The sequence below is a fragment of the Cytophagaceae bacterium ABcell3 genome (assembly GCA_030913385.1).
Lineage (GTDB): Bacteria > Bacteroidota > Bacteroidia > Cytophagales > Cytophagaceae > ABcell3.
Genome location: CP133159.1, coordinates 4040112 through 4097782, shown reverse-complemented (window position 1 = coordinate 4097782; position 57671 = coordinate 4040112). Strand labels below are relative to the sequence as shown.

The following is a 57671-nucleotide window of genomic DNA, read 5'->3' as shown; positions in this document are numbered from 1 at the left end:
GTAGGTTGATTTTTAGGAGTAATTATTATGTGCTAGTGTTTGACAGGTCTATAAATTATCCTTTAATTCACCCATTGTGCTAATATAACCTATTGCTCATTCTCCACTTTTTCTTACCTTTTTTGCTTGTCCAAAAAAGGTAACCAAAAAAAGACACTATGGCTGAAAGGCATATTGCTACGCACTAAACGCACAATCCCGCCCTGCCAAAAAAATGCCTTAACTGACGATTCATTGTCAAAGGCATTATTTTATGGCGGCATTTTTAAAAATCCGGCAGCCCACAAGCCGCAATATGCCCACGCCAGCCATAGAATCCCCGCCCGCCTTTAGTAGCTACCGGACTGCTGATTATGGGATTATTCTTTTTGTCCACTATTCGGCTCTTATCAGTTTGGAGGTTATAGTAAGTTTTGGCTGTTGATTCCAGCACTATGTTTCACTCATACCTTAGCCATGCCGATAAAAAATCGGCACTACAATCATAATTTTATAATATCCGTCCTTTGCTATAACACCTCTCTGAAAAACTTCAAACAGATGCCGGAACGGGTCCGGCAACGTGGTACTTATTGTTTTACAGGGAATGGCAAACAAAATGTCAGTTTCATTATCAGTAAAATGAACTTTGGTAAGGTTGTTTTAACTAGAAAAATAAACAACATAGCTGCCTCCCCGCACCTGTTGCGAGGTCTGTTTGGGTTACAGCATGAGTGTCTTGACAATGGTAGGTGCCAGTGTCTAACAGATCCCTCGTTCCTCGGGATGACAGGTTATTATGAAGATTTTAATAGCAGAAAACCAGAATTTAACCGTCATTGCGAGACGCAAGGTAGTGGTTGTTAAAGTTCCTGAGGTGAAATTTTAAGGCTTTAGTTCCTTATGAAACAATGCCGCGGCAATCTGTTGGGGAGAGCTGTGTAGGTTGATTTTTAGGAGTAATTATTATGTGCTAGTGTTTGACAGGTCTATAAATTATCCTTTAATTCACCCATTGTGCTAATATAACCTATTGCTCATTCTCCACTTTTTCTTACCTTTTTTGCTTGTCCAAAAAAGGTAACCAAAAAAAGACACTATGGCTGAAAGGCATATTGCTACGCACTAAACGCACAATCCCTCCCTGCCAAAAAAATGCCTTAACTGACGATTCATTGTCAAAGGCATTATTTTATGGCGGCATTTTTAAAAATCCGGCAGCCCACAAGTCGCAATATGCCCACGCCAGCCATAGCCCCGCCCGCCCTTAGTAGCTACCGGACTGCTGATTATGGGATTATTCTTTTTGTCCACTATTCGGCTCTTATCAGTTTGGAGGTTATAGTAAGTTTTGGCTGTTGATTCCAGCACTATGTTTCACTCATACCTTAATCACGCCGATAAAAAATCGGCACTACAATCATAATTTTATAATATCCGTCCTTTGCTATAACACCTCTCTGCAAAACTTTAAACAGATGCCGGAACGGGTTCGGCAACGTGGTACTTATTGTTTTACAGGGAATGGCAAACAAAATGTCAGTTTCATTATCAGTAAAATGAACTTTGGTAAGGTTGTTTTAACTAGAAAAATAAACAACATAGCTGCCTCCCCGCACCTGTTGCGGGGTCTGTTTGGGTTACAGCATGAGTGTCTTGACAATGGTAGGTGCCAGAGTCTAACAGATCCCTCGTTCCTCGGGATGACAGGTTATCATGAAGGTTGTAATTAGCAGAAAACCAGAATTTAACCGTCATTGCGAGGCGACGATAGTGGTTGTTAAAGTTCTTGGTGTGAAATTTTAAGGCTTTAGTTTCTTATGAAACAATGCCGCGGCAATCTGTTTGGGGTGAGCGGTGTAGGTTGATTTTTAGGGGGGCTGACAAATTTATAATTGTCCTTTAAATCCCCCCATTGTGCTAATATAACCTATTGCTCATTCTCCACTTTTTCTTACTTTTTTTCTTGTCCAAAAAAGGTAACCAAAAAAAGACACTATGGCTGAAAGGCATATTGCCACGCACTAAACGCACAATCCCTCCCTGCCAAAAAAATGCCTTAACTGACGATTCATTGTCAAAGGCATTATTTTATGGCGGCATTTTTAAAAATCCGGCACCCCACAAGCCGCAATATGCCCACGCCAGCCATAGAGTCCCCGCCCGCCTTTAGTAGCTACCGGACTGCTGATTATGGGATTATTCTTTTTGTCCACTATTCGGCTCTTATCAGTTTGGAGGTTATAGTAAGTTTTGGCTGTTAGTTTTCATGACTATGTTTTACTCATATCTTAGCCATGCCGATAAAAAAACGGCACTACAATCATAATTTTATAATATCCGTCCTTTGCTATAACACCTCTCTGCAAAACTTTAAACAGATGCCGGAACGGGTCCGGCAACGTGGTACTTATTGTTTTACAGGGAATGGCAGACAAAATGTCAGTTTCATTATCAGTAAAATGAACTTTGGTAAGGTTGTTTTAACTAGAAAAATAAACAACATAGCTGCCTCCCCGCACCTGTTGCGGGGTCTGTTTGGGTTACAGCATGAGTGTCTTGACAATGGTAGGTGCCAGTGTCTAACAGATCCCTCGTTCCTCGGGATGACAGGTTATCATGAAGGTTGTAATTAGCAGAAAACCAGAATTTAACCGTCATTGCGAGACGTAAGGTAGTGGTTGTTAAAGTTCCTGAGGTGAAATTTTAAGGCTTTAGTTCCTTATGAAACAATGCCGCGGCAATCTGTTTGGGGTGAGCGGTGTAGGTTGATTTTTAGGGGGGCTGACAAATTTATAATTATCCTTTAATTCACCCATTGTGCTAATATAACCTATTGCTCATTCTCCACTTTTTCTTACTTTTTTTCTTGTCCAAAAAAGGTAACCAAAAAAAGACACTATGGCTGAAAGGCATATTGCTACGCACTAAACGCACAATCCCTCCCTGCCAAAAAAATGCCTTAACTGACGATTCATTGTCAAAGGCATTATTTTATGGCGGCATTTTTAAAAATCCGGCAGCCCACAAGCCGCAATATGCCCACGCCAGCCATAGAATCCCCGCCCGCCCTTAGTAGCTACCGGACTGCTGATTATGGAGTTATTTTTTTTGTCTACTTTTCGGCTCTTATCAGTTTGGAGGTTATAGTAAGTTTTGGCTGTTGATTCCAGCACTATGTTTCACTCATACCTTAATCACGCCGATAAAAAATCGGCACTACAATCATAATTTTATAATATCCGTCCTTTGCTATAACACCTCTCTGCAAAACTTTAAACAGATGCCGGAACGGGTCCGGCAACGTGGTACTTATTGTTTTACAGGGAATGGCAAACAAAATGTCAGTTTCATTATCAGTAAAATGAACTTTGGTAAGGTTGTTTTAACTAGAAAAACAAACAACATAGCAGCCTCCCCGCACCTGTTGCGGGGTCTGTTTGGGTTACAGCATGAGTGTCTTGACAATGGTAGGTGCCAGTGTCTAACAGATCCCTCGTTCCTCGGGATGACAGGTTATTATGAAGATTTTAATTAGCAGAAAACCAGAATTTAACCGTCATTGCGAGACGTAAGGTAGTGGTTGTTAAAGTTCCTGAGGTGAAATTTTAAGGCTTTAGTTCCTTATGAAACAATGCCGCGGCAATCTGTTTGAGGTAAGCGGTATAGGTTGATTTTTAGGGGTTCTGACAAATCTATTATTCTCCTTTAATCACCTATTGAGCTAACGTAACCTATGGTTCACTCTCCACTTTTTCTTACCTTTTTTTCTTGTCCAAAAAAGGTAACCAAAAACAGACACTATGGCTGAAAGGCATATTGCTACGCACTAAACGCACAATCCCTCCCTGCCAAAAAAATGCCTTAACTGACGATTCATTGTCAAAGGCATTATTTTATGGCGGCATTTTTAAAAATCCGGCACCCCACAAGCCGCAATATGCCCACGCCAGCCATAGAATCCCCGCCCGCCCTTAGTAGCTACCGGTCTGCTGATTATGGGATTATTCTTTTTGTCCACTATTCGGCTCTTATCAGTTTGGAGGTTATAGTAAGTTTTGGCTGTTAGTTTTCATGACTATGTTTTACTCATATCTTAGCCATGCCGATAAAAAAACGGCACTACAATCATAATTTTATAATATCCGTCTATAACACCTCTCTGCAAAACTTTAAACAGATGCCGGAACGGGTCCGGCAACGTGGTACTTATTGTTTTACAGGGAATGGCAAACAAAATGTCAGTTTCATTATCAGTAAAATGAACTTTGGTAAGGTTGTTTTAACTAGAAAAACAAACAACATAGCAGCCTCCCCGCACCTGTTGCGGGGTCTGTTTGGGTTACAGCATGAGTGTCTTGACAATGGTAGGTGCCAGAGTCTAACAGATCCCTCGTTCCTCGGGATGACAGGTTATTATGAAGATTTTAATTAGCAGAAAACCAACATTTAAGCGTCATTGCGAGGCACAAGATAGCAGTAGGTAAAGTTCTTAGGTATGAAGTTTTGCGCCTTTAGTTCCTTATGAAACAATGCCGCGGCAATCTGTTGGGGTGAGCTGTGTAGGTTGATTCACGGTGATTGATTAGTCAAAAATATTAGGATGGTATTAGTGTCTTGCCAGGGGAGGGGATAAACAAAAAAAGCCCTTTCGAATGAAAGGGCTTTTGCAAAAATATTATCTCGCTAAAAGTTAGGCAGGAACAACTTTAAACTTAACCTCTTGCTTCACTTCTTTATGAAGGTCAACAATGGCAGTATATTCTCCTACTTCTTTTATCTCAGAGCTGAAAGATATTTTCTTTCTGTCTACATTAAAACCTTTTTCTTTAAGTGTGTCAGAAATTTGAAGCGTAGTAATAGCACCAAATATTTTGCCAGTTTCACCTACTTTTGCAGGGATGTCAAGAGAAACACCGTCTAGTTTCTTAGCAATTTCTTCAGCTTCAGTCTTCACTTTTTCTGCTTTGTGAGCAGCTTGCTTCAGATTTTCAGCAACAACTTTTCTATTAGATTCATTGGCAATAATTGCAAATCCTTGTGGGATCAGATAGTTTCTGCCATAGCCTGGTTTTACTTTAACGATATCGTTTTTGTAACCCAGTCCTTTAATATCATCTTTTAATATAACTTCCATAATACCCGATTATTTTAATGAATCTGTTACATAAGGTAAAAGTGCCAAATGTCTGGCTCTTTTAACAGCCTGGGCTACTTTTCTTTGAAACTTTAGACTAGTTCCGGTAAGCCTTCTTGGAAGTATTTTGCCCTGGTCGTTTACAAACTTTAACAAGAAGTTTGCATCCTTGTAATCAATATATCTGATACCGTTTTTTTTGAACCTGCAGTATTTCTTTCTGTTTTCGGTTCTGTTTATTGGCTCGTTTACTAGTGTCATACTTTTTCCTCCTGTTTTTCAGCTGATTTTCTGAATTCTCCTTTTTTACGCTTGATGTTGTATTCCACAGCATGTTTGTCAAGAGCAACTGTAAGGAATCTCATAATGCGCTCATCCCGTTTAAATTCAATCTCTAGAGAGTTAATGATGTTAGTTGGGCCTTTGAACTCAAAAAGTTGGTAAAAACCAGTGTTTTTGTGATCAATTGTGTAAGCTAATTTTCTTAGCCCCCAGTTCTCTTCATTAACAATCTCGGCGCCATTGTCTGTTAGCACCTTCCTGAATTTTTCTACGGTATCCTTCATCTGTGTATCAGACAAAACGGGAGTTAAAATGAATACCGTCTCGTAGTTTCTTAATTCCATATAACAGGTTAAATTATTAATTGGGTTGCAAAGATATTGCTTTTTGATTTTATTCCCAAATATTGAATTTAAAAACTTTACCGCCTTTAAATCAAAACTTCCCGGCCAGGGGCACAGGAAGTTTTATTATGTTTATTTTACGATAAATTCAGATTCGCCTATCTTAAAACCATCGGCAAAAAGCTCTATTTTATGCTTGCCTGGTTTCCAAGGGCTGCCTTTGATATAGTCAAAGTTGACTTTTTCGTTCTGGTTGGCAAAAAGAATACTTTTTTTATCGGTATAGAATTTTTCTTTTCCTTCATGCATAAAGGTGCCACCTCCTGTATTTAGGTCAAACAAACAAGATCCGTCAGGGGCTATCAATCTCATCATGACATCTTTGGCTTCATGTTTGGCCACTCTGTTTTCTCCCAACCTGAACTTGACCCGTAGGATATGGATGTGCTTGGCCTTTATCTCGCTGCCATCTTTAAGTTTGTCTTTTGGCGTAATAGCTTCTATGTTGATGTTTTCTGCTTCTAGCACAGAGGCTTCTGCTACTTTCTTTGCCAACTCTTCTTTGGACATGGCCAAGTTTCTGATAGAGTCTTCTTTGGCAATTACTTTTAGCTCCAGTCCTTGCTTTTGCTCAAAAAGTGCATCTCTTTGCGCAGTCAATTCGGCAATTTTTTCTTCAGAAGCTTCCAACAGTTCCTTATAGCCTTCAGCTCTTTCTTTGTACTGGCGCATAATCCGTTGTGCCGCAGAAGCATCTTTTCTTAGCTTATCTTTGTCGTTTTCAAGCTCAAGTATGATCGCATTAAGTTCATCAACATTTCCGCCAAGTTCAGCTATACGGCTTCTGCTTTCCTCCAATTGTCTTTTTACAGACTCTAGGTCGCTAATGGTATTGATGATTTCCTGGTTTTTTTCAACAATAGCTTGTTCTTTGCTTTCCAATTCTTGACGCTGTGTGTAATTGAAAAACAGTGACACGCCATTGATGGATAGTAAAATTATAACCAGTGCTATGATAAGCCCTTTTTTGTTTCCAGAGACAGATTGTTTTTTTTCGTCAGCCATTCTAGTATTCGTGATTTACAGCTAATTATTTAAAAGTGCGTAAAATTATATATTTATGAAAGATATATCAATTAATATTGTCAAACGTTTCATTTCAAATTAACGTTCATCTTATATGACTCATGATAAGGAATATTGGGAAAAGCGATATGCAGACGACCTTACCGGTTGGGACACAGGGGCTGCTACTCCTCCTATTAAAAACTACATTGACCAACTTACGAACAAAGATATTTCTATTCTTGTTCCCGGATGTGGTAATGCGTGGGAGGCTGAGTACATTTATACTTCAGGATTCAAAAATGTGTTCTTGTTGGATATTGCAGAAGCACCCTTGAAAAACTTTCAAGCGCGCATGCCTGAATTTCCTGCCCACCAGTTGGTTCAAGCTGATTTCTTTAAATACAGTGGCGCATTTGATCTAATTATCGAGCAAACTTTTTTCTGTGCGCTGTCTCCTTCGCTCCGTCAGGCTTATGCTGAACAGTGTCATGCATTGCTTCGCAAAGGTGGCAAGCTGGTCGGGGTGTTGTTTAATGATGAACTGAACAAAGACAAACCGCCTTATGGTGGTTCAAAGGAAGAATATATTGACTACTTTAGTCCTTTATTTAATATTAATGTTTTTGAAACTTGTTATAACTCTATTCCTCCACGGGCTGGCAGGGAGTTATTCATAAGCCTTACAAAAAAATGAATTTTAAGATTGATAAATTAAAACACGATCATTCGGGCAACTTTTTCTTAATGGCAGGGCCATGTGCCATAGAAGGGCGTGACATGGCACTTTCTATCGCTGAAAAGGTGACACAATTATCTGACAAGTATCAGATACCCTATATCTTCAAAGGTTCCTACAAAAAAGCTAACCGCTCTCGGATAGACTCTTTTACCGGAATTGGTGATGAAAAAGCGTTGAAGATTTTAAAAGAGGTTTCGGATACCTTTGACATTCCTGTGGTGACTGATATTCACCAGCCAGAAGAAGCTGCATTGGCTGCTGAATATGTAGATGTGCTTCAAATACCTGCTTTCTTGTGCCGGCAAACTGATCTTTTGGCTGCAGCGGCAGAAACTGGCAAGGTTGTCAATATCAAGAAAGGGCAATTTATGTCTGGTCAAGCTATGCAGTTTGCCGTGGAGAAAATCAAAAGCTTGAACAATGACCGGGTTATTTTGACAGACCGTGGCAACTCTTTTGGATATACAGATTTAATTGTAGACTTCAGGAATATTCCTGAAATGCAGGCCCATGGTGTACCGGTAGTGATGGACGTTACACATTCTCTGCAGCAGCCTAATCAGTCCTCAGGGGTGACAGGTGGGCGTCCTGCCATGATTGCAACTATAGCCAAAGCTGCTATTGCTACTGGAGCGGATGGTCTCTTTATTGAAACGCATCCAGTGCCAAGCGAAGCCAAATCCGATGGCGCCAATATGCTGCCTTTGGATATGCTGGAGAACCTGCTTAAAGTGCTGGTTGATATTAGAAAAGCTGTAAAAAATTAGTTTTTTTGTATGAAGGACCTGCGCCCTATGTAGCGGTAAGGCTTACCGTACCGCTACATATTACTGTTTTTGGGTCTAGTAAGGCTTCATCAGCTCATCTACAACTTTATCCCTAAATTCCATATAAACAGGACGGAGGTTGCTGGCGGCGTCTGTGCCGTAGTTTACTAACAATGAAAAACTTTTCCCTTTGGCTGGAAAATAGTAAAGGTCCGCACTATAGGCCAGGTCTCTGCCTCTATGACCTATGCCTTGCTCTTCCGCTGGACGGTCTATGAAGTCTTTCATTACTCCGGCACCATGGTAGCGCTCTCTGTCTTCATTTGGGTGAAAGGTGTTCATCTCCTCCAATGACTCATGACTAAGTATGGCTTTATCTTTTTGCAGCAGAAGCAAAAATTTGTGTAGGTCACTTGCGGTGGCATAAATGCCATTGTACCCATGACCTGTACCTACATCGTAATCAGAAAGGTTCATGAGGGTATTGTTGTTGTACAGGTCAAAGTAACCTTGTGCTGTGTTGTTGGGAATTGCATCGTGCCAGTAATAGTAGGTTTCAGATAGACCATAGGGTTGCAGTATTTTTTCCCTTAATAAAGAGGCATGGCTTTGCCCTGTCGCTTTGTCTATGGCCATACTTAGCAGCAGTGTATTAGTATTTGAGTATTGGGCACTTGCGCCAGGTGTAAAATTTGCCGGTTTATTGTACACAAACTTAATTAAGTCCATGGCAGAATGTTTTCGCGGAGGTTGGTTTAACACATGGAGGTAAAACTCTGTGTCTGTGATGATGTCAAAAATACCTGTTTGGTGATTCATTAGTTGTCGAATCGTGACTTGTTCTATGTTAGGTATGTTGTCAACTACTTCACGAGGTAAGTAATCTTTGGCCAAGGCTTCAAGATCTAAGCGCCCTTCGTCTGCAAGCAAAAATGCCAATGTCGCCATATATGTTTTTGTCAGGCTGGCGGCTTTGGATACATGGCAAACCTGCATGGATTTGTTGCGGCTTATATCGGCTTTTCCAGCAGAGCCTGCCCATATTCCTTGGTCATCTTCGATGCGAAGTATGATCCCGGGCATCCCTTTTTCTACATAGTGATCCAGCAAGGCCTGATAAGTCTGTGCTTTAGGATGGCTGTATGCTTCTCCATTACATGGAGCGGTCTCTGAAAATCTTTTTTTGCACCCTGCAAATAGTATTGCAGAAAGGATTAATATATGAAGCGGCCTCATGACTTTCTTAAAATATTGTAAACGATACCAATATGTATGGCTGAATTAGGTAGAACAGGGACATATTGCCTCACAAAAGGGGCTTGTACCCAAAATTGGTAATCTATAAAAACCTTTAGGCCTTGGGCTTCAAAATCATATTCAGGGCCAAAGGAGAAAGAACCCATTATCTGCGGTCTTCCTAAATTGGTTTGTTTACGGTACTCCCCATTTTCAAGTACAAATACTTCTGTGTCTGGCCACGAGTGTAAATAACCCGCACCTATTCGGGTATTAAGTCCCAAGCCGCCAACAATTTTAAAACGGAAGGAAGGTTCTGTATACAGTTGGACGGCATGTTGAGAAAAGCGGTGGTAGAAGTAGCCCAGACGGAATGTTTGGTAGATGCTCACCTTTTCACGCTCTAGCCAATAGTGCAAAGTTCCTATGGAAAATCCTGGGTGTAAAGGGGTGTGGATTACGCCTGCCGTTCCAGTAAAGGGTAGGGCTGTAGCATTATTAAAAAGTGAAAGCATTAGGGGGAATCGCCGGGTTTCTGTTGAGTCCTGGGCTTTAGATACAAGTGTAAAACCAACTAATGCTATAACAATGTAAAGCTTTTTCATAATGATTGAATGTGCGGTAAATTTATGTTTTTTCCTCAATATTGCAATGCTTTAGGATTATTATGATTTTGACCTAAAGTGTTTTATTGGGTTGGGAATGATGAATGCCTTTACAAAAGTCATGTATGACTACTCGAATAATAGCGCTTATGTTTCTGGATAATTACTATTATGATTTTTTATGTAGTTTCAACATAAGGGGAGCAACTTGCTTATTTTTTAGGGACGTAATACAAAATGTTGTTTAGGTTGCTTTTTTCTAAAGAAGACCAAGCCCATGTAAAAAAGGTCTACACTAAGTCTGACATGGTCGTTATCCTTGATTTCCTGCCAAGCTTTCTGCATGCCTGATGACCAGTATATGTCATCAAAGATAAAAATGCTGTCTTGCGTTGCTTTTTGCAGGCAAATATTGAAGTAGTTTAAAGTGGCTTCATATTTATGGTTGGCGTCAAAGAAAACTAGGTCAGCCGATTTTATTTGCTGAAGGACTTGAGGTAAAGTATCGTCTATGTTTCCTAAAACGGGTTTGATGTTTACCGCATTTAGTTTTCGGAAGTTTTCTTTTGCTACTTCCAACGTTTCCGGGCAGCCTTCAAAAGTATACACTGTGGACTTTGGGGCAGCTTTGCTTAGATAAAGTGTAGTTAAGCCCAGTGAGGTTCCTAAATCTAAAATGGTGTCAGGTTGAAATCTTTCGGTTATTTTAAACAGGAGCTGTGCCAGTTTGGGCGGTTTTTCTGAGTTTTTGGCTATACTGGATATCCTTCTTGAAGTACTTTGGGTGACCCTTGAGCCAGCCCCAAAGTCGTTAATGGGTATGGAGTCCTTACGGGCAAGGAGGCTTTTTCTCAAGCCTTCTATATCTTCAAAAACGTAGTACTGTTTATCTGGAGTTATTACAGTTGTGTAGAGATCAAAAATAAAAGGGGAATGAACCGAATGCTCATTCCCTGATTTTAATAAAAACTGTATGTATCTAAGGATAATCCCTGCTGTTCCTGTCATCCTCAAAAATACACATTAATTCATTTTAAAAGGAGCTGCAAGTACAAATTCAGGAATATTGACAGGGAATTTACTGCCATCTACGATTTTTTCCATGGTATAACAGCCTTTCATTTTTCCTATTTCTGTCTTTAAGTTGCAGCCTGAAATATATTCATGCGACTGCCCTGGCTCTAGCACCGGTTGTTGCCCTACGACACCTTCACCTTCCACTTCTCTCACTAGTCCGTTGGCATCATGGATATACCAGTGCCTTCTCAGTAGTTGAATCGTATGGTCACTGGTGTTTTCAATGGTTATTTTATAAGTAAACACATAATGAAACTGACCAGGGTTTGAGTATTCTGGCTGGTAAGCTGTAACTACACTTACTTTAACTCCTTGTGTTGTTTTTGTAACCATGACGAAAGGTTTTTTATGTTAGTAGTTCAATTTAGTTATAAGTTTGTATAAATTCAAGCTGTTTGTTTAAATTCCTACCTAAAAAATTATGTTTTTAGATATTGATGTTTCTTGGAAGTCTGTTTTAGAAGGTGAATTTGAAAAGTCTTATTTTCAACAGCTAAAGTCATTTGTGGAAACGGACCAGGAAATGCATGTGATATATCCTCCTCAGCATTTAATATTTTCAGCTTTTCGCTTCTGTCCGTTTGACAAAGTAAAAGCCGTAATTATAGGACAGGATCCCTACCATGGTGAAGGGCAAGCCAATGGTCTGTGCTTTTCGGTCAATGACGGCGTTAAATGCCCGCCATCGTTAAAAAACATTTTTAAAGAACTCAAAAGTGATATTGGGAAGGAAATACCAGCCAATGGCAATTTAGAACATTGGGCCAAACAGGGAGTGCTGTTGCTCAACGCTACGTTGACTGTACGGGCGGGGACTCCAGGCTCGCACCAGAAAAAAGGATGGGAGGTGTTTACAGATACCGTAATTAAAAAAGTTTCTAGCGAGAAGGAAAATGTGGTTTTCTTTTTATGGGGGGCTTATGCGCACTCTAAAGAAGCAATGATCGATGCTGAAAAACATTTGGCTCTAAAAGCTGCACACCCTTCACCGTTTTCTGCCCATAGGGGGTTTCTAGGCTGTAAGCATTTTAGCAAGGCCAATGAATACTTGAAATCTGTAGGGAAAGAGGCTATTGAGTGGTAGGGGAGAGGGGTAAAGGTGTATTAATAGCAGAAACCCAAAACTTAACCGTCATTGCGAGGCACTAGATAGTGGTGGGTGAAGTTCTTTTAATTGAATTTTAAGTATTTAGTTCCTTATGAAATAATGCCGCGGCAATCTGTTTGGGGTAAGCTGTGTAGGTTGATTTTTAGGGGGGGGATTATGTGTCTGACAGGTCTATAATTATCCTTTAATTCACCCAATGAGCTAATGTGACTTATTGCCCATTCTCCACTTTTTCTTACCTTTTTTGCTTGTCCAAAAAAGGTAACCAAAAAAAGACACTATGGCTGAAAGGCATATTGCCACGCGCTAAACGCACAATCCCTCCCTGCCAAAAAAATGCCTTAACTGACGATTCACTGTCAAAGGCAGTTCTTAATGGCGGCATTTTTAAAAATCCGGCACCCCACAAGCCGCAATATGCCCACGCCAGCCATAGAGTCCCCGCCCGCCCTTAGCAGCTACCGGACTGCTTATTATTGACCTATTCTTTTTGCTCTACTTTTCGGCTCTTACCAGTTTGGAGGTTATCGCTGGCTTTGGGTGTTATATTTGGGCTGGTGTTTTAATCCAAAAACAAACAACATAGCTGCCTCCCCGCACCTGTTGCGGGGTCTGTTGGGATAAAGCAGTGCGTGAGTTGCCTAATATTAGGTTGGCGCTATTGTCTGACAGATCCCTTGTTCCTCCATACGCCGTCAGGTCATGTGGACGCTGACGGGTATTTTCTGGTGACTTAATAGCTGTCGGGGAGGTTTTTATATTTACAATAAATGATTGATAAATAGCAGAAAGGCCAGAATTTAACCGTCATTGCGAGGCGCAAGGTGGTGGTTGGTAGAGTGCTTTGGTATGAAATTTAATACTTAAAGTTCCTTATGAAACAATGCCGCGGCAATCTGTTTGGGGTAAGCGGTTTTGTTTGGTTCATGGGGATAATTGGTCTATAATTATCCTTTAATTCACCCAATGAGCTAATGTAACTTATTGCTCTTTCTCCACTTTTTCTTACCTTTTTTGCTTGTCCAAAAAAGGTAACCAAAAAAAGACACTATGGCTGAAGGCATATTGCCACGCACTAAACGCACAATCCCTCCCTGCCAGAAAAATGCCTTAACTGACGATTCACTGTCAAAGGCAGTTCTTAATGGCGGCATTTTTAAAAATCCGGCACCCCACAAGCCGCAATATGCCCACGCCAGCCATAGAGTCCCCGCCCGCCCTTAGCAGCTACCGGACTGCTTATTATTGACCTATTCCTTTTGTTCTACTTTTGGGCTCTTACCAGTTTGGAGGTTATCGCTGGCTTTGGGTGTTATATTTGGGCTGGTGTTTTAATCCAAAAACAAACAACATAGCTGCCTCCCCGCACCTGTTGCGGGGTCTGTTGGGATAAAGCAGTGCGTGAGTTGCCTAATATTAGGTTGGCGCTATTGTCTGACAGATCCCTTGTTCCTCCATACGCCGTCAGGTCATGTGGACGCTGACGGGTATTTTCTGGTGACTTAATAGCTGTCGGGGAGGTTTTTATATTTACAATAAATGATTGATAAATAGCAGAAAGGCCAGAATTTAACCGTCATTGCGAGGCGCAAGGTGGTGGTTGGTAGAGTGCTTTGGTATGAAATTTAATACTTAAAGTTCCTTATGAAACAATGCCGCGGCAATCTGTTTGGGGTAAGCGGTTTTGTTTGGTTCATGGGGATAATTGGTCTATAATTATCCTTTAATTCACCCAATGAGCTAATGTAACTTATTGCTCTTTCTCCACTTTTTCTTACCTTTTTTGCTTGTCCAAAAAAGGTAACCAAAAAAAGACACTATGGCTGAAGGCATATTGCCACGCACTAAACGCACAATCCCTCCCTGCCAGAAAAATGCCTTAACTGACGATTCACTGTCAAAGGCAGTTCTTAATGGCGGCATTTTTAAAAATCCGGCACCCCACAAGCCGCAATATGCCCACGCCAGCCATAGAGTCCCCGCCCGCCCTTAGCAGCTACCGGACTGCTTATTATTGACCTATTCTTTTTGTTCTACTTTTGGGCTCTTACCAGTTTGGAGGTTATCGCTGGCTTTGGGTGTTATATTTGGGCTGGTGTTTTAAGCTCCAAAAACAAACAACATAGCTGCCTCCCCGCACCTGTTGCGGGGTCTGTTGGGATAAAGCAGTGCGTGAGTTGCCTAATATTAGGTTGGCGCTATTGTCTGACAGATCCCTTGTTCCTCCATACGCCGTCAGGTCATGTGGACGCTGACGGGTATTTTCTGGTGACTTAATAGCTGTCGGGGAGGTTTTTATATTTACAATAAATGATTGATAAATAGCAGAAAGGCCAGAATTTAACCGTCATTGCGAGGCGCAAGGTGGTGGTTGGTAGAGTGCTTTGGTATGAAATTTAATACTTAAAGTTCCTTATGAAACAATGCCGCGGCAATCTGTTTGGGGTAAGCGGTTTTGTTTGGTTCATGGGGATAATTGGTCTATAATTATCCTTTAATTCACCCAATGAGCTAATGTAACTTATTGCTCTTTCTCCACTTTTTCTTACCTTTTTTGCTTGTCCAAAAAAGGTAACCAAAAAAAGACACTATGGCTGAAGGCATATTGCCACGCACTAAACGCACAATCCCTCCCTGCCAGAAAAATGCCTTAACTGACGATTCACTGTCAAAGGCAGTTCTTAATGGCGGCATTTTTAAAAATCCGGCACCCCACAAGCCGCAATATGCCCACGCCAGCCATAGAGTCCCCGCCCGCCCTTAGCAGCTACCGGACTGCTTATTATTGACCTATTCCTTTTGTTCTACTTTTGGGCTCTTACCAGTTTGGAGGTTATCGCTGGCTTTGGGTGTTATATTTGGGCTGGTGTTTTAATCCAAAAACAAACAACATAGCTGCCTCCCCGCACCTGTTGCGGGGTCTGTTTTGGGTAAAGCAGTGTATGAATTGCCAAATATTAGGTAGGTGCCAAAGCCTAACAGATCCCTCGTTCCTCGGGATGACAGGTTGTTATAGGTTGTAATTAGCAGAAAACCAGAACTAACCTGTCATTGCGAGGCGCAAGGTAGTGGTTGATAAAGTTCTTTGGTATGAAATGTAATACTTTAAGTTTCTTATGAAACAATGCCGCGGCAATCTGTTTAGGGTGAGCTGTGTAGGTTGATTCAGCGGATAATTTTATATGTACCAGTGTCTAACAGATCCCTCGTTCCTAGGGATGGCAGGTTATACCGTCGTTCCTCCTCGCGACGTGACGGGGGAGTAATGACAGGCTATTATGAATTGAAGTAATGATATTATTACTCTCTGTGGCGGTAAAAAATCGGCACTACATTTATATCATCGTTTATCTAATAATGTTAAAAATCCTATTCCATCGTACTCGGTTGATAAAGCTGTCTGGGTCTGGGTCTATGGAGAGCCATAGTAATGCTGCTTTTCCGACTATGTGGTCTTCCGGAACGAAGCCCCAATACCTAGAGTCTAATGAATTGTGCCGGTTGTCGCCTACCATAAAGTAATAGTCTTGGGTAAAAGTATACTCCATGACTGGTTCGCTGTCTATGAAAAGCTGGTCATTTGTCACGCTGGCATTGTCTAGGTGTTCAAAGTTTACAATTGTATGGCCATAAAGCACTACATTTTCTGGTGTCATAGAAATAGTGGCTCCTTTGGCGGGTATCCATAGTGGCCCCATATTGTCTTGGTTCCACATGAACCGTGCATCATGGGGAAATATGCTCGCATCTCCTTCGTGTGGCCGTTGCATAAGTGGGGTAACCCTTTTGATGTATTCTTCGGCTTCAAATTGCTTGGCTGTTTCTGGGGTAGTCCAGATACGGTATCCGTCAGGAGCTGCGTCGAAATCTGTTACATTGTATTTCCTAAGCAATGTCCTGAAACGGGTGAACAGTGGCCTGCCGTGGGGTTCTACATAGTAGCTGAACTGTGTTTGAGGAGGATCTTCCACAGGGGTGCCATTGATCAAAACTTCTTGGTTTCTGATTTCAAAAGTATCGCCGGCAATGGCTAGGCAACGTTTGATATAATTGGTCTTAAGGTCTGTGGGGTAATCGTCAGGGGGGTAGTTGAATACGACCACGTCATTGTTTTTTACAGAGGTAAAGCCTGGAAGTCTGTATTGCGGTAGTTGAATCCAGTCCAGGTAAGATGGGATATTGGTACCCCAAATGGTTTGATGTGTTAATGGGAGCTGCAAAGGTGTTTTGGGCGTTCTGGTGCCATAATGTACTTTGCTCACAAAAAGATAATCCCCCACGAGGAGGGACTTTTCCATAGACTGTGTAGGAATGGTAAAAGCTTCTAAAAATGCCCAACGAATAAGGGTGGCCGCTATAACGGCAAAGACTATAGCGTCTAACCACTCCTTGGACTTGGTTTTTGGAGCTTCTTTTTTCTTCTTTCGGAAGTTAAATTTCATGCAGTTATCCGATTTTTAACATATCTTCCATACCCAAGATGCCTTTTTTGCCTTGGATCCACTCTGCTGCAACTACTGACCCTTCGGCGAATCCATGCCTACTGTGGGCTGTATGTTTTATTTCAATCGAATCTACTTCTGAATTGTAAAATACGGTATGGGTACCTGGTACATTCTCAATTCTTTTGGATACAATTGGTAGCTCGTTTTCTTTGCCTTTCTCTTCATTGACCCATTGGTCTTTTTTGTCATACTGAGAAAGCAATCCTTCAGCTAATGTAATGGCCGTTCCGCTTGGAGCATCTTTTTTCTCTGTATGGTGAATCTCTTCCATAGATACATCATACTGTGGGTAGTTGTTCATTATTTTGGCCAATACCTTGTTGAGGTGGAAAAACAGGTTTACCCCAACGCTATAATTGGAAGCATAGAAAAAAGCACCGTTCTTTTCTTTGCAAAGCTGTTCTATTTCAGACTTTCTGTCTAACCAGCCAGTGGTGCCAGATACGATAGGAATATTATTTTCGATACAGTGCTTAATATTGTTAAAAGCACTTTCAGGTTGTGTAAATTCAATAGCTGCATCTACCATAGAGCCATCTATGTTTTTAAGCTCGTCATTGTTAGATACATCTATAATGTGCGGAATGGTATGTCCTCTTTTTAAGGCTATTTGTTCAATGGTTTTACCCATTTTTCCATAGCCAATAAGCATGATTCTCATTTTTTGAAATTTAAGTTGATTGATAAACCTGGGCAAAAATAGGAATTATTATTTAATAAAGCAGGTCTAACATTCATGCTAAGATCATCGCTCAGGTCAAAAGTCTTCATGTGTGCGTCTACGTAAGCGTCTATTATGTTTAGGGCATAGACAAGTCCACTAACCACGATAAACATATCACGGTCGCGTCGGTAAAAGTCTCTTTGTACCCGAATGGCGTCTTCGGTATTGTACCTGTCTATTTCGTCTATCGCGGCAGGATCATCACGGACTTGATCCAAGAGGGCTTGGTGTACCCTAAGCTCTGAATGGTTATAGCTAATGAGATAGCCCATTGCGACCCCTGCGCCGTAGAGGATGGGCAGTTTCCAATATTTTCTGTTAAAGGTTTGCCCCAGCCCTGGCAGTATGGCCGACATAAGCGCGCGTTGGCGCGGGATCCGGTTTACGTCTTCTTCTTCAATGTCCCTGACTGGAGGTACAGGTTCTGCTGAAGCAGGAGGTTCTTCCCGGACTACTGTGTCCGGGGGGAGCTCCATATTAAATTCTGGCGCACGTTCTTCTGGGATTTCCTCAGGCACCTCCTCAGGCGCTTCTTCAGGTACCTCTTCAGGCACTTGCGCCAACGCTTCAGTTATGGTCAGGAAAAATATGACCGGTATAAGAATAAAAAAAAGCCTTGCGGACATCTGATCAGAAATTAAGCAAGTCTAGTATTCTGTTGAGGTCTTCACTGGACATAAAAGGGATTTTGATTTCACCTTTGTTGTTCTTGTCCGCTTTGATATTGATTTTTGTCCCAAAGTGCGAAGAAAGCCTGCTCTGAACATTTTGTAGTTCATAAGCGAGCGGAGACTCCTCTTTGGTTTTCTTTTCTGGCTCGTTCTTTTTTTCCGTAGAGCTACGTACCAGCTCTTCTGTTTTTCTTACCGAAAGTTCTTGGTCTACAACCTTGCGGAAAATAGCCAGTTGCAGGTCTACATTTTCAATATTGATCAATGCCCTTGCATGCCCCATGCTTATTAGATTGTCTCTAAGCGCAGCCTGGATGTCTGGTGGCAGTTTCAACAAACGAAGGTAATTATTGACCGTTGTCCTTTTCTTTCCAACCCTGTCGCCCAGTTCTTCTTGTTTTAGTTCACATTCAGACAACAGGCGTTGGTAACTCAATGCAATTTCAAGGGCATTTAGGTTTTCCCGCTGAATGTTTTCTATAAGTGCCATTTCCAGCATTTGCTGGTCATCGGCAGTACGTATAAAAGCAGGTATTTGCGTGAGACCGGCCAGTTTGGAGGCTTGAAACCTTCTTTCGCCCGATATCAATTGGTACTTGTTCCTGTTCAGTTGCCTGACAGTAACAGGTTGAATAATGCCTTGTACTTTAATAGACTCTGCCAGCTCTTGGAGGGCAGTTTGGTCAAATAAAGTTCTTGGCTGAAAAGGGTTTACCTCTATTGAGTCGAGAGGTATTTCGCTAATATTGCTTGGCGCAGTGGTTTCTTTACTTTGTGACTCTTTTGCATCTACATTACCAGAGTCTTGTAGTAGGGCTCCAAGCCCTCTTCCTAATGCATTCCTTTTTGCTTGTGTTTTCTTTTGGCTCATTATCCGTTAATCTTGTGCCTGTTCCGTTTAATAAAGAACAAACGAATTTATTTCTCCAGTGGTATCCCGTTTTTCTCCAGAATTTCATGTGCCAGGCTTACGTAGCTGACAGCCCCTTTACTTTCAGCATCATGTGCAATGACAGGCAGTCCGAAACTAGGAGATTCGCTAAGCCGGATGTTTCTTGGAATAATGGTGTCAAACACCAGTTGCTGAAAATGTGACCGGACTTCTTCCACTACCTGATTGGACAACCTGACACGCTGGTCGTACATAGTCAGCAAAATACCCTCTATGGTCAAGTCTGGGTTTAGCCTTGACTGGATGATCTTGATGGTATGGAGCAATTTGCCCAAACCTTCAAGCGCAAAGTATTCACATTGTACAGGAATCAATACAGAGTTGGCTGCGGTAAGTGCGTTTACAGTTATCAAACCCAGGGAAGGGGAGCAGTCGATGATAATGAAGTCGTAATTTTCTTTTACGTTCTTCATTGCTTCTTTCATTTTTTCTTCCCTGTTGCTGATGCTGATCATTTCCACTTCAGCACCTACCAGGTTTATATGAGATGGAAGGAGGTCAAGGAAACTAACTTCTGTTTCTAGAATCAGTTCGTCTGCATCATCTCCATCGACCATACATTCGTAAATGCTGGTTTCTATTGTTTTAGGGTCAAATCCAAGCCCTGAGGTTGAATTTGCCTGAGGATCGGCGTCCACTAGGAGGGTTTTAAACTCTAGCGCCGCAAGACTGGCTGCCAGGTTAATGGCGGAAGTGGTTTTACCCACTCCACCTTTCTGGTTAGCTATGGCAATTATTTTACCCATTAAAATTATAATTTGATGGTTTGTCCGATTTCAAATAAAACAAGTTCTTTTCCAGCTTTTTGGGCTACCTGCTGTGCATAGGCAGCATCTAGCTCTATTACAGGAAACGTATTATAGTGCATTCCAATTATCTTGGAAGTGCCGGTATATTCAGCAGCTACCACTGCATCTTCTATATCCATGGTAAAGGTATCACCAATACAAAGGAAAGCAAAATCCAGTTTATAGCGGTCTTTGATCAGGCGCATGTCAGTGGTAAGCGCTGTGTCGCCAGAGTAGTAGAAAGTTTTTTCTGCTGTTTCGATGACAAAACCTGTGGCAACGCCTCCGTAAGATCCGTCAGGCATGCTGCTGGAATGTATGGCAGAAACCATTTTTACGGTGCCGAAGTCAAAACGGGCTTTTCCGCCAGGGTTCATGCCATGGTTTTTCTCAAGGCCTTTCTGCCCAAACCATGAAACAGTCTCAAAAGGGCCTACTATCATGGCGCCGGTTCTTTTGGCTATCGCCTCCACATCACCCACATGGTCGGCATGTCCGTGTGAAAGTAAAATATAGTCAGCTTCTATCTTATTGATGTCGATATGAGAGGCCAAAGAATTTCCAGTAATAAAAGGGTCAAAAAGAATTTTGGAATTTCCGGTTTCGACCAAAAAACACGAATGTCCATAATAAGTAACTTCCATAGTCTTCTTCGGTTTAAGGTAAAAAGTGTGACAAATATAATCTTATTTTAAAAGTATTGCCTGAATTATGTCCCCCGATTAGGGTATTTGTTATTCACAACTTGTGCAGAAAGCAATGTGGATAACTTTGTGGAAAATTGCAAGTAAAAATATATAAGTATATAAAATCTTGCTTTAATGCAAGTAAAGCCTGTTTTTTTAACCCTTTTTAACGCATAGTGTTGTGAATAAAGTGCAAGATTTTTTTAAAATATTTCAGAGTTGTCCTTTTAGGGATCTCATGTTTTATTAGCTTACGAAAGTTCGCTTAGTTACTTTTTGCCTCGCCGGCAGGGCCTTACTTTTTTTCTTAGACAAAAAAAGTAAGCAAAAAAGTCAAGGCCTGTGATGAAATTTGCCAAACTTTATAACCATTACGCTATCCCGATAGCTATCGGGATGAAACTCACCCTCCTTGCGTCGGGCTCAAACAGCAAATTTTTTGGCCGCTCCATGTTTATAAAGTTCTTAACGCAATTTCATCAATGGCCACTTTATTTTCTAACTGTGTTACTTACCCTCATTTAAGAAATGGCTCTTTAACGCATATTTTTACACAAGCAAAAAACTTATTACTTCCTAGGGACTTAAATGGGTAATCCAGACATTTTTTTAGGTAATGTTTCCCGGTTACAAAAAAACCGGAAGGGGTTTGATGCCCTTCCGGTTTCTTGCGGTTCAGCTTTGCAGTCTCTTTTATAGGATCTGCTGCTGTTTTTATGTGCAGGTTATTTCTTTTTCCTCTTTCTCGCTTCTTCTTCTTTGGCCTTCATGGCTTCTTCCACGCGCAACATCCACTTGGATTTTTTCGTCTGTCCTGAGGCTATCTTTCTTCTGTTCTCCTCCAAAGCTTCTTTGATTTTGTCCTCGTTCACAAACTTTTTGATTGCCTGTTGTTGGATCATTGTTACGATGTTTGACATGAGGTAATAAAAGCTCAGTCCTGCCGGGAAGCTGTTCAATACGAACATGAATATCACTGGCATGGTGTACGATAGGCTCTTCATTGGTCCTTGAACGGTGCTTGTCTGGTTGTTGAAATAGGTAATACCTATAGTAGACAAGGTCATTAGCAAGGTGAAAATACTCACGTGAGAACCATAAAATGGAATGGTAAACGGCAACAATATCGGTGCGTCATAAGTCGAAAGGTCATGCGCCCATAAGAACGACTCTTGACGAAGTTCAATAGAGTTAGGGAAGAAGTTGAACATGGCCAAAAGGATCGGCATTTGCAGTAGTAGTGGAATACAGCCACTCAGTGGGTTGATTCCTACTTTTTGGTATAACTGCATTTGCTCCGTTTGAACTTTCTGCATGTCATCACTATATTTGGCTTTGATCTCATCAAGTTCTGGTTTTAACACTTTCATTTTTGCCATACTTAGGTATGACTTATAGGAAAGGGGGAGCAATATCAGCTTGATCAGTATGACCAATATAATGATAATAATACCATAATTAGGAATGAACTGTTCCAGAAAATGGAAGACAGGTACTACGATGAACCTGTTGATCCAGTTGATTACCGGCCAGCCTAGGTAAACATTTCTGTGGAACCCTTCGGTTACCTGACGGAGGGTGCGGTAATGGTTAGGGCCGAAATAAAACTGGAAATTGCTGCCCCCGGCTTTTACATCTCCAATAGGTATCAATAGGTTGGCCTCCAAGGACTTTATTCCCACTGTGTCGGTAGGTACTACTTGGCTGCTTACTGTGCCTCTTTCGAATTGGTTTTGGGCAATGATGGCAGAATTAAAGAATTTCTGCTTCATGGAAACCCATTTCAGTGGCTCATTGATTTGCTCTGTCTGAAGTTCTGTGGTGGTTTCTGAGAGATAATCGAAATCCCCAGCCAGCGTATAGTAATTGACTGTTGAACGTATACGGCTTTGCTCCAGGTCGTATTCTATCCTAGGTAGGTTGGCATTCCAGTTGAACTGCAACGGTTCATTATGGATGACATTGTCCAGTCCTACTATATTGATGCTGTAGTTAAGCTGGTATGCATTGGGTAAAAGTGTGTAAATTTGCTCAATGTACCTGTTTTCCGCTACAGAGAGGCGAAGCACCAAGCTCGAAGTATCGCCTTGGATATTCTTAGTAGCTTCATAGTACAAGTCTTTTAGATTTACCGACCCTTGTGGTGTTTGAGCAATTAGTTGCATTTGGCTGTGGATCTCGTCGACCAGGTATAGGGGGTCCTTGCGGTCGGTGAGGTAATCCTTGAGCAATACACTATCGATCTTGCCACCGTGGGTATTTATTTTTAACTGTATTTTTTCGTTTTCCAGCACCAGTCTTTCTTCACTTCCTTGCGCACCTATAGCCAGTTCGCCAAACTGCTGTCTCAGCTCTTCGGCCACTTGCGTAGTGTCTTCTGGTTGGGGTTGTGTTATATCCGGCTGTGTTTCTGCTCTTTCTACTGTGGTGGTGTCATGAGCGACTTCAACCTCTGCTGGTGGTTGTTGTCCAAACCAAATGACATATACCATCATCAGCGCGGCTATAAGAACTAATCCGATGATTTGATTTCTATCCATTTATTTTATAATTAAAAAAAATTAAAGTTTTAAGCAATCTTGTGCCGCTTTTACAAATCTCACAAAAAGCGGATGTGGGTTTAGTACCGTACTTTTCAACTCAGGGTGAAACTGAACACCTACAAAGTGCGGGTGGTCTTTCAGCTCTATGATCTCCACAAGCCCTGTGTCCGGGTTGATGCCAGAAGCAACCATGCCTGCATTTTTATACCGGTCTAGGTAGTCATTGTTAAATTCATACCTGTGCCTGTGCCTTTCGCTGATCTTGGATTTTCCATAAATGCTGTAGGCTTTGGTGCCCTTGGTAAGTTCGCAAGGGTAGGCGCCCAGTCTCATGGTTCCTCCTTTTTGCGTAACGTTCTTTTGCGATTCCATCATGCAGATTACCGGATCAGGAGTTTCGGCATTCATTTCTGTTGAAGCCGCTTCTGGAAGGTTCAGCACGTTTCTCGCAAACTCAATAACTGCACATTGCATGCCTAGGCAAATGCCAAAGAAAGGTACATTGTGCTCTCTGGCGTATTTTACTGCTTGTATTTTTCCTTCAATACCTCTTTCGCCAAACCCTGGCGCAACAAGTATGCCATGAAGGCCGTGCATGTAAAATTCTATGTTGTCTTTTGTAAGGTTTTCTGACTGAATGTATTTTAGGTTAACCTTGCACTCGTTTTCAGCACCGGAATGTACAAAAGACTCTACGATAGATTTATAAGCGTCTGGCAGTTCTACATATTTCCCTATAAGACCTATGTTTACTTCGCAAGTAGGGTTTTTCAATTTTCCGAGGAAGTATTTCCAAGAGTCAATGTTAGGCTCTTGCTTGTGAGGTAGCTTCAGCTTGGTCAGTACCCTTTCGTCCAGCTTTTCTTTGCGCATCATGAGCGGTACATCATAAATGGTGTCTGCGTCTATGGACTCAATCACCGAATTGATGTGTACGTTGCAGAACAGCGCTATTTTCTTTCTTATATCCGATGGCAACGGATGCTCTGTACGGCATACAAGTATATCCGTTTGGACACCTGCTTCTGAAAGCTGCCTTACTGAATGTTGTGTTGGCTTGGTTTTAAGTTCGCCAGCAGATTTTAAAAACGGTATCAGCGTCAGGTGGATGACAAGGGTGTCGTTTAGCCCCATTTCCCAACGGAACTGCCTCAGGGCTTCTATAAAAGGTAGCGACTCGATATCTCCGACACAGCCTCCTATTTCTGTGATCACAAAATCATATTTGCCGCTTTCGCCAAGGAGTTGGAACCGCCTTTTTAGCTCATCGGTAATATGTGGAACTACTTGTACCGTTTTCCCTAAAAAAGCACCTTCTCTTTCTTTGGAGATTACTGTATGATAGATCCTGCCAGTAGTTACATTGTTGGCTTGCGTAGTCGGTACGTTTAGAAACCTTTCGTAATGCCCCAGGTCAAGATCTGTTTCTGCGCCGTCTTCCGTTACAAAACATTCGCCATGCTCGTAAGGGTTAAGCGTTCCCGGATCTATGTTAATATAGGGGTCAAATTTTTGAATGGTAACAGAATAGCCCCTTGCTTGCAGTAGTTTGCCAAGGGAAGCTGAAATAATGCCTTTTCCTAATGAAGATGTTACCCCGCCGGTAACGAATATATATTTTACAGATGCCATAAGTAATTTTGAACTTATGGGATACAAAGGTATAACATATAGCTGATTTTTTACTATTACATTGAAAAATATAAAACAGATATTTGTTAGTTATAAAGTGATTTAAAGTTGTTTGTTTGAAATTTTCTAATAAGGAAAGCCAGTGTTAAGGGAATGGGCAGCAGGCCTGGTAGTTATTTTGCCTCCTAATAAAAAGTTCTAATGCATATTTCAGGTTTAACCTGTACCTTTGTAAAATGGAAGAAGAAGTTAAGAAAACGGTAGAGCACCTGAAAGCGGGCAAAGTGGTGCTTTATCCAACTGATACCATTTGGGGGCTGGGCTGTGATGCCACCAACGAGGAGGCTGTCAAGAAAATTTATTCCGTAAAAGAGCGTGCCGAAAGCAAGGCACTCATTATTTTGATAGGGGAGATTCACCAGCTATATTATTATGCAGAAGAGGTTCCTGAAATCGCTTGGGATATTGTGGAATTTTCAGAAAAACCGCTTACCATTATATATCCTAAAGGTAAGAATTTAGCTCCTTCCCTAATGAATGAGGATGGTTCTATAGCCATTCGTTTGGTGCAGGATGAGTTTTGCCAGCGGGTGATAAAAAAGCTTGGTAAAGCATTGGTGTCTACTTCTGCCAATATCAGTACACAGCCTTCTCCGCAAAATTTTTCAGAAATCTCCCAAGAAGTCATTGACCGGGTAGACTATGTGGTGGACCACAGGCGCAACGAAACGGCTAAAGCTACACCATCTACTATAATGAAACTAGGCCTTAACGGAGAAGTCTCGTTTATCAGGAAATAAATAACCAGTATTGTGCAGTAAAGCATGAATTTTAAAGAACTACTTGAAAAGGAATCCATATTCTCCATTGTTTCAGAAAGTGCAGAAGAATTAGGTTTGGACACATATGTAGTAGGAGGGTATGTGAGAGACCTGTTGTTAAAAAGGCCTTCTAAAGATATAGATTTTGTATGTGTTGGCAATGGTATTGACCTGGCCAAGCATGTGGGCAAAAAACTGGGCAAAGACGAAGAGCATATTGCCATTTTTAAGAATTTTGGTACGGCTATGCTCAGATATCAAAGTGCAGAGATAGAATTTGTAGGCGCACGAAAGGAATCTTACTCCCAACATTCGAGAAAGCCTAAAGTGATAGCGGGCTCCATTGAAGATGACCAATTGCGCCGCGATTTTACCATCAATGCCCTTGCGATCAGTGTCAATAAAAGTGATTTTGGCGAGCTTTCAGATCCTTTTAATGGCGTAAAAGACCTGAAAAGGAAGATTGTGAGAACCCCTTTGGACCCGCACGTTACTTTTTCAGACGATCCCCTGCGTATGCTTAGGGCGGTTAGGTTTGCTTCCCAACTGGGATTCGATATTAGCCCTGAGACATTTGAAGCGCTCAATGAAAATAAGGAACGGCTGAGCATCGTCTCTATGGAGCGGATTTCTACGGAACTGAACAAAATTATTTTGTCTAAAACCCCATCGTATGGGTTCAAACTCCTTTTTCACAGCGGGCTGCTCGAAATGTTTTTTCCTGAAATGGTAGCCTTGCATGGGGTGGAGACGATTAACAAAAAGTCCCACAAAGATAACTTTTACCATACACTGCAAGTGCTGGACAATGTGGCTCAGGTTTCGGATGACCTGTGGTTGCGATGGGCTGCCATTCTCCATGACATAGCCAAGCCGGCTACCAAGCGGTTCGACCCGAAGGTAGGATGGACTTTTCATGGTCACGAGGAAAAAGGTGCCCGGATGGTACCCCATATTTTTCGCCGGCTGAAGTTGCCCATGAATGAAAAAATGAAGTCTGTTGCCAAATTGGTCAAGCTGCACTTGCGGCCTATTGCTTTGGTCAAGGAGGACATTACTGACTCTGCTATCCGCAGGTTGTTGTACGAGGCAGGAGAGGGCCTGCCTGATTTGATGAAGCTATGTAGGGCAGATATTACCAGTAAAAACGATCAAAAGGTAAAGCGTTACCTCGAGAACTTTAACAGAGTGGAACGAAAGTTAGAAGAAGTAGAAGCGAAAGACCAGCTCCGAAACTTCCAGCCAGTTATTACAGGTGAAGTTATTATGGAAACTTTTGACCTTAAGCCAGGCAAGGTGGTGGGTGACATAAAAACCGATATCCGGGAAGCTGTATTGGAAGGAGAGGTGTCCAATGAATATGGACAAGCCTATGCCTATATGTTGAAGTTGGCCAAAGAAAAATATGGGCTGGAAAAAGCAAAGGATAAAAGCCGATAAAGCTTTTATCCTTTTTCTTAGTCCAAGTTGAAGGCGGGTACACAGACCCGGTAAAGTGAAGGCCCCTTTGTCACTTCCCTTTCCATAAACGCCTTATTTTGATTAACTCCAAAAGCACTTTTTTGTTATTCAAGAGGTGAATTTTTTAAGTTGAATTGCAATAGATGGCGTCCCGGTGAATGAACCTGCCTGGCTTACCCCACCAGATTGCCGCGGCATTGTTTCATAAGAAACTAAAGCCTTAAAATTTCACACCTAAGAACTTTACCTACCGCTATCTTGTGCCTCGCAATGACGCTTAAATGTTGGTTTTCCCAACCACGTCATTGCGAGGAGGCACGACGAAGCAATCTCATCGTCAGGTCTGGTATTATATTGTCTGAACCGGGATTCGCAGGATGAAAGGATATACAGGATTGAAGGGAAGGCGTTTTTATAACCTATCAGATAATAACAACCACTATTACAACTCACTCAACCACGTCATTTCGAGGAGGAAATGACGAAGCAACCTTATCGTAAGGTCTAGTGTTATACCCAACAAAAATCAACCAACACAGCTTACCCCAAACAGATTGCCGCGGCATTTTTTCATAAGAAGATAAAGTCTTAAAATTTCATACCCGGAACTTTATCAATCATTACCTTATGCCTCGCAATGACGCTTAAATGTTGGTTTTCCCAACCACGTCATTTCGAGGAGGAAACGACGAAGCAATTTTACCGTCAGGTCTGGTATTATATTGTCTGAACCGGGATTCGCAGGATGAAAGGATATACAGGATTGAAGGGAAGGCGTTTTTATAACCTATCAGATAATAACAACCACTATTACACTCACTCAACCACGTCATTGCGAGGAGGGAACGACGAAGCAATCTTATCGTAAGGTCTAGTGTTATACCCAACAAAAATCAACCAACACAGCTTACCCCAAACAGATTGCCGCGGCATTTTTTCATAAGAAGATAAAGTCTTAAAATTTCATACCCGGAACTTTATCAGGCTCACACGTAAAAGTTGGGGAGTCTTGGTTTGATTTGTTAATTTTAAGGCAAGATGAAAGAAAGCATTATTGCCCCTTTTTTGCCGGAAGGCATACTAGATTTTTTTGAAATAGAAGCTGTAATAGAGCTATGTGACCTGAACAGCAAAAGAGCTTTTTATAAAATCAACCTCATTGAGCAGAACCGGCTATTAGGAAAGCATAAACCTGAAGAGTACGAGTCTAAAGGTTTTTATGAACCTAAAATTGTTCAAGATTTCCCTATCAGGGGAAAAGCCGTTTATCTTGAATTTAAGCGACGAAGGTGGAGGCATAAAACATGCAAGAACAAAATAGTTTACAATGACTATTCATTTGTAGCTGAAGGCTCTAAAATCACTCAAGAGCTTTCAGATTTTTTAAAAGGTACAGGTCGAGACCCGCGAAGATACCATTGGTAACATTGGCAGCTATTATGAGGTCAAAGGGGATTTGTTGAGGAGGCACTATAAGAAGAAAAGCAGTGGGTTTAAGCAGTGGGAACAAAAAGAGCATGCAGAGGACTATTTGGTCTTTCCGGACAATATCGGAGAGCATCTTAGTATAGACGAAGTTGCACTGTCAAAAGGAGAGTTGTACACTTTTATTACCAATAAAAACGGGAGAGGCAAAAAAGGCTCTTTGGTAGCTTCTGTAAAAGGCACATTGTCGGCAAATATCATACAAGTCCTAGAGAAAATCCCTCTGGAACAAAGGAATAAAGTAAAGGAAGTAACCCTTGACATGGCAAAAAACATGGAGTCATCCGCAAGAACATGTTTCCCCATGGCAAATTTGGTTACAGACCGCTTTCATGTAGTAAGGCTGGCCCTGGAGGCTCTACAACATATAAGGGTCAATCAAAGATGGGTTGAACTAGATATGGAAAACAAGGCTATCGAAGCTGCCAAAAAGAATGGCGTTAGGTATAAAGCACCCTTATTGCCCAATGGGGACACCCCAAAGCAACTTTTGGCCCGCTGCAGGTATGTCTTTGCCAAAAAGAAAGCTGATTGGACTCAAAGCCAAGAGCAGAGAGCCAACATAGCTTTTGAAAATTATCCAGACCTCAAAAAAGCTTATGACCATGTTCTTGGGTTTAGGCTAATATATGAAAGCAACACAAAAATATCCGCTGAAAAAAAGTTTGCTGAATGGATCAATAAAACTCATGAGATGGGAACCAAGGAATTTTTAACGGTAGCAAATACAGTAAGCAACCATATGAGCAATATTCTAAACTTCTTTGACAATAGATCTACCAATGCAAATGCGGAATCTTTTAATTCAAAAATAAAGCTCTTCAGGGCAAACTTAAGAGGCGTTGTAGATACAAGGTTCTTCTTGTTCAGGCTCTCTAAGCTTTTTGCTTAAATCCCCAGAAAAATACGGTGACCCCTTTATCAATCATTACCTTATGCCTCGCAATGACGCTTAAATGTTGGTTTTCCCAGCCACGTCATTTCGAGGAGGAAACGACGAAGCAATTTTACCGTCAGGTCTAGTATTAATATACCTTTACTATACCATGATTGACCTGCCATCCTGCACCAGCAAAAAAAATCACTTCGCAGATACACTGCGTTGTGAAACCTTAATATTGAAAATAAGAACAGACAAGCAAAAAATGTCAGGCATCATTTGTTTGTCTCGACAAGAATGTTAGTTTTATGATTTATTACTTTTATCGTTTTGTAAATGCGTTTCAACTTAGTTCTAGAGCGGGTAGGGAAAAGGAGTTTTCTGCCATTCAATTACCAGTACGAATTTTCTTCATGGATATATAAAGTAATAGAAGGTGCAGACGCTTCTTTTAGTGCTTTTTTACATGGCACAGCTTACCAGACCGGAAGCAAGCGTTTCAAGCTTTTTACCTTTTCCAACCCTGACCTCAGGCCTTATAAGGTGCATAAAGAAGTGCAGCGGATTGAAATCTGCGGTACACATATAAGCATGCAGATCAGTTTTCTGGCAGACAGGGCGGCAGAGAATTTTATAAAAGGTCTGTTCCTGAACCAGCAGTTTTCCATTGGAGATAAATTCAGCAGCGTAGATTTTATTGTCAGCCGTATTGAGGCCGTAGCCCCGCCTGTGTTTCAGGAAAGCATGCGCTACAAAACTATTTCTCCGGTATGTGTAAGCGTAAAAGGGGAGAAGCACCCGCAATATATAAGTCCTGAGCATCCGGAGTATGAGCAAATGCTGCTGAACAACCTTGTCAATAAATTAAAGGTAATGCCGGTAGAAGTGCCGGAACTGCAAATCTCTGCGGACGATGCTGAGTTTAAATTTGCCTTGTTGTCTGAGGTGCGGAAAAAACTGATTACCATAAAGTCCTTCACGCCGAACCAGTCCCAGATCAGAGGTTTTGAGTTTCGCTTCGAGCTGATTGCCCCTCCGCTTTTGCAGGAGGTCGCTTATTATGCAGGGGTTGGGGAGAAAGGGGCTATAGGTTTTGGATGTGTGGAGATTGTCTGAAAATGTCTGAACCAGGATGTGAAAGGATATAAAAAATGTTCAGGATGGGGTGTGAAATGCCTGCGGGATGAACTGGTCAGATTTAAGGGTGAAGAGATGGATGAAATCCAGAACGCAGATACAGTGCGTAGTGGATTTTTAATATTGAAAATGTAAATTAAATGCTTCTTTTAGTGAGGCTTAAATTTTTACTTATGAGTATATTTTACTTCTCGTTTTTATGGGATTGTTCTTTGGTTTCCCGGGCACGCCTGAATACTTCTTCTTTGGAAATGGGCTTGGCGCCTTCTTCTAGTTTTTTCCAAAGCTCTTCACGGTCTTCGGTGAGGAAAGGATTGGTGAAGTATCTTATATTGATAATTTTTTGTTTCATTCCTAAATGGCTTAAAACCTTTCTTAAAAGTAAAAAAACAGATTCCATAAATTGGTGCGATTAGGTTCAAAACTTTAAAATAAATTTCAATTCCAGCATAGTGCGATTAAATAAGCATAATACAAAGGTAAAAAAAACTTCTTACACCCATTATTCAAATCTTTATAATAATGGATTTGAATAATTACTTTCTTCCCTATATATTTGTAATACAGGAAAGATAATAGAGGAAACGAAAATCTGAAAGAAAAGGCGGTTCTTGATCCAATCCAACAGCAATGGACATTTTAACAATTTTCCAAAAAATAAAAAACCGATATGAATAATGACATAAGAATAAAAATTATTGAAAGGTTTGATTTCTATTATTCAGGAATTAATAATAAAGGAGCATTCATACTTGCTTTTAACACTTTTCTAATTGGAGCATTTCTTGTTGGACATAAGGACTTAACAACCTTGATAGGATGCAGGTTTAAATATGAATTTAATCTAATAATAGGGCTTTTAATGATTTGCTCCATTACTTCAATGATTTTTACAATTATCTCAATGATCCCATATTTAGATTCAAAAGGAGTTGATGACAGAAAATCCAATTGGTTTTTTAATGATATAGCAACCGATGATAAAGAAACTTTTTTTGATAGGATAAATAGTCAAAAAAATGACGACACTATTATTGATTTAAATAATCAGATATTTGAACTCTCACGAGGGCTCAGGAAAAAACATCGATTCACTAAAGTAGCGCTAATATTTAACCTCATTGAAGTATTCTTATTATTTCCCATTATCGCATTAATTCTGATATAACTTATGAAACTATTCGACAATTACCTAAATAGCATTTCTGATATTGTCAGTGAAAACAGAGTCCAAAACTATGCTAATTTTTCAGGGACAAGTCAAGTGTCAAAATATGCAAAAGCAATGCTTAATGAGAGTTTTTTAACTTCAAAAAGCATTACAAGTAATAAGGTACTTATTGAGTTTGATAAAAACCAACTAACCACTCTTTTTGGATTAAACCCTTTTTCATTCTCTGAAACAAAAATAGGATCACATCCAGATTTCCAACATCTACAATACCATGAATTTGAAAACCATTATTGCGTTTCAATGTTCATGGACATTAAAGGGTCAACACGACTAAATGAAAAATACAGTTTATTTCAAATAAGGAAGATTAAAGATACTATATTGACTTTAGCCATTCATGTTGCTTCTCATTTTGGGGGGCACGTACACAGGTTACAAGGGGATGGAATTTTTTTACAATTTGTAAGGAAAGGACAATCTGAACAAGATGCTGTAATTAATGCATTAAATACGGCAACTATTCTTACTCATTTCATAAGTTCAGATTTAGCTGAAATATTCCATTCAACTGGAGTACAACCTCTTCGTGTTAGAATTGGAATTGACATAGGCTATAAAGACGATGTCCTTTGGTCTCATTATGGTATTCCTGGTTGTTCAGAGCTTACTACAACAAGCTTACATACAGACTTAGCAGCCAAACTACAGGCAAAAGCTAAATCAAATGGAATTTTAGTTGGTTCTAATGTTAAGGAAATTCTTGATATTAAAGATGAATTTTGTCAAACATGTTATGATAATAACGAAAAACAAGACTACTATATTTATCAAGGATTTAAAAATTATAGGAAATTTAATTTCAACTGGGAGAATTATTTAAATTCGTTTGACTTTGTAAAGAAAAAATTCAACCGTATTGAAATTGAAGAACCAAGAATAAGAATAAAATGCAAAGTCAAAAATTGTGAAAATGGGGAAGTAAAAGTATACTTCCAAAACTCAAATGCTATTAAAAAAGGTTCAGACATCGAATTTTCCTTAGCTGAAAATGAGCATCTCTACTTCAGAAAGGATTGGGAGAAAATAGAGTGGAAGGCGGTAAACTCTGGGAAAGAAGCTAGGGATGCTAACGAATTGACACATGATTTTGGTGGTATATACAAAAACAAAACAACCTGTCTTACTCGTGCAGGATATGTTGGACATCATTATGTTGAATGTGTTATTAAAAGAAATCATTCTGACAATTTAAGGATAAGATTTCCAATATTCGTAAAATAATCAATGACTAAACATTATGTAAAAGTAAACAAACTTACTTCAGGGAAGGCTCCTACGATATTATCAAAATGACAATAATCTGTCTGCGAGGCTCTTCTGATTCTAACTAGATGTTATTTTTCTTTCAAAATAGACACCATGTTTAAATCATATACAGGAAACGCCTTTTTAAATAATGCATTACAAACCCTGGAAGTTCTTTTAGTTGTTGATGATTTTTCAGTGGTTACACCGGAAGAAATTTTAAGACTGTATCAGAAACCATTAAAGTCTTACCCTTCTTCTCTTTTAGAGCTCAACCTTAGACTGAAGAGCTATTCAATGATATTCACCAGAAATGGCCCTTTGCACAATGATAAGGAGTTTGGCAAAAAGATATATGATAAGTTAATAAATCTTATTCTAAAGAACTACGAAGATAATGGCAGTAAAGTTTGCGAACTTTCTGGTTTAAGATATGAAAAATCGTTTCAGATTTTTTATCAGCAAGCTCTAAAAGAAATTGGTTATCCAGAAAAAAAGATTGCGAGCAAAGATACCACAATAAACAGGTGTTGGTTTCCTTTAATTGGAGCTCTTGGTTCTGATGCCCAAGCTTTACCTCAAGCCAAATTTGCCATTAATATTCATCCAATATGTTTGGTGATTTTACAATTTCTTCCGTTATCTGCTGTCCTTTATCGGGGGGGGATTTTATTAATCGATTCAACAAATTTTGCTTTTTCGAAAGAATATATTCGCAACTTTATTGAAGATGTAAATAAAGAAATTTCTAAAACTCCTCAGAGTAGCCAAATTGAGAATATAAGAAACTATAAAAAAGGAAATTTCATCCTTTTAGGTTTAGAATGGCTGGCAATAAAGGAAAGTGAATATGGAGATTTTAATGACATTTATTCTGATCTTAATTTATGGAGCTTCTCAAATTCAGGAACAGGTGCCAGTTGTTCTATAGACAGAGTTCCAAATGTAGTTTTTAAAAAACTTCAAAACATTAAAAAATCATCAGCTGGTTGCTCTGAAGAATTAAAAAGTATTTTAAATGGTGAGAGTGGAGGGTATTTTATTGATTGTCTATTAGCAAAAAATGACTGTAATATATTATATCCATCAAAAAAACATGAAGGAGTAAGTGTAGAGTTTTTTGAGACCTATCAAAGAGAAATTGATAACTCTGGGAAAATACCATACTCAAAATACATTGCAGAGCTCTTAAATAACTTTAAAGACAAGAAAGAAAATAATTTATTATCAAAAAGAGATGCATATTCCAATCCTGAGTATAAAACAATTATTTTTAGAGTTTTAGTTGAGGCTGCTACAAAGCATAAATGGAATATTATTCACCATATCAATATCTTGGATAATACTGACCAGCTCCCTATACAAAATAATTTTTATAAAATATTAAAGCATATTCATTTCTATTATCAAAGGAAAAGCTATGGTAAGCTTTCTGAAGAAAAAGTAATTAATAATCCTATACTTAATGCTTTTTTAATAAGCCTTAGGCTTCTCACAGACATTAAACAAACTGACATTTCAGATTTAAAAGGAAGTAGAAATCATGAGGTTTCTTTAAATGAACCAATTATTAGGGCAGCTCAATATGGTATCCCTTATCAAAATGTATATGCAATATTATATTCTTATGGGACACCCAAAAAATATGGATTAAGGGATCTTCTAAGGATTTATTATAATTATGAGGTGGAAGTAAATATAGAACCTATTATCAACGAAGAGAATTTTCTTTTACATGAAAAAGAAGAAGACTATATAAAGAGGATGAAAATCTTTTCTCGTACTTATTTTGAATATTATTTGGAAAAATATTCAAAAGATCATAAAAAATTTAAGAAACACATCCTCGACAACCTTAGAAGGCCTAAAGAACATTTTATTAGTTGGCTTATAGAAGCCTGCAATAATATGAAATCCTTCTATTTAAATAAACTGAGGGATTCTGGGAGTGATGCTGAAATGAAATACTATGAGAAAAAGCTTTCGGAAGTTAAAAATTCTGATCTATATTCAGAAGCTCTCTTATATGATATGTCAGGCAATTTCAATGTTTCATTATGCAAATTTTCTATTGAGTACTACTTAAACCAATTATACTTTTTAAATCAAAACTAAAACTTTTATACCATGGCAGAATTAAAAAATATCACCGGATGCTTATTAATTGATGCTACAGCATCATTTTTAAATGGAGCAGGTTTAGGGTCTGGAGAAGACAGGAATCTTGTTATCCCTAAAACTTATAGAGAAAAGGTTAACGGAAGAGATGAAGAGGTTCCATACGTTTCTGCGCAGTCCTGGAGAAGGTGGCTAAGAAACACTACTAATGAAGAAAGTAACTGGAACCCTAGTGAACTTAGAAGTATTGATACATCTGAAAGAGGCAATACCAATAAAATTGCGACCGAGCTAAATCCTATTGAATTCCCAGAAGACGATTTATTTGGTTATATGAAGAGTGGCTCATCAGGTGAAGAAAGCATTCAAAGAACATCCCCTTTTAAAAGTTCTATCCTAAAAGGAATCAGAGGAAAGAGAAGACTTAATAAAGACGAAGCTTTTGTGCACCTAAAAGAAGGAACCCCTCTACCATATTCCACAAAATTTTATTCATCGCATTTAGAAGGTTATTTTAACTTAGAATATTCAAGGTTAGGTGTTTTTGAGAACCTTGGCAGCAGAAAAGAATTAAGCGAAGAAAATGTTAAAAAATATAAGGACATACTAAATGAGGAATTAATATCTGAAAAAAAATTCAAAAAATATAAACTTAAAGATGCTGAGAAGAAGAGGAAAGAAAGAGCAGCAGGTTTATTAAAAGGATTAGCTTTTTTAAGAGGAGGAGCGAAACAGGCTGCCTTTGGCTCAGATGTATCACCTAAAGTCCTTGTCTTAGCAGGAATGTCATCTGCCAATCCAATTTTCAATAATATTTTTTCTGGGAAAGGCGAAAACCCTTCTATAGAGATTGAGACTTTAAAAGAGATAATAACTGATTATAAGGATAAATTTTCTAGTGCAGTTTATATCGGTTTGAGGAAAGGTTATATTGAAAATGAAGAAGAGTTAATTAACTTATCCAAAGAAAAAATTTCCGGAATAGAGATAATTATTGATTCACCTATAGGTGTAGTTAATAATTTTATTGAAGCAAAATTAAAATGATGAAAGAGTTTTTAGAAGTCAAATTATCAGGATGGACAGGAACTCCAAGGCAACCTTTTATTTTATCTGGTAATGCTATGTGTATGCCTGTACCATCATACTCATTATTACTTGGTATCATTGGATGTTGCTTAGGAAGACTAGTGGAATCTAATGAAGTAAGCTTGGGATTTCATTATAGTTTTGACAACTACAATCAGGACATTGAGACAAGGCAGCGACTTGAATTTGACGGAAAAAGAGTCAAAAACCATTCCAAAGGAACAGATGCTTATTCCAGAGAGTTTCACTCAAATCCTAAACTTACTTTATGGATTGACCGACTTGATTGGATTGGTCATTTTAAATATCCAGTAGGTACTCCTGCTTTAGGACGTTCTCAAGATTTATTAAAAATAGAAAGCGTTAGAATAATTAAAGCAAAACCAATTGAGTGTGCAGAACTGGCAGGATGTATGCTACCTTTTGTTCCAGGAATGGCAGTAGGTGGGCAATTAGTACAATTGGCTGAATCTTTTGTAGAAAATTCGGAAATAGGAAGTGGAAGAATTCCTCAAAAATCAGGAATTTTTGTTGCTATTCCTCACGACAGAAAATCTAATGTTTTACATAAAAATTTGTTTTGTTTTGATGAAGATGAAAGCAAAAATACAGTAAGCTTTTACTTTCATAACTGGAATGCTTAAATATGGATATTTTTAGTTTTTTAGCCAAAAGTGATGGAACCTCATTAGTTGACCATACTGAACATGTGTTAAAAGCAGGAAAACGGCTCCTATCATGTTTGCCTATATCTAATGAAGAAAGACATTTGTTAGAAAATAAACTTTTAACCGCTATTATTCTCCATGATATAGGGAAAATTCATCCCAGTTTTGAACATAATTTAAATAATGAAACAGGTAGAATCCCTATACGTCATGAAATCATTTCCCTTTTTATAGCGGAATCCTTCTTGGAGTTATCATTGTTGGAGTTATTTATAATTGCAACGCATCATAAAGGGATTGTAGAGGAAGGTAGTTCATCGAAATTTTTAAAATTAGATACACTAACTGATCATTTAAACAAACAGATTATAGAGTTTGGCGACCTGAAGAGTGAAATAAAGATCTTTCTAAAAAAATGGTTAGAAAAATTTAAGGTAACCTTACAATTCAAAAGTAACCTCCAAGCCTCTTTAGAAAATCATAAGCTTTCAAAGGAAACTATTAGGGCTTTAATAAAAAGTACTCAAAAGAAAGATATACCCAAGCATGAAGATAGATTGAAATTGAGTAAGTTGAGAGGATTACTGATGGCTGCAGATCATATAGGTTCTGCAAGATTAGAAGATCAGATTCCCAAAATGCCTATTATTGAGGTTCATCAAATACAGCCTGAGCAAGGCTTTCGGAACTTCCAAGAAAAAATGGGAAAAGTTGAAGGCAGTTGTATATTACATGCACCAACTGGTTCCGGAAAAACAGAAGCGGCTTTAAATTGGGTCGTAAATAACCAAACCTCAAATAGCCGTATCTTTTATATTCTACCTTTTACGGCAAGTATCAATGCCATGGTTAGTAGATTAGAAGAGAAATTGGGTAAAGGCCTGGTAACACCACTTCATTCCAGAACTCTTGATTATTTTTATGAAGATGTAGAAAAAGAAACTAATAATTATAAAAAGAAATCGGATGAAGCAAGAAAGTTATCAGGGCTATCCAGAGAAATATTTTTTCCAATCAAAATTGCAACTCCACATCAAATAATAAAAGCAGCATTAATGGGAAAAGGATGGGAAATGAACTTGTGGGATTTTCCTAATGCCATCTTCATTATTGATGAATTTCATACATATGATCCATTATTATCCGGATTGCTATTAGCTACAGTAAAATGGCTTGAGGATAACTTTAATGCAAAGTTTTGTTTCATGTCTGCCACTATCCCTGCTTTCATGCAGAATTTAATCATTGAGAATGTTTTAGGAAACGATAGCAGTAAGATATTTAGACCAGATCCTAACTCTGAAACTGACAAATTAATTTTAAATAGGAAGCGACATGTTCTAAAAACATGCAGAAATAAAAGCATTTTAGATGATCTGGAATTAATAAAAGATAAAATCAGACGAAGTATTAAAAACGAATCGGTTTTAATAGTTGTCAATAATATTAGCACATGTCAGAAGCTTTACAATGAGCTATCTGAATTTGAAAACCGAGAAATGCTCCATGGAGGACTCCACAAAAAGGACAGAATAGACATTGAATCACGAATTACTAATAAAGACATAAAAGAAAGACCTAAAGTTCTCATAGCTACTCAGGCAGTAGAAGTAAGTTTAGATATAGATTATAAAATTGCTTTTATTGAAAATGCTCCAATAGATGCATTAATACAGCGATTTGGTAGAGTGAACCGTGCTGGAAAAAACAAAAAACCTGCTCTAGTATATTTATATGAAAATATTATAGGAAATGTCAAAAAAATATATTGTGAAGATACATTAACAAAAACTTTTAATGTTTTAGAAAAATTTCAGGGTTTTGAAATTTCTGAACAAGATCTTGTAGGTGCCTGCAATGAAGTTTATCAAAATGGTTATAATGAATTACAAAGAAAAGACTTTGAGCAAGGTTTATGTCATCCTGTTATAAACAACTTTCCAGAAAATGTAATAGCTGGTTATTGGGATGAAAATGTTTCTGATGAAATTATCAAACACGACAATGCCAAAATAGATATTTTGTGTTTTAATCTTCAAGAGGAATATGGTAAACTCAAGGAAGTTGGACGTTATATCGAAGCAAATCAATTATTAGTTTCAATATATTCTTTCCAAAGCACAAGAAAAGTTAAAGAGCGGGATGTAATAGTCGCAAGAGACATAGAGTACATATCAAAGTTTGGAGTGAGGAAATTTGGTAAAGAAAGAGACTCAAATATTTTGTAAATTATGCAAATCACCGGCACCCATATCCACTACTACTTCGTCTGCCATCGCAAGCTTTGGCTTTTTGCGAATGGGCTGAACATGGAGCATACTTCTGAAGTGGTGGCAGATGGTAAGCTTATTCATGAAACCAGCTACGGGCAAAGAGCTGAAAAATATACAGAAATTGAGATAGAAGGCGTGAAGATAGATTTTTATGATGCTGCTAATAAAGTAGTTCATGAAACTAAAAGGACTAATGCTGTAGAAATGGCCCATGAATGGCAGCTTAAATATTATATTTTTAAGCTGCAACAGCATGGTGTCGATGGAGTTGAAGGAATCCTGGAATATCCCAAACTGAAGATAAAAAAAGAGGTGGTACTGACTGAAGAAGATATTCAGGCTTTTAATGAGTTGTTGCCTAAAGCTGAAGAAATCATAAAACAGGAGTCCTGCCCTGAAAAGATAGAAATGAAGCTTTGCAAGAAGTGTGCGTACTATGACTTTTGCTGGAGTGGGGAAATTGTCTGAACCATGATAATTAGGATGGAATAGATATCAAAGATGCTGTTAATTAGAACCTAATTGCCAGAACATAAACTTTTTATACCATATTTTTAGCTATGAAACAAGTAATCAACTATAATGAGCTTACCCACAAAATCATAGGGTGTTCTATGCAGGTGCATAACCAAATTGGTAACGGCTTTCAGGAAGTTATCTACCAAAGGGCTCTTGAGATAGAATTTTCCTTAAACAAGATACCATACGCAAGAGAAGTAGAGATGCCTGTTTTTTACAAAGGCCATGAAATAGGAACCCGAAGAGTTGATTTTTTAGTACAAGAATCTATTCTGGTAGAACTTAAATCAATAATAAAACTGGAAGATGTACATCTGGCACAAGCCAAAAACTACCTGGAAGCTTTTAAACTTCCAACCGGCTTACTTATAAATTTTGGCTCAACCAGACTGGAAGTAAAAAGGTTGTTCAACAATAAAATTAAATCTTGATTCTCTTTTAATCTTTAATATCCTGGTTCAGACATTGGCCAGTTCAGACATATGAGAAAGTCTTTTTACCTTTTTAACCCCGGCAGACTCAGCCGAAAAGACAATACCCTGAAATTTGTTGCCGTAAATGAAGCAGGTCAGGAACAGCCGGCAAAATATATTCCTGTAGAAGGTGTAAGCGATCTGTATGCTTTTGGTTCCCTTGATGCCAACTCCGCACTTTATAACTTTCTGGGCAAAAATCATATTACGGTTCATTTTTTTGACTATTATGAGCACTATACCGGATCGTTCTTTCCTAAAGAATACCTTTTAGCCGGCAAAGTGCAGGTTGCGCAGACGCTGTCTTATCATAGCAAAAAGAAGCGTATGGACATAGCCTGCAGGCTTATAGATGGCGCCAGCTTTAATATGCTTAAAAATCTCAGATATTACTCAAATAGGGGTAAGGGTCTGGAAAATGAAATATGCAGGATCGAAGGTTTCAGGGAAAGTATTGGCGGGTGCGATAATGTACCTGAGCTAATGGGTATAGAAGGTAACATACGACAGGTATATTATGAGGCTTTTGATATTATCCTGAATGACATGCCCATGCAAGGCCGGTCTAAGCAACCTCCATTAAATGAGGTCAATGCACTTATCTCTTTTGGAAACATGATGTGCTATACCTTATGCCTGGATATGATTTATCATACACAGTTAAACCCTACTATTAGTTTTTTGCATGAGCCGGGTACCCGGAGGTTTTCTCTGGCACTTGATCTGGCGGAAATATTTAAGCCATTGCTTACTGACAGGGTTATATTCAGGGTGATCAATAAAAGAGAGATTCAGTCTTCTGATTTTGATCAGAAGCTGAACAGGTGCATTCTCAAGGAAAAAGGGAAGAAAGTGTTTATAAAAGCCTTCGAAGAAAGGCTTAATGAAACCATAAAACACCGTAAGTTAAAGAAGCACGTCAGCTATAAGCACCTGGTAAAACTGGAGTGTTATAAGCTCGTGAAGCATATATTGGCCATGGAAGAGTACAAGCCATTTAAGATTTGGTGGTAACAAAATTTTAAGATATGTATGTTATATTAGTATATGATATAGGAGAAAGGAGGGTAGGTAAAATGCTGAAGCTCTGTCGTAAATACCTGCACTGGATACAGAATTCAGTTTTTGAGGGAGAAATTACCGAAGTGAAGTTAAAAGAGTTAAAACACAAGGCCAGAGAAATTATGGATGAAGAAGAGGATAGCCTTATAATTTTCAGGAGCAGGGAGGAAAAGTGGCTGAAAAAAGAAGTTATAGGAAATGAGAAGAATGAGCTGGATAACATGCTTTAGTCGTCGGTATCATATTATTTAATGTTTATATTACCGCAGGAAAGCAGAGAACGTATTAAAATGTTGGTTTCGGCGTATTCAGCGCAGTTGTCGAAGTCCGGCAAAAATCATATAATCAGTGATCGACGACAAATAAAGCAAAAAAAGCAGAGGAAACCTTTGTTTTCATGCCGTAAAGCAGGATTTTTACACGGCCTTTAATCGTACCATAGTGGAATGGAAATATTATAGACCTTTCAAGAAACAAAAGGTTTGTGGACCTTTAATCGTACCATAGTGGAATGGAAATTTCCGAAGGCACAGGGCTTCCATGACTGGCTTTGGCCTTTAATCGTACCATAGTGGAATGGAAATTTTTCAAAGGAATGTAAGGGAAAACAATCTTCGGTCCTTTAATCGTACCATAGTGGAATGGAAATACCGAGAGTATGCAGCCGGTGAATGTGCTGTTAAGGCCTTTAATCGTACCATAGTGGAATGGAAATTCAGGCGTGGCGATAAGGTGGAGATACGCTTAGGCTACCTTTAATCGTACCATAGTGGAATGGAAATAGGCCTATACACTCTGAAAGCAGTCTTCTAAAGGCTACCTTTAATCGTACCATAGTGGAATGGAAATAATGAAAAATAAACCTTTATTACTTGCGATAGCACCTTTAATCGTACCATAGTGGAATGGAAATGATTTCAAGGATTGTACAACTTTTAAAAAAATTGAACCTTTAATCGTACCATAGTGGAATGGAAATTTTTTATGAAAAAGTATAAAAGAATCCCAACTCATCCTTTAATCGTACCATAGTGGAATGGAAATATTCTGACGGCAGAAAGTCCAGCTGCAGAACCTGCCTTTAATCGTACCATAGTGGAATGGAAATGAGACTGGGAAAAACAACTCAAACAAATTGAATCCCTTTAATCGTACCATAGTGGAATGGAAATTATTAGATAGCTGATTTTAAACAGTTAATAAGATACCTTTAATCGTACCATAGTGGAATGGAAATAGTGGTAAAGATGAATCATGAATAACAGGTGTAATACCTTTAATCGTACCATAGTGGAATGGAAATATAAGGTAGAGGCCATGCGGATGATAGGCATTAAGACCCTTTAATCGTACCATAGTGGAATGGAAATAAATTTCAGGCCGGAACCTTACTTTGTGCCTCAGATAACCTTTAATCGTACCATAGTGGAATGGAAATGGCCTTAAGTCTGATGTATTTATGGTATTGTTTGGATCCTTTAATCGTACCATAGTGGAATGGAAATTCGCCAATGGCTCCGTGGGATTGGAGGAAGATTAAGCCTTTAATCGTACCATAGTGGAATGGAAATTTGGCTCGCTAGTTGGTATATGCGTTTTGCGTACTTGCCTTTAATCGTACCATAGTGGAATGGAAATGAATCTATCTATTTCATCCTGTATAAAAAACACCTGTGCCTTTAATCGTACCATAGTGGAATGGAAATGTTCAAACGGATAGCCTGCCATTTTTGCTATTTGCCCTTTAATCGTACCATAGTGGAATGGAAATATCGCCAACGGTTTGTCCCTGCCGACTTGACATATACCTTTAATCGTACCATAGTGGAATGGAAATTATCATGGTTTCTTGACTCTGTGTTAATTTTTCAGGTCCCTTTAATCGTACCATAGTGGAATGGAAATATGAGACAATAGGATTAATAACCTGCATTTTAGGACCTTTAATCGTACCATAGTGGAATGGAAATAAAAGTTGAATCGCATATTTTTAAAAATCTTTCAGGCCCTTTAATCGTACCATAGTGGAATGGAAATAATGTTGAAGGTTCCATTTTATTACCTGTTGCAGGAACCTTTAATCGTACCATAGTGGAATGGAAATACAACAGGTAAAGGATATGTTGCAATGTTCTCAACTCCTTTAATCGTACCATAGTGGAATGGAAATACATGACAAAGGGTATATCTTCTTTCGGACGTTTGCCTTTAATCGTACCATAGTGGAATGGAAATCGGGCTGTCAGATTCTTCTGGTTTTTCCGGCTGCTTCCTTTAATCGTACCATAGTGGAATGGAAATATATGAATATGAAAGCAATTTTTACAACATTGTTTCCTTTAATCGTACCATAGTGGAATGGAAATGTGCTTTAGGTGTTTCTGTTGATTACCTGATTGGTCCTTTAATCGTACCATAGTGGAATGGAAATTTTGTGCGCTTTCATCAGTTCTTGCATATAAAAAATCCTTTAATCGTACCATAGTGGAATGGAAATTAAGTTTTTCTTTGAATATTCAAGTTTACAGATGAAACCTTTAATCGTACCATAGTGGAATGGAAATGATGTTGGACCCCACCGATGGCGGCTATGCGCTGCACCTTTAATCGTACCATAGTGGAATGGAAATAAGCTGACGGGGCAAAAGAGAAAGCTATTTTTGAAAACCTTTAATCGTACCATAGTGGAATGGAAATAGTCAATAGCGTAAAGTTTCCCCTCCGCAAAACGAAGCCTTTAATCGTACCATAGTGGAATGGAAATAGGCGAATTCCTTTAAGCTTTTCGCCAGTACTGGCCTTTAATCGTACCATAGTGGAATGGAAATAAAAGTATCCGTCTGATACTAACCAGAAAAACTTCCTTTAATCGTACCATAGTGGAATGGAAATTGGACTTGTACGATATTACCTTTATGAAGGTAACCCCTTTAATCGTACCATAGTGGAATGGAAATTATAAAAATGTAAGCCTTCTAATTTCTAATTACAACCCTTTAATCGTACCATAGTGGAATTGAAATAAACCAGCCGGACAGAAAAGAGTTCCTCAGTCAACCTTTAATCGTACCATAGTGGAATTGAAATTTAACTGGAATGGCGAGTTTAAGAAGGCGGTTTCTGGACCTTTAATCGTACCATAGTGGAATGGAAATAAAACAACATGATTGGAATGGTTAATGAACTTGTTCCCTTTAATCGTACCATAGTGGAATGGAAATAAAATTTTAAACTCTATACTTGCTCCTCCAAGTTGACCTTTAATCGTACCATAGTGGAATGGAAATAACACTTGGAACGCTTGATATATTCAGGGATAACGCCTTTAATCGTACCATAGTGGAATGGAAATATTCGTACGCATTTAGGAGATGGAGAGGTATACCTCCTTTAATCGTACCATAGTGGAATGGAAATAATTTAACTTTTGGTAGTTGTGCGGAACAAGTGTTCCTTTAATCGTACCATAGTGGAATGGAAATAATGTATCGGAAAACTGCTGCTCTGAAGGTTTACGCCTTTAATCGTACCATAGTGGAATGGAAATCGGCGTACGCTTTGCCGACAAGATAGAGATACACACCTTTAATCGTACCATAGTGGAATGGAAATTCGACTTCGAAAGGGTAACCTCCTGTATTAACTACCTTTAATCGTACCATAGTGGAATGGAAATACAGATGAAAATGGTGATTATGTTTCAACCTTTATCCTTTAATCGTACCATAGTGGAATGGAAATTGAAAAGAATTCTAAAGGGTGTTTTTGACGCTATACCCCTTTAATCGTACCATAGTGGAATGGAAATATGATAGTTGTGAAATCAACGCTTGAAATCCCTGCCTTTAATCGTACCATAGTGGAATGGAAATGGTGTTGCCACTTCTGAACTGGAGCTCAGTGAGCCGGCCTTTAATCGTACCATAGTGGAATGGAAATGCATATATCGTGTCGGCTATTATCTTCCTGTATGCCTCCTTTAATCGTACCATAGTGGAATGGAAATGGAGCAGATAACACTTTGGAGGGTTTACGACATTACCTTTAATCGTACCATAGTGGAATTGAAATATAAAAAACTGCGCTTCTGTCTGCACCCCCTCGCCCTTTAATCGTACCATAGTGGAATTGAAATCGCTTTACAAACTGCCTGTATAAATCCTCTATACCCCTTTAATCGTACCATAGTGGAATTGAAATTCTCCAACCGCTTGGTATATTTCCCCCGAAGGAGTCCTTTAATCGTACCATAGTGGAATTGAAATTTTGAAATCATTATTCCATAACTTGCAACCTCATCCCTTTAATCGTACCATAGTGGAATTGAAATCTTAAAAACCTTCTGAGGGGCTTTAAAAGTGCGTACCTTTAATCGTACCATAGTGGAATTGAAATGAAAGTTCAAAGCCGTTGATTGTGATCGTAGTGTCCTTTAATCGTACCATAGTGGAATTGAAATCAACCTGCGCCAGGTGAGGTGGCGAACAGGCTGGGCCTTTAATCGTACCATAGTGGAATTGAAATCAGCCGTAATATGGCTTAGGCCTCGTTTTTCTATACCCTTTAATCGTACCATAGTGGAATTGAAATTTAATACCGTCCCGCTTCCTTCTATCCCCTTCAAACTTTAATCGTACCATAGTGGAATTGAAATACCGAGTTTGATGTGTTAGACTGGCGCTGGGGTAGTCTTTAATCGTACCATAGTGGAATTGAAATTGCAATTAGGGGATTGGCTTGAAGATGAGTACGCGGCTTTAATCGTACCATAGTGGAATTGAAATTTATCTTTAATTTACATGCCTGACAAAGAGTTTGACATACCTTTAATCGTACCATAGTGGGAGTTACAAAAATTGTGGAACCTTTAATCGTACCATAGTGGAATTGAAATGTCTTTCCGAAGAAGAGAGAAGGGCAGCGGCAGAAACCTTTAATCGTACCATAGTGGAATTGAAATGGACAGGAAAGCACTAGAAGCCTATCTGGAAAAACTCCTTTAATCGTACCATAGTGGAATTGAAATTTTGATCTCATCATCATAGACCAAGAAGCATGGGACCTTTAATCGTACCATAGTGGAATTGAAATAGTAATTAAGGTCAAGGCAACGACAGACGGTGCGGACCCTTTAATCGTACCATAGTGGAATTGAAATAATGTACCGGTGGAGATAGAATGTGAAGACGCTGTTCCTTTAATCGTACCATAGTGGAATTGAAATTGTCTCCCTTTAGAAAATCTAGAGCCTCGTCAATCCTTTAATCGTATCATACTGGAATTGAAATAATATAATCAGAACCATGATTGTCAGGATGAAAAGATTGTTAAGATGGTGAAATAGTTAAACTTTTCCAGTTTATCCTGTTCATCTTTACATCTTTTATATCCCGGTTCAGGCATTTACGTTTCTGTACTCGTCAGCGTCTTTTGGGTCTGATGGCGTATAAATCCAAAGTAGCCTTTGAATATTGCGTTAGGGTAGCCAGAGGCTACCTTTGGCCATACGTTCTGTTTGGTATTTCGTTTCTGCAGCCAAAGGCTACAGTGAGCAAAGGGTAAGCAACCCCTTTAATCGCGATGGTGCAACTAAAGATTATCCAAATATCGCCCCTTCAGGGCTGTGTAGGTAATATGGATTTTCTTTTCTATAATCATTTCGCCCCTTCCGGGGCTGGGTGAAGTTTATATAGCCTTGGTTCTTTTACATGACTTTGGAGGGATTGCGTGGGAGTAGCTAGGGTGGATTGAGTTATTTAGTCAGAACTAGGTTAGTCAGGATGAAGAGGTAGTTGAGGCGGGAAAACAGTTAAAGCTCCCGGTGTTTATCTTTTTCATCTTTACATCTTAAACATCCCGGTCAGACATTTGAAGGAGGAGGGGGTAACATCCGGTGTGGGTGAATGGTTATAGCTGTATGGAGCACTGTTTAGAATTTATGGCTATACAACAAATGTCCCTTTCGGGACAAGCTGTTGTGCTTGGAATTGCGTCTCTGTTAATTTTTTCTGAAACATCTTCTTTTTACGGATTGGTGATTTCGGGCATATCTTATTTTGTGCCTTTGCTGGGGGTGTTGGCTGGCGCTGGTATATTGGATGTCAGCATAAGTTTGATTTTTATATGCTGCTTCATGGCTTCTTTTATAGGTGACCTGGTGGCTTATAAAAGAGGTTTTAACTTACAGCAGGAGGCTTTTCCCAAGGAGGAGAGCTACTATTATAAAAAACACTATATACATCGCATACGGCAACTGCTAGATCGCTATGGTAAGAAAGTGGCTATTTTTTTGACAAAGTTCCTGCCTTTTATAAAAACCGTTTTTCCGGTTTATGCCGGTCGTGAGCAAATGGACTTCCTTAAGTATTTTTTAATGAACCTGTTTACGTGTGCTTTTATGTATGCAGTATTGTTGTTCCCGTTTTACTATACCGGAAAAGGTATTGCGGCAGCCTGGCCTATGTTGGTGACGGCATTTGTAGTTATGCTTGTTATGGGACTCATTTTCTTGACTTACAGGTTCTACCTCAGGTTGCGGTTGAAGAACAAGGGCAAGTAATTTTTATTGGCCTTTGGATCCGCTTTGTTGAGGTTATTTTAAAGCATGTGTAAAAAGATGGCAAGAAATGGCATTTACTTTCATGATAAACTGTTATTTTTGAACAAACATGAGAAAATGCCAGAGTCTGGAAAATACCATAAATTAAAAGTTAAAAGAAGTTCTCCGCACGGATTATATCTGACCGATGGAACAACAGAAGTCCTTTTGCCAAACAAGTACACAGAGCCTTCTATGAAAGAGGGCGATGAGGTAGAGGTTTTTGTATATACGGACTCCGAAGACCGTCCAGTTGCTACTACTTTAAAGCCGGCAGGGCAAGTTGGGGATTGGGTTTGCCTGGAGGTGAAAGACACCAGTAAGTTTGGTGCTTTTATGGATTGGGGTTTGGAAAAAGACCTGTTGGTGCCCAAGTCAGAGCAGCACAGGCTCATGCAAGTAGGGGAGCGGCATGTGGTGAAAATCGCATCAGACCGCCGTACGGGTAGGGTTATCGGCGTTGCGAAGCTGGGTGCTTTTTTACAAAAAGGACATGAGGGACTAAGCGAGGGACAAAAGGTCAACTTGTTGGTTTATGAAAAGACTGATTTGGGCTATATGGCTATTATAGACCAGCAGTATAGAGGGATTTTGTATAAAAATGAGGTTTTTCGCGATATAGAGGTAGGCAGTACCATGGAGGGCTACGTTAAAAAACTTCGTAGCGATGGTAAAATAGACTTGACGCTTTCTGCACCAGACAAGAAAGAGGTCATAAGCGACGCCACGGCTATTTTGGAACAAAAACTTAAAGAAAACAATGGCGTTCTGCATTTGACAGACAAAAGCAGTCCTGAGGATATCTACATACAATTAGGCATGAGCAAAAGGAATTTTAAGATGGCGGTTGGCGGTTTACTTAAGAGGGGGCTTATTAAACTGGAAGCATCCAAGATTGTGCTGACATAATATTTAGAGAAATGATAGAAATAATAATACTTTTCTTTCTTGCCAGAAAAATAGGCAAAGAGGCTAGCAGCGGAGGCGAAAAGCCTTTCAAATGGCAGGCTTTTGCGGTATTGGGCTGGTTTACTTTTGAGTTTATGGGCTACAGCCTGTTCCTGTCGGGTACAGGGGTGGTAGATCCGGTTTCTGAAGGGATGGGATACCTTGTAATGATGCTTGCTTTTGGATTGGGAGCTGGATATCTTGGCTTTTTGCTGGTTCAAAAGATGCTGAGAAAGAAAATTTCTGCTGAAGAAGGGTCTTAATACTTTTTCAGTACCGTTCAGTGCTTTGCTGAAATACCTAAGAAATTACAACGTTGTGTATTTCAGTAGCGGCCATTGTGCCTAAAGCAATACATGTTTAAGTTCAGGAGCTTTGGCCTTCTGAAATAAAAGATTGAGATGAGATACATTTTCGCCTTTACTATTCTTTTTGTCTACTCTACAGTTCTTAATGCACAAGAAATGCAATCATTAGGCGCCCCTGTTAATACGCCTTATTTTGCGGAATTTGCACCTACCATTTCGGCTGATGGCAATTTGCTGATATTTGAGTCAGACCGGGATGGCCGTTGGGCCTTGTATGCTTCCCGAAAAACGGAGTCGGGAGACTGGTCAGAGCCGGAGGCCTTGGATGCGATAAACAAGTCTATAGGCGAAAAAGAATTTCTGGGAGGCCCTTTTTTGACCTATGATGGTACGACCCTGTTTTTTACCGCTGGTATCAAAGGCGGGGTAGGGGGAATAGACATTTGGTACAGCCATTTGGAAGATGGAGAATGGTCGGAGCCTATCAACCCCGGTAAGCCTTTAAACAGTACGTCCTACGAAGGTTTTCCCTCTTTGTCCCCTGACGGTAAAAGGCTCTATTTTATGAGGCCAAATGGAAAACGGGGGCCTATGGGGCAGCATTGTTGCGATATTTACGTGTCCGAAAAACTTGATGGGGAATTTGAAAAACCAAGACCTTTGCCGTCGCCTGTCAATAGTGGTTGCGAGGCCTATCCTAGAATTATGGCAGATGGACGTACGTTGGTTTTTTCTTCAATCCGTGAAGTTAACCAAGCTGGGTTCAACTTGTACATGACCCGGTACGACAATGGAAAATGGTCAACACCAGAGCCTATGGCTTTTATGAATACTCCAAAAGATGACGAACTGGTAACGGTGCCTGCCTCTGGCGATGTTATTTACTTTTCCTCGACTTCTACGAACAACAAAGAAAGTATTTTCTTCTTGCCCATTCCTGAAGCTTTCCGTCCTGACGAGGTGAAAGGGATAAGAGGTTTGGTGAAATGCGCAGACACAGGCGAACCGCTTCAGGCGCAAGTAAAAATTGTAGCGAAGAATGATCCTGATATGGTTTATACGATTGAAAGTGATGCTGAAACGGGTACTTTCAAAGCTTTTCTGAAAGACAATGAGGTTTACGAGTTTTCCGCCAATGCGAAAGGCTATGCCTTTGATTCGCAAGGGCTGGATTTGACAGACACAAGTGTGTATGCTGAAAGGCAGGAGATTGCCCTTGTGCCATTAAAAAAGGATGCATCTTTTAGGCTCAATAATATTCTTTTTGATCATGATGCAGCTTCTTTAAGCAAGGAGTCATTTGCGGAGCTTAAGCGGGTTGTGCGGTTAATGAACAAGAACCCTGACCTGGTACTTGAAATATCTGCCCATACAGACGACCGGGGGAGCGATGAATACAATAAAAAACTATCCCAGTCGCGGGCCGAGTCGGTTGTGGATTATCTGAAAGACAGTGGTATCAGTCAGGAACGGTTAGTACCAAAAGGTTACGGCAAGCATAAGCCCGCTGTTAAAAACGACAGTGAAGAAAACCGAGCCAAAAATAGGCGTGTGGAGTTTAAGGTATTGGAAATGTAGACATGCCCGCACCAGCCGGAGTTTGGATTGAGATCCTACGGAGGGTTTTTGTTATATTAAGGATTGTAGTTGGCAGAACCTAGGATATAGCCGTCATTGCGAGGCACGAGATAGTGGTTGTTAAAGTTCTTGGGTTTAAACTTTAAGGCCTAAGTTTCTTATGAAATAATGCCGCGGCAATCTGTTTGGGGTGAGTGGTGTAGGTTGGTTTTTAGGGGTTCTGACAAGTCAATAATTATCCTTTAATTCACCCATTGGGCTAACGTAACCTATGGTTCATTCTCCGATTTTTCTTACCTTTTTTGCTTGTCCAAAAAAGGTAACCAAAAAAAGACACTATGGCTGAAGGCATATTGCCTCGCACTAAACGCACAATCCCTCCCTGCCAGAAAAATGCCTTAACTGACGATTCACTGTCAAAGGCAGTTCTTAATGGCGGCATTTTTAAAAATCCGGCACCCCACAAGCCGCAATATGCCCACGCCAGCCATAGGGTCCCCGCCCGCTCTTAGTAGCTACCGGGCTGCTGATTATTAACTTATCCTTTTTGTCTACTTTTCGGCTCTTACCAGTTTGGAGGTTATCGCTGATTTTGGCTGTTGATTTTAATGACTGTGTTTTACTCATAACTTAGCCATGCCGATAAAAAATCGGCACTACAATCATAATGTATCAATACCAGACCTGACGATTAGATTGCTTCGTCGTCCCTCCTCGCAAAGACGTGACGGGGTAATGGGTTAGTTGGGTTAAAAGATTGACTACGGGAGGGGAATTATAGTTAGCAGAAAACCAATATTTAACCGTCATTGCGAGGCACGAGGTAGTGGTTGTTAAAGTTCTTGGTTTTAAACTTTAAGGCTTAAGTTTCTTATGAAACAAAGCCGCGGCAATCTGGTTGGGGTAAGCGGTGTAGGTTGCTTTTTAGAGGTTATGACAAATCAATAATTATTTTTTAATTCACCTATTGAGCTAGTGTGGCCTATGGCTCTTTCTCTACTTTTATACCTTAGCCATGCCGATAAAAAATCGGCACTACAATCATAATGTATTAATACCAGACCTGACGATAAGATTGCTTCGTCGTTCCTCCTCGCAATGACGTGGTTGGGAAATGGGTTAGTTGGTTTAAAAGATTGGCTACGGAGATTTCTGTTGTACTGACTAAAGGGATGTAATTAGCAGAAAAAACAGAATTAAAGCGTCATTGCGAGGCACGAGGTAGTGGTTGTTAAAGTTCTTGGTTTTAAACTTTAAGGCTTAAGTTTCTTATGAAACAAAGCCGCGGCAATCTGGTTGGGGTAAGCGGTGTAGGTTGCTTTTTAGAGGTTATGACAAATCAATAATTATTTTTTAATTCACCTATTGAGCTAGTGTGGCCTATGGCTCTTTCTCTACTTTTATACCTTAGCCATGCCGATAAAAAATCGGCACTACAATCATAATGTATCAATACCAGACCTGACGATTAGATTGCTTCGTCGTTCCTCCTCGCAAAGACGTGGTTGGGAAATGGGTTTATTGGGTTTATATGTTGACTACGGAGATTGATTATACTAAATAATGATTTCTAAATAGCAGAAAACCAAAACTTAACCGTCATTGCGAGGCGCGAGGTAGTGGTTGTTAAAGTTCTTGAGGTGAAACTTTAAGGCTTTATCTTCTTATGAAAAAATGCCGCGGCAATCTGTTTGGGGTGAGTGGTGTAGGTTGGTTTTTAGGGGTTCTGACAAATCAATAATTATCCTTTAATTCACCCATTGGGCTAACGTAACCTATGGTTCATTCTCCGATTTTTCTTACCTTTTTTGCTTGTCCAAAAAAGGTAACCAAAAAAAGACACTATGGCTGAAGGCATATTGCCTCGCACTAAACGCACAATCCCTCCCTGCCAGAAAAATGCCTTAACTGACGATTCACTGTCAAAGGCAGTTCTTAATGGCGGCATTTTTAAAAATCCGGCACCCCACAAGCCGCAATATGCCCACGCCAGCCATAGGGTCCCCGCCCGCTCTTAGTAGCTACCGGGCTGCTGATTATTAACTTATCCTTTTTGTCTACTTTTCGGCTCTTACCAGTTTGGAGGTTATCGCTGATTTTGGCTGTTGATTTTAATGACTGTGTTTTACTCATAACTTAGCCATGCCGATAAAAAATCGGCACTACAATCATAATGTATCAATACCAGACCTGACGATTAGATTGCTTCGTCGTCCCTCCTCGCAAAGACGTGACGGGGTAATGGGTTAGTTGGGTTAAAAGATTGACTACGGGAGGGGAATTATAGTTAGCAGAAAACCAATATTTAACCGTCATTGCGAGGCACGAGGTAGTGGTTGTTAAAGTTCTTGGTTTTAAACTTTAAGGCTTAAGTTTCTTATGAAACAAAGCCGCGGCAATCTGTTTGGAGTAAGCGGTGTAGGTTGCTTTTTAGGGGTTCTGACAAATCAATAATTATCCTTTAATTCACCCATTGGGCTAACGTAACCTATGGTTCATTCTCCGATTTTTCTTACCTTTTTTGCTTGTCCAAAAAAGGTAACCAAAAAAAGACACTATGGCTGAAGGCATATTGCCTCGCACTAAACGCACAATCCCTCCCTGCCAGAAAAATGCCTTAACTGACGATTCACTGTCAAAGGCAGTTCTTAATGGCGGCATTTTTAAAAATCCGGCACCCCACAAGCCGCAATATGCCCACGCCAGCCATAGGGTCCCCGCCCGCTCTTAGTAGCTACCGGGCTGCTGATTATTAACTTATCCTTTTTGTCTACTTTTCGGCTCTTACCAGTTTGGAGGTTATCGCTGATTTTGGCTGTTGATTTTAATGACTGTGTTTTACTCATAACTTAGCCATGCCGATAAAAAATCGGCACTACAATCATAATGTATCAATACCAGACCTGACGATTAGATTGCTTCGTCGTCCCTCCTCGCAAAGACGTGACGGGGTAATGGGTTAGTTGGGTTAAAAGATTGACTACGGGAGGGGAATTATAGTTAGCAGAAAACCAATATTTAACCGTCATTGCGAGGCACGAGGTAGTGGTTGTTAAAGTTCTTGGTTTTAAACTTTAAGGCTTAAGTTTCTTATGAAACAAAGCCGCGGCAATCTGTTTGGAGTAAGCGGTGTAGGTTGCTTTTTAGGGGTTCTGACAAATCAATAATTATCCTTTAATTCACCCATTGGGCTAACGTAACCTATGGTTCATTCTCCGATTTTTCTTACCTTTTTTGCTTGTCCAAAAAAGGTAACCAAAAAAAGACACTATGGCTGAAGGCATATTGCCTCGCACTAAACGCACAATCCCTCCCTGCCAGAAAAATGCCTTAACTGACGATTCACTGTCAAAGGCAGTTCTTAATGGCGGCATTTTTAAAAATCCGGCACCCCACAAGCCGCAATATGCCCACGCCAGCCATAGGGTCCCCGCCCGCTCTTAGTAGCTACCGGGCTGCTGATTATTAACTTATCCTTTTTGTCTACTTTTCGGCTCTTACCAGTTTGGAGGTTATCGCTGATTTTGGCTGTTGATTTTAATGACTGTGTTTTACTCATAACTTAGCCATGCCGATAAAAAATCGGCACTACAATCATAATGTATCAATACCAGACCTGACGATGAGATTGCTTCGTCGTACCTCCTCGCAATGACGTGGTTGGGAAATGGGTTTATATGTTGACTATGGAGATTGATTATACTAAATAATGATTTCTAAATAGCAGAAAACCAAAACTTAACCGTCATTGCGAGGCGCGAGGTAGTGGTTGTTAAAGTTCTTGAGGTGAAGTTTTAAGGCTTTATCTTCTATGAAAAAATGCCGAGGCAATCTGGTTAGGGTAAGCGGTGTAGGTTGGTTTTTAGGGGTTCTGACAAATCAATAATTATCCTTTAATTCACCCATTGGGCTAACGTAACCTATGGTTCATTCTCCGATTTTTCTTACCTTTTTTGCTTGTCCAAAAAAGGTAACCAAAAAAAGACACTATGGCTGAAGGCATATTGCCTCGCACTAAACGCACAATCCCTCCCTGCCAGAAAAATGCCTTAACTGACGATTCACTGTCAAAGGCAGTTCTTAATGGCGGCATTTTTAAAAATCCGGCACCCCACAAGCCGCAATATGCCCACGCCAGCCATAGGGTCCCCGCCCGCTCTTAGTAGCTACCGGGCTGCTGATTATTAACTTATCCTTTTTGTCTACTTTTCGGCTCTTACCAGTTTGGAGGTTATCGCTGATTTTGGCTGTTGATTTTAATGACTGTGTTTTACTCATAACTTAGCCATGCCGATAAAAAATCGGCACTACAATCATAATGTATCAATACCAGACCTGACGATTAGATTGCTTCGTCGTCCCTCCTCGCAAAGACGTGACGGGGTAATGGGTTAGTTGGGTTAAAAGATTGACTACGGGAGGGGAATTATAGTTAGCAGAAAACCAATATTTAACCGTCATTGCGAGGCACGAGGTAGTGGTTGTTAAAGTTCTTGGTTTTAAACTTTAAGGCTTAAGTTTCTTATGAAACAAAGCCGCGGCAATCTGGTTGGGGTAAGCGGTGTAGGTTGCTTTTTAGAGGTTATGACAAATCAATAATTATTTTTTAATTCACCTATTGAGCTAGTGTGGCCTATGGCTCTTTCTCTACTTTTATACCTTAGCCATGCCGATAAAAAATCGGCACTACAATCATAATGTATTAATACCAGACCTGACGATAAGATTGCTTCGTCGTTCCTCCTCGCAATGACGTGGTTGGGTAATGGATAGCTGTGTCCCCGCACCTGTTGCGGGGTCTGTTTGGGGTAAGCGGTATAGGTTGATTCACGGGGACGAAATCTACCGCATAATTCAGGTTAAAAACAAAGAAATAAAAATATAACTTGAGCGTTTTTAAATTCTCTAACTAATGGGGATGTATATTTGCGCTCGTTTTATATAATGTTATGATTGTTTATAATGTAGGTTTGGTAGGATTTGGTAAAGGCGGAGAAATATACCATGCTCCTTTTATTTCATCGGTACCCAGGTTTAATTTGTACAAGATCTTGGAAAGGACTAAAAACCGCTCTAAAGAACTTTACCCTTGTGCGGAAATCGTTAGGGCTTATGATGACTTGATCAATGATGAAAAGGTTGATGTAATCGTGATTACCGTTCCTAATGAACACCACTTTGAAATGGCGGAAAAAGCGTTGCGGGCTGGTAAGCATGTAGTGGTGGACAAGCCTTTTACTTTGACTTCTCAGGAGGCTGATACTTTAATTAAGCTTTCCGAACAAACCGGAAAGGTTCTTACTGTTTATCATAACCGCCGTTTGGATAGTGGTATAAGGACCATTAAGAAAATGGTCTTGCAAAATATGCTTGGGACCCCAGAAAGGTTTATCTGTAGGTTTGACCGCTACAGGCCTGAGCCCGGAAATACTTGGCGGGATTCTGGAAACCCAGGGTCTGGGTTGTTATATGATCTAGGTTCGCATTTGGTAGACCATGTTCTTTATATTTTTGGTGAGCCGGAAAGTATCGCTTCTGATATACAAGTGCAACGAGACGGTGGACTTGCTGATGATTACTTCAATATTAAATTTACCTATAGCAGTGGCTTGGTGGCAGAGGTAAGCGCAGGTATGTTGGTAGGCAACAAGACCAGTCACTTGTATTACGAAGGTTCTAAAGGTAGTTTTTTAGTGAAAGATCTCGACAACCAAGAGGCTGCCCTGAAGAAAGGCTTAAGGCCTACTGATAATGAATGGGAAGAGGAAACGCCTTACCAAAACGGTATTTTTGAGAATAGGGTAACGGGGCAAATTTCTCACATTGAACTTGATAAAGGCGATTATCGTCTGTTTTGGGAAAATTTGGCCAGTGCCATAGCTACAAAGTCTGAACTGCTGGTCAAGCCTCAAGAAGCTGCATTGGTAATAAAATACCTAGAGAAGGCAAGGCAAAATTAATTCCAGCCTTCTCTGTCTATGTCTAATATGGAAGGGTCGTTTGAGCGTCTGTCTTTGGTCTCCCTTCCAAATTCAACATGGTTGCCTTCTCTTGTGTCATATACAGTAGTATGTCGCCTCAGCCCCTTTACATTTGAACGGTCAATGATGGTGTCTTCTCCTTTACCTCCATAGATATTGACGAAAGGGCTTCTTGAAGCTTCGCCTGTAACCAAAAAGTAATCATCGCCCTCTAAACCATGAAGACAAATAGTTTTGGTTATTTTGTTGTCAAAGGTGCGGTGAAAGAAAACTTCTGATGAATCCGCATTGGTAATAATTACCTCGGTATGTTTGTGGTCGATTCTATTTACATAGAACCTTTCTTCTTTGTCCGTGCCTATAAGCGTTACCTCTTTGTTTAGCTGTATATAAAATTCTTCAGCAGCCTCTACCAAAAACTCCCTTCTATTTTTTAGTTTCTCAATAGTCGCTTCCCCTTCATGTTTAAATACCTCCGGTGGCCACTGTTTAATGGCATGTTCAATTGCTTCATCTGTAAGGTTTTCCTGTAAATCTTTCGCTATTTCTATCCAATCCTCCTTTACCAGGGAAGACAGTAAAAGATTGTCCGTGTACTTTGAGTTGATCATCATGTTCTTGATACTGCCATAGTGGTGTTCGAAAGAATGCAGTTTAGGCATGATGAACCACCTGCTAGCTATATAAGTAAGCAATCCGTCATTAAACCTGTAAAAGACAATGTCCCGGTCACGCGGAATAGGTTTGTAAATTCTTTTGTCGTCCTGACGGTATTCAGCCCACCGCCATTGGTTTCTGTGCCTGTCCCAATCACCGATCCACACATCAAAAAGCCGGGCCCGGGCAAAGGCTTTTTCATCTACTACGACATCTTGCTTTTTGTATCTTCTTTTTAAGAATTTGGTAGTTTTGACCAACTTGTCTGCATTCCCAAAAAATGAGGTGCCTGC

46 protein-coding genes and 2 CRISPR repeat arrays (1 of these 48 only partly in view) are annotated in these 57671 nt (G+C 39.8%); of the genes, 23 read left to right on the top strand and 23 right to left on the bottom strand.

From position 1 onward, the window contains the following. Positions 1-4672 precede the first annotated feature (4672 nt). From rplI to RCC89_16580, 4 genes are all read right to left on the bottom strand, one after another. Entirely contained in the window at positions 4673-5116 is a 444-nt protein-coding gene (gene rplI, locus RCC89_16595) for a 50S ribosomal protein L9 (GenBank protein WMJ74775.1), read from the bottom strand. 9 nt (positions 5117-5125) lie between these two features. Next, entirely contained in the window at positions 5126-5377 is a 252-nt protein-coding gene (rpsR, locus tag RCC89_16590) for a 30S ribosomal protein S18 (GenBank protein ID WMJ74774.1), read from the bottom strand. After that, complete coding sequence (gene rpsF, locus RCC89_16585) at positions 5374-5742, bottom strand: 30S ribosomal protein S6 (protein ID WMJ74773.1); 369 nt, start codon at positions 5740-5742, stop codon at positions 5374-5376. The genes rpsR and rpsF overlap by 4 nt, the downstream gene beginning before the upstream one ends. A gap of 132 nt (positions 5743-5874) precedes the next feature. Continuing rightward, the gene (locus tag RCC89_16580; GenBank protein WMJ74772.1) at positions 5875-6807 is read right to left on the bottom strand and encodes a chromosome segregation protein SMC; all 933 of its coding nucleotides are present in this window, start codon (positions 6805-6807) and stop codon (positions 5875-5877) included. 115 nt (positions 6808-6922) lie between these two features. On the opposite strand from RCC89_16580, the gene RCC89_16575 reads away from it, so the two are divergent. Then, entirely contained in the window at positions 6923-7504 is a 582-nt protein-coding gene (locus RCC89_16575) for a methyltransferase domain-containing protein (protein ID WMJ74771.1), read from the top strand. Further along, the gene (kdsA, locus tag RCC89_16570; GenBank protein WMJ74770.1) at positions 7501-8316 is read left to right on the top strand and encodes a 3-deoxy-8-phosphooctulonate synthase; all 816 of its coding nucleotides are present in this window, start codon (positions 7501-7503) and stop codon (positions 8314-8316) included. Before RCC89_16575 ends, kdsA begins: the two co-directional genes overlap by 4 nt. 75 nt (positions 8317-8391) lie before the next feature. Here the strand turns inward: kdsA and RCC89_16565 are convergent, their stop codons facing one another. The 4 genes from RCC89_16565 to apaG all read right to left on the bottom strand — a co-directional run bounded on the left by RCC89_16565 (position 8392) and on the right by apaG (position 11567). Next, positions 8392-9552, bottom strand: a complete 1161-nt coding sequence (locus tag RCC89_16565) for a serine hydrolase (GenBank protein ID WMJ74769.1) — start codon at positions 9550-9552, stop codon at positions 8392-8394. Next, entirely contained in the window at positions 9549-10067 is a 519-nt protein-coding gene (locus RCC89_16560; GenBank protein WMJ74768.1) for a hypothetical protein, read from the bottom strand. The genes RCC89_16565 and RCC89_16560 overlap by 4 nt, the downstream gene beginning before the upstream one ends. Positions 10068-10376: 309 nt before the next feature. Then, positions 10377-11165, bottom strand: coding sequence for a class I SAM-dependent methyltransferase (locus tag RCC89_16555; protein WMJ74767.1), 789 nt, complete (start codon positions 11163-11165; stop codon positions 10377-10379). A 15-nt stretch (positions 11166-11180) separates the two neighbouring features. Further along, a complete protein-coding gene (gene apaG / locus RCC89_16550) occupies positions 11181-11567 on the bottom strand; it encodes a Co2+/Mg2+ efflux protein ApaG (GenBank protein ID WMJ74766.1) in 387 nt (128 codons plus the stop codon). Between the two features lie 88 nt (positions 11568-11655). Here apaG and ung point away from each other — a divergent pair, with 88 nt between their 5' ends. Continuing rightward, complete coding sequence (ung, locus tag RCC89_16545; protein ID WMJ74765.1) at positions 11656-12318, top strand: uracil-DNA glycosylase; 663 nt, start codon at positions 11656-11658, stop codon at positions 12316-12318. Between the two features lie 3371 nt (positions 12319-15689). Here the strand turns inward: ung and lepB are convergent. The 8 genes from lepB to RCC89_16505 all read right to left on the bottom strand — a co-directional run bounded on the left by lepB (position 15690) and on the right by RCC89_16505 (position 24843). Beyond that, positions 15690-16784: a signal peptidase I gene (lepB, locus tag RCC89_16540; GenBank protein WMJ74764.1), complete on the bottom strand. Its 1095-nt coding sequence runs from the start codon at positions 16782-16784 to the stop codon at positions 15690-15692. 4 nt (positions 16785-16788) lie between these two features. After that, positions 16789-17508, bottom strand: a complete 720-nt coding sequence (gene dapB / locus RCC89_16535; protein WMJ74763.1) for a 4-hydroxy-tetrahydrodipicolinate reductase — start codon at positions 17506-17508, stop codon at positions 16789-16791. After that, the gene (locus tag RCC89_16530) at positions 17505-18197 is read right to left on the bottom strand and encodes a DUF5683 domain-containing protein (GenBank protein WMJ74762.1); all 693 of its coding nucleotides are present in this window, start codon (positions 18195-18197) and stop codon (positions 17505-17507) included. The genes dapB and RCC89_16530 overlap by 4 nt, the downstream gene beginning before the upstream one ends. A 4-nt stretch (positions 18198-18201) precedes the next feature. Then, positions 18202-19113, bottom strand: coding sequence for a ParB/RepB/Spo0J family partition protein (locus RCC89_16525; protein WMJ74761.1), 912 nt, complete (start codon positions 19111-19113; stop codon positions 18202-18204). A gap of 47 nt (positions 19114-19160) precedes the next feature. Continuing rightward, positions 19161-19940: an AAA family ATPase gene (locus tag RCC89_16520; protein WMJ74760.1), complete on the bottom strand. Its 780-nt coding sequence runs from the start codon at positions 19938-19940 to the stop codon at positions 19161-19163. Positions 19941-19945: 5 nt separating this feature from the next. Continuing rightward, complete coding sequence (locus tag RCC89_16515; GenBank protein ID WMJ74759.1) at positions 19946-20626, bottom strand: metal-dependent hydrolase; 681 nt, start codon at positions 20624-20626, stop codon at positions 19946-19948. 767 nt (positions 20627-21393) lie between these two features. Next, on the bottom strand, positions 21394-23208 hold the full coding sequence (gene yidC, locus RCC89_16510; GenBank protein WMJ74758.1) for a membrane protein insertase YidC: 1815 nt from the start codon (positions 23206-23208) through the stop codon (positions 21394-21396). A gap of 21 nt (positions 23209-23229) precedes the next feature. After that, positions 23230-24843, bottom strand: a complete 1614-nt coding sequence (locus RCC89_16505; protein ID WMJ74757.1) for a CTP synthase — start codon at positions 24841-24843, stop codon at positions 23230-23232. A gap of 236 nt (positions 24844-25079) precedes the next feature. Here RCC89_16505 and RCC89_16500 point away from each other — a divergent pair, with 236 nt between their 5' ends. The 5 genes from RCC89_16500 to cas6 all read left to right on the top strand — a co-directional run bounded on the left by RCC89_16500 (position 25080) and on the right by cas6 (position 30606). Continuing rightward, the gene (locus RCC89_16500; GenBank protein WMJ74756.1) at positions 25080-25643 is read left to right on the top strand and encodes an L-threonylcarbamoyladenylate synthase; all 564 of its coding nucleotides are present in this window, start codon (positions 25080-25082) and stop codon (positions 25641-25643) included. A gap of 24 nt (positions 25644-25667) precedes the next feature. Beyond that, positions 25668-27104 carry an HD domain-containing protein gene (locus RCC89_16495; GenBank protein WMJ74755.1) on the top strand — a complete coding sequence of 479 codons (1437 nt, stop codon included), beginning with the start codon at positions 25668-25670 and terminating at the stop codon, positions 27102-27104. 1059 nt (positions 27105-28163) lie between these two features. Continuing rightward, positions 28164-28550 carry a hypothetical protein gene (locus tag RCC89_16490; GenBank protein ID WMJ74754.1) on the top strand — a complete coding sequence of 129 codons (387 nt, stop codon included), beginning with the start codon at positions 28164-28166 and terminating at the stop codon, positions 28548-28550. 31 nt (positions 28551-28581) lie between these two features. Continuing rightward, positions 28582-29502, top strand: a complete 921-nt coding sequence (locus RCC89_16485) for a transposase (protein WMJ74753.1) — start codon at positions 28582-28584, stop codon at positions 29500-29502. A 324-nt stretch (positions 29503-29826) separates the two neighbouring features. After that, entirely contained in the window at positions 29827-30606 is a 780-nt protein-coding gene (gene cas6 / locus RCC89_16480) for a CRISPR-associated endoribonuclease Cas6 (GenBank protein ID WMJ74752.1), read from the top strand. Between the two features lie 205 nt (positions 30607-30811). Here the strand turns inward: cas6 and RCC89_16475 are convergent, their stop codons facing one another. Beyond that, positions 30812-30979: a hypothetical protein gene (locus tag RCC89_16475; protein WMJ74751.1), complete on the bottom strand. Its 168-nt coding sequence runs from the start codon at positions 30977-30979 to the stop codon at positions 30812-30814. 318 nt (positions 30980-31297) lie between these two features. On the opposite strand from RCC89_16475, the gene RCC89_16470 reads away from it, so the two are divergent. The 14 genes from RCC89_16470 (at position 31298) to RCC89_16405 (ending at position 50740) form a co-directional block, all read left to right on the top strand. Beyond that, complete coding sequence (locus tag RCC89_16470; GenBank protein WMJ74750.1) at positions 31298-31795, top strand: DUF5706 domain-containing protein; 498 nt, start codon at positions 31298-31300, stop codon at positions 31793-31795. Between the two features lie 3 nt (positions 31796-31798). Then, positions 31799-33082: a hypothetical protein gene (locus RCC89_16465; protein ID WMJ74749.1), complete on the top strand. Its 1284-nt coding sequence runs from the start codon at positions 31799-31801 to the stop codon at positions 33080-33082. 138 nt (positions 33083-33220) lie between these two features. Then, entirely contained in the window at positions 33221-35221 is a 2001-nt protein-coding gene (locus tag RCC89_16460; GenBank protein ID WMJ74748.1) for a hypothetical protein, read from the top strand. 12 nt (positions 35222-35233) lie between these two features. Continuing rightward, positions 35234-36271 (top strand): type I-B CRISPR-associated protein Cas7/Cst2/DevR, encoded by a 1038-nt coding sequence (gene cas7i / locus RCC89_16455; protein ID WMJ74747.1) that lies wholly within the window; start codon positions 35234-35236, stop codon positions 36269-36271. Then, positions 36268-36957, top strand: a complete 690-nt coding sequence (locus RCC89_16450; protein ID WMJ74746.1) for a hypothetical protein — start codon at positions 36268-36270, stop codon at positions 36955-36957. The genes cas7i and RCC89_16450 overlap by 4 nt, the downstream gene beginning before the upstream one ends. Before the next feature lie 2 nt (positions 36958-36959). After that, on the top strand, positions 36960-39209 hold the full coding sequence (gene cas3 / locus RCC89_16445) for a CRISPR-associated helicase Cas3' (protein WMJ74745.1): 2250 nt from the start codon (positions 36960-36962) through the stop codon (positions 39207-39209). Between the two features lie 3 nt (positions 39210-39212). Then, positions 39213-39722 (top strand): CRISPR-associated protein Cas4, encoded by a 510-nt coding sequence (gene cas4, locus RCC89_16440; protein ID WMJ74744.1) that lies wholly within the window; start codon positions 39213-39215, stop codon positions 39720-39722. A 92-nt stretch (positions 39723-39814) separates the two neighbouring features. After that, complete coding sequence (locus RCC89_16435) at positions 39815-40204, top strand: GxxExxY protein (GenBank protein WMJ74743.1); 390 nt, start codon at positions 39815-39817, stop codon at positions 40202-40204. Positions 40205-40255: 51 nt separating this feature from the next. Then, complete coding sequence (gene cas1b, locus RCC89_16430; protein WMJ74742.1) at positions 40256-41260, top strand: type I-B CRISPR-associated endonuclease Cas1b; 1005 nt, start codon at positions 40256-40258, stop codon at positions 41258-41260. A gap of 14 nt (positions 41261-41274) precedes the next feature. Next, entirely contained in the window at positions 41275-41538 is a 264-nt protein-coding gene (cas2, locus tag RCC89_16425; GenBank protein ID WMJ74741.1) for a CRISPR-associated endonuclease Cas2, read from the top strand. 194 nt (positions 41539-41732) lie between these two features. Then, positions 41733-46161: direct repeats of the CRISPR family, unit length 30 nt; unit sequence CCTTTAATCGTACCATAGTGGAATGGAAAT. A gap of 11 nt (positions 46162-46172) precedes the next feature. After that, a CRISPR array of direct repeats spans positions 46173-46596; the repeat unit is 30 nt; unit sequence CCTTTAATCGTACCATAGTGGAATTGAAAT. Positions 46597-47225: 629 nt separating this feature from the next. Further along, positions 47226-47867 (top strand): VTT domain-containing protein, encoded by a 642-nt coding sequence (locus tag RCC89_16420; protein ID WMJ74740.1) that lies wholly within the window; start codon positions 47226-47228, stop codon positions 47865-47867. A gap of 45 nt (positions 47868-47912) precedes the next feature. Next, positions 47913-48815, top strand: coding sequence for a S1-like domain-containing RNA-binding protein (locus RCC89_16415; protein ID WMJ74739.1), 903 nt, complete (start codon positions 47913-47915; stop codon positions 48813-48815). Positions 48816-48826: 11 nt separating this feature from the next. Continuing rightward, a complete protein-coding gene (locus RCC89_16410; protein ID WMJ74738.1) occupies positions 48827-49117 on the top strand; it encodes a hypothetical protein in 291 nt (96 codons plus the stop codon). 138 nt (positions 49118-49255) lie between these two features. Beyond that, complete coding sequence (locus RCC89_16405; protein WMJ74737.1) at positions 49256-50740, top strand: OmpA family protein; 1485 nt, start codon at positions 49256-49258, stop codon at positions 50738-50740. Between the two features lie 444 nt (positions 50741-51184). Here the strand turns inward: RCC89_16405 and RCC89_16400 are convergent, their stop codons facing one another. The 5 genes from RCC89_16400 to RCC89_16380 form a co-directional block, all read right to left on the bottom strand. After that, on the bottom strand, positions 51185-51367 hold the full coding sequence (locus tag RCC89_16400) for a hypothetical protein (protein WMJ74736.1): 183 nt from the start codon (positions 51365-51367) through the stop codon (positions 51185-51187). Between the two features lie 1323 nt (positions 51368-52690). After that, positions 52691-52873 carry a hypothetical protein gene (locus RCC89_16395; protein ID WMJ74735.1) on the bottom strand — a complete coding sequence of 61 codons (183 nt, stop codon included), beginning with the start codon at positions 52871-52873 and terminating at the stop codon, positions 52691-52693. A gap of 530 nt (positions 52874-53403) precedes the next feature. Continuing rightward, positions 53404-53586, bottom strand: coding sequence for a hypothetical protein (locus RCC89_16390; protein WMJ74734.1), 183 nt, complete (start codon positions 53584-53586; stop codon positions 53404-53406). A gap of 530 nt (positions 53587-54116) precedes the next feature. After that, positions 54117-54299, bottom strand: coding sequence for a hypothetical protein (locus tag RCC89_16385; GenBank protein ID WMJ74733.1), 183 nt, complete (start codon positions 54297-54299; stop codon positions 54117-54119). A 536-nt stretch (positions 54300-54835) separates the two neighbouring features. Next, the gene (locus tag RCC89_16380) at positions 54836-55018 is read right to left on the bottom strand and encodes a hypothetical protein (GenBank protein WMJ74732.1); all 183 of its coding nucleotides are present in this window, start codon (positions 55016-55018) and stop codon (positions 54836-54838) included. Positions 55019-55689: 671 nt separating this feature from the next. On the opposite strand from RCC89_16380, the gene RCC89_16375 reads away from it, so the two are divergent. Beyond that, positions 55690-56700 (top strand): Gfo/Idh/MocA family oxidoreductase, encoded by a 1011-nt coding sequence (locus tag RCC89_16375; protein WMJ74731.1) that lies wholly within the window; start codon positions 55690-55692, stop codon positions 56698-56700. On the opposite strand, the gene RCC89_16370 is transcribed toward RCC89_16375, so the two are convergent. Next, a protein-coding gene (locus RCC89_16370; GenBank protein WMJ74730.1) for a hypothetical protein crosses the window boundary here: on the bottom strand, positions 56697-57671 show its 3' portion. 615 nt of this gene lie beyond the right edge of the window; 975 of the gene's 1590 nt are visible here — the last part of the coding sequence; its start codon lies off the right edge, out of view; its stop codon occupies positions 56697-56699. The genes RCC89_16375 and RCC89_16370 overlap by 4 nt on opposite strands.

Coding starts and splice junctions, on each gene's coding strand:
- RCC89_16565 (WMJ74769.1), bottom strand. CDS start 9,552: ATGAGGCCGCTTCATATATTAATCCTTTCTGCAATACTATTTGCAGGG.
- RCC89_16555 (WMJ74767.1), bottom strand. CDS start 11,165: ATGACAGGAACAGCAGGGATTATCCTTAGATACATACAGTTTTTATTA.
- RCC89_16475 (WMJ74751.1), bottom strand. CDS start 30,979: ATGAAACAAAAAATTATCAATATAAGATACTTCACCAATCCTTTCCTC.
- RCC89_16490 (WMJ74754.1), top strand. CDS start 28,164: ATGAAAGAAAGCATTATTGCCCCTTTTTTGCCGGAAGGCATACTAGAT.
- rplI (WMJ74775.1), bottom strand. CDS start 5,116: ATGGAAGTTATATTAAAAGATGATATTAAAGGACTGGGTTACAAAAAC.
- cas4 (WMJ74744.1), top strand. CDS start 39,213: ATGCAAATCACCGGCACCCATATCCACTACTACTTCGTCTGCCATCGC.
- cas6 (WMJ74752.1), top strand. CDS start 29,827: ATGCGTTTCAACTTAGTTCTAGAGCGGGTAGGGAAAAGGAGTTTTCTG.
- RCC89_16385 (WMJ74733.1), bottom strand. CDS start 54,299: ATGAGTAAAACACAGTCATTAAAATCAACAGCCAAAATCAGCGATAAC.
- RCC89_16495 (WMJ74755.1), top strand. CDS start 25,668: ATGAATTTTAAAGAACTACTTGAAAAGGAATCCATATTCTCCATTGTT.
- RCC89_16505 (WMJ74757.1), bottom strand. CDS start 24,843: ATGGCATCTGTAAAATATATATTCGTTACCGGCGGGGTAACATCTTCA.
- RCC89_16395 (WMJ74735.1), bottom strand. CDS start 52,873: ATGAGTAAAACACAGTCATTAAAATCAACAGCCAAAATCAGCGATAAC.
- RCC89_16580 (WMJ74772.1), bottom strand. CDS start 6,807: ATGGCTGACGAAAAAAAACAATCTGTCTCTGGAAACAAAAAAGGGCTT.
- RCC89_16460 (WMJ74748.1), top strand. CDS start 33,221: ATGTTTAAATCATATACAGGAAACGCCTTTTTAAATAATGCATTACAA.
- RCC89_16520 (WMJ74760.1), bottom strand. CDS start 19,940: ATGGGTAAAATAATTGCCATAGCTAACCAGAAAGGTGGAGTGGGTAAA.
- yidC (WMJ74758.1), bottom strand. CDS start 23,208: ATGGATAGAAATCAAATCATCGGATTAGTTCTTATAGCCGCGCTGATG.
- cas2 (WMJ74741.1), top strand. CDS start 41,275: ATGTATGTTATATTAGTATATGATATAGGAGAAAGGAGGGTAGGTAAA.
- RCC89_16530 (WMJ74762.1), bottom strand. CDS start 18,197: ATGTCCGCAAGGCTTTTTTTTATTCTTATACCGGTCATATTTTTCCTG.
- RCC89_16450 (WMJ74746.1), top strand. CDS start 36,268: ATGATGAAAGAGTTTTTAGAAGTCAAATTATCAGGATGGACAGGAACT.
- RCC89_16400 (WMJ74736.1), bottom strand. CDS start 51,367: ATGAGTAAAACACAGTCATTAAAATCAACAGCCAAAATCAGCGATAAC.
- lepB (WMJ74764.1), bottom strand. CDS start 16,784: ATGAAATTTAACTTCCGAAAGAAGAAAAAAGAAGCTCCAAAAACCAAG.
- cas3 (WMJ74745.1), top strand. CDS start 36,960: ATGGATATTTTTAGTTTTTTAGCCAAAAGTGATGGAACCTCATTAGTT.
- cas7i (WMJ74747.1), top strand. CDS start 35,234: ATGGCAGAATTAAAAAATATCACCGGATGCTTATTAATTGATGCTACA.
- RCC89_16390 (WMJ74734.1), bottom strand. CDS start 53,586: ATGAGTAAAACACAGTCATTAAAATCAACAGCCAAAATCAGCGATAAC.
- RCC89_16500 (WMJ74756.1), top strand. CDS start 25,080: ATGGAAGAAGAAGTTAAGAAAACGGTAGAGCACCTGAAAGCGGGCAAA.
- RCC89_16410 (WMJ74738.1), top strand. CDS start 48,827: ATGATAGAAATAATAATACTTTTCTTTCTTGCCAGAAAAATAGGCAAA.
- apaG (WMJ74766.1), bottom strand. CDS start 11,567: ATGGTTACAAAAACAACACAAGGAGTTAAAGTAAGTGTAGTTACAGCT.
- rpsF (WMJ74773.1), bottom strand. CDS start 5,742: ATGGAATTAAGAAACTACGAGACGGTATTCATTTTAACTCCCGTTTTG.
- RCC89_16515 (WMJ74759.1), bottom strand. CDS start 20,626: ATGGAAGTTACTTATTATGGACATTCGTGTTTTTTGGTCGAAACCGGA.
- cas1b (WMJ74742.1), top strand. CDS start 40,256: ATGAGAAAGTCTTTTTACCTTTTTAACCCCGGCAGACTCAGCCGAAAA.
- RCC89_16415 (WMJ74739.1), top strand. CDS start 47,913: ATGTGTAAAAAGATGGCAAGAAATGGCATTTACTTTCATGATAAACTG.
- RCC89_16420 (WMJ74740.1), top strand. CDS start 47,226: ATGGAGCACTGTTTAGAATTTATGGCTATACAACAAATGTCCCTTTCG.
- RCC89_16435 (WMJ74743.1), top strand. CDS start 39,815: ATGAAACAAGTAATCAACTATAATGAGCTTACCCACAAAATCATAGGG.
- RCC89_16465 (WMJ74749.1), top strand. CDS start 31,799: ATGAAACTATTCGACAATTACCTAAATAGCATTTCTGATATTGTCAGT.
- RCC89_16380 (WMJ74732.1), bottom strand. CDS start 55,018: ATGAGTAAAACACAGTCATTAAAATCAACAGCCAAAATCAGCGATAAC.
- RCC89_16405 (WMJ74737.1), top strand. CDS start 49,256: ATGAGATACATTTTCGCCTTTACTATTCTTTTTGTCTACTCTACAGTT.
- RCC89_16560 (WMJ74768.1), bottom strand. CDS start 10,067: ATGCTTTCACTTTTTAATAATGCTACAGCCCTACCCTTTACTGGAACG.
- RCC89_16470 (WMJ74750.1), top strand. CDS start 31,298: ATGAATAATGACATAAGAATAAAAATTATTGAAAGGTTTGATTTCTAT.
- RCC89_16375 (WMJ74731.1), top strand. CDS start 55,690: ATGATTGTTTATAATGTAGGTTTGGTAGGATTTGGTAAAGGCGGAGAA.
- ung (WMJ74765.1), top strand. CDS start 11,656: ATGTTTTTAGATATTGATGTTTCTTGGAAGTCTGTTTTAGAAGGTGAA.
- dapB (WMJ74763.1), bottom strand. CDS start 17,508: ATGAGAATCATGCTTATTGGCTATGGAAAAATGGGTAAAACCATTGAA.
- RCC89_16575 (WMJ74771.1), top strand. CDS start 6,923: ATGACTCATGATAAGGAATATTGGGAAAAGCGATATGCAGACGACCTT.
- RCC89_16525 (WMJ74761.1), bottom strand. CDS start 19,113: ATGAGCCAAAAGAAAACACAAGCAAAAAGGAATGCATTAGGAAGAGGG.
- rpsR (WMJ74774.1), bottom strand. CDS start 5,377: ATGACACTAGTAAACGAGCCAATAAACAGAACCGAAAACAGAAAGAAA.
- kdsA (WMJ74770.1), top strand. CDS start 7,501: ATGAATTTTAAGATTGATAAATTAAAACACGATCATTCGGGCAACTTT.